Source organism: Acinetobacter sp. YH12231 (assembly GCF_013417755.1).
Lineage (GTDB): Bacteria > Pseudomonadota > Gammaproteobacteria > Pseudomonadales > Moraxellaceae > Acinetobacter > Acinetobacter amyesii.
The window spans coordinates 57672-101315 of the sequence record NZ_VPDJ01000017.1; the positions used below are offsets into that span (position 1 = coordinate 57672).

Here is a 43644-nt window from a genome sequence, read left to right on the forward strand (position 1 = left end):
CAGTTCGACGTGCTTCTGGAATCTGGAACTTTAATTCAACTTCAACCATGGTTTTCTGTCCTGATGTCACAACTTCATGATCTGGCATGAAGCGATCTTTAAATTTTTATAAAAATGAAAAACTAAAATGTGCGTAAATTTTCTATGAGTTAAACGCGTATCGATTGTAGCGAAAAACAGTTGAGAAGTAAGACTTGACGGATTTGAAAACTCTGCTTTTGGACTAAGAAAAGTTTTAAAAGATGGATATTCCATCAATTGTATAATTCACAATGGTTCGACTTTCATGGGATCAAAATAAAATTTTACGCCTTTAACGCGGACGAATTTTAAGCTATGTTGATTAAAATAAGTTCAGGATGAGCACAACATGAATTCACAAGTACAACCCGAGTTTAATCGAGATTTAAAGCCCGAATTTCAGTTGCCTATTCGTGACTACTCGCAATTTTATCGATTTTATTTGACTGAACATCGAAATATCATGAGCCGACGTTTACATGCCACAGGCAGCAGTATAGGACTCTATTTCTTCATGAAAGCAATTTTAAAAAAACAACCAAAGTATTTTGCTTATGGTCTGGTTTCAGGCTATGCCTGTGCATGGGTCGGACATTTTTTCTTTGAAAAAAATAAGCCGGCAAGTTTCAAGCAGCCTTTATACAGCTTTATTTCCGATTGGCGCATGCTGTCTGATATTGTGAAGGGGAACTTAAGCTTAAAAGACCGTAATTTAGATAAGATTGATAGTTAACTATTTATTAATCAAACGTTTAATTTTTATTGATTTTGGTGTAGTTTTTTGAGTAAATGACTTGTAAGTTTAGAGTGATTAGTCTAATAATGTTCATATTGTTTATTCACTGTTTATCTGAAAGATAAATAGACGATAAACCCCAGTTTTCCAAGCCTAGAGTGACCTTCTCTAGGCTTTTTTTATGGCCTTAGAAAAGGTCTATTGTTTGAAAGATTTAACCACAAAAATGTTCACAAAAAAAATAGGCTAGACTTTTTGATGCTCTGAACGCTCCCCAAAACGTTTCTTACCAAGCACCAAAAAGTCTAATAGGTTACTCATTATTATTTTTATAAAGTGTTGTGTTTTTATGCGCTGCGTTTTGTGTTCTTCTGTTGCAGTATTAAATAATTTGTATCAGTTTTGTTCTATACCTGAAAATAGGTATTTTTTGCCATTTTCTACAGAAAATTCAATTAAACATTTATATAAGCAGTCCTGTGAAAAGGAATATAACTTTCTCAGCGGCAAAGCATTAAAATTTTATGCCCCAAGCAACATTTCATAGACCTAATCGTTATAATATTCAAAAGTTTTAAGTTGTGATTGAACTATGCGTGGTTTATACCTCATTACCAATGATGATCCTATCGAATTGCTTTTAGCCAAACTCGAAGGCGCGATGGCAACTTATGAAGTTGCTGTTTTGCAATATCGCCGTAAAAAAGTGGCAAAGGAAGATCAGGCTTATGAAATTGAATACATGAAAAATATGTGTAATCAATACAAAGTGCCTTTTGTTATTAATGACGATTTAGAAACTGCAGTTCAATATGGTGTGGGTGTACATTTAGGGCAAGATGACGGTTCAATTGCTGAAGCTGTAGCACGTTTACCTAAAAATGTTTTGATCGGTCGAAGCTGTAATAATTCTTTAGAACTGGCTGAGCAGGCGATTGCAGACGGTGCAAACTATGTGGCTTTTGGCGCCATTTTTGCGACTGAAACTAAGCCTGAAGCAGGCAATATTGGCTTAGAAACGCTAAAACAAGCCAAAGCGAAACTAAATGTACCTATTTGTGCAATTGGTGGTTTAACTGTAGAAAATTCTGCTGAAGTGATTGAAGCGGGTGCTGATCTTTGTGCTGTGATTAGTGATGTATTAGGTCGTTCAATGTCTGCTGTAAGCAGTCGTGTTTATGAATGGTCTGAGCTTTTTGCTGAACAAGCTTAATTTTATTTTTTAGATTGAATAAGTAGAGAATTTTTATGAGCTTATCTGCTAAGCAAGAACAATTATTTAAACAAGCCAGCAAGCATATTCCTGGCGGCGTAAACTCTCCTGTACGCGCATTTAATGGTGTAGGCGGTACACCGGTATTTATCGAAAAAGCGCAAGGCGCATATCTCTATGACGTAGACGGAAAACGCTATGTCGACTATGTCGGCTCTTGGGGCCCAATGATTTTAGGTCATGCGCAGCCCGACATTATTAAAGCGGTTCAAGAAGCGGCTGTTGATGGTTTAAGTTTTGGTGCGCCAACCGTTCATGAAACGACTTTGGCGGATATTATTTGCGAAATTATGCCGTCTATTGAATTGGTTCGTATGACTAATTCAGGGACTGAAGCGACTATGACAGCCATTCGTCTTGCTCGTGGCTATACCGGCCGTGACAAGATTGTAAAATTTGAAGGTTGCTACCACGGTCACTCAGATTCACTCTTGGTTAAAGCGGGTTCAGGCTTGTTGACAAAGGGTGAGGGTGAAGCAACTTCTGCAGGTGTTCCAGCTGATTTCGCTAAACATACCTTAACACTGCCGTATAACGATATTGCGATGCTTAAAGAATGCTTTGCAAAATTCGGTTCAGAAATTGCAGGTGTAATTGTCGAGCCAGTTGCAGGCAACATGAACTTGGTGAAACCTATAGAGGGTTTCTTGCAAGCAATTCGCGATGTGTGTGATGAGCATGGTTCGGTCTTTATCATTGATGAAGTAATGACAGGTTTCCGTGTCGGTCTTGGCGGTGCGCAAGCACATTATGGCGTAACACCTGATTTAACCACGTTGGGTAAAATTATTGGTGCTGGCCTGCCAGTTGGCGCATTTGGGGGTAAACGCGAAGTGATGGAATGCATTGCACCACTGGGCAAGGTCTATCAAGCAGGTACATTGTCTGGTAACCCATTGGCTATGCGTGCCGGTATTGAGATGTTTAAACATTTGCGTCAGCCGGGCTTCTATGAAACTTTGACTGAAAAATTGGCAGGTTTGCTTGCTGGTTTACAGGCAGCTGCAGACGAAGCGGGCATTCCGTTCTTTACGCAGCAAGTGGGCGGCATGTTCGGTATTTATTTCACTGATCAAACTGAAATCACCGGTTTTGATTCAATTCTGAAATGTGATGTAGATGCTTTCCGTACTTTCTTCCACGGTATGTTACAGCGCGGTGTAAACTTAGCACCTTCAGCATTTGAAGCAGGTTTCTTCTCAAGCGCGCATAGCGATGAAGATATTGCATTTACCATTGAAATGGCGAAAGAAGTTTTTGCCAAAATGAAGTAATTTTCATTTAAATTGGTAAATTCTGCTTTAGAATAAAGCCCGCAGCCTGCTGTGGGCTTTTTTTGTTGTTTTAAGTTCAGTTTTTTAAGAGAAGGATTTTTAAATGAAAACCAAGCATTATTTAACTTTGGCAGATGCAGAATTTTTACTAAACACAGCACATGCTTATGCAGTCGAAAATGGTTTTAATGTCAGCATTGCGGTTACGGATGAGACAGGCAATTTGTTAGCGATGAAACGCATGGATGGTGCATCGCCAATGACAGCAAACCTATGCTTAGAAAAAGCCAAATGTTCTGCGATTAGCCGCCGTCCTTCAAAACTTTTTGAAGACATTATTAAAGGCGGTCAAATGGGCTTTCTGACCATGGATACCTTTTCAGGCATGCTGGAAGGCGGTGAGCCGATTATGTATGAAGGGCAGTTGGTTGGTGCAATGGGCGTGTCTGGCGTAAAGTCTTTTCAGGATGCTGAAATTGCACAGCAGGCGATTCAAGCTTTTTTAGCGCAGCAAAACTAAATATTGTGAGCGTAATAGATACTTCAGTCTTGTCGAAATCATTGGCCTTAATATATTTTGGTTTAGATGTCGATAAATCTCGGTCATAGCATTAAGTCGAAAAAAATCTAAGATTGAGCTGAAATATTAAGCATGTTAGTAACTTATGTATAACTTTGTTGAAGTAAGATTATATCTTACTCAATTAATAGACCTCTTTTATAAGTCATTTTTACGCAGTTCCAAATTATAGATTCCAGCAATTAAATAGAATCTCTATCCTAGTTTGTTACCCCGACAACGTTCAGCAATGGTTTTTAACGGGTTTCATAACCCAATACAGCTTAATCCTTTATTCTTCTTTCATGGATTTCCTAATTATTGAACAATGGATGTGTTGTTGCCCAATTTGGATATCACACCCAATCACAGAAAAAGAGTGCTTGCTAAAAACTGCAATAAACAACTCGTTTATTTACCACAAACTTGATAAGTTAAATTTTTATATTCAGAAATAGACATGATGAAAAATATATGGATTTTAGTTGCACTGACAGCACTTATGGCGGGTTGTAGCACAACACAGCAAACTGAAAATATGCCAGAAAAAATTGGTATAGCAAATCCAGCCAGCCAATATTGTGTAGAGCAAAAAGGTAAACTTGAGATTCGTGATGAAGCAAATGGTCAGGTGGGGTATTGCCATCTGCCAAACGGGCAAGTGGTTGAAGAATGGGCATTATTCCGTAGTAGTCAGACCCAATGTGTACCTGAAAAGGCCAACACTCTGATTGGTCAAGCAAAATTGACAGAAGATCAGATCAAGGCGATTAGCCAAGCTCAAATTGTCCGTCTAGTCAAACCTGGGCAGCCTGTGACAATGGATTATCGTGTAGAGCGCGTAACTGTTACTGTAAATCCAATCAATCAAAAGATTATTCAAGCAACTTGTGGTTAATGCAAACTTATAAAAAAGGCCCGAAAGGGCTTTTTTTGTTTGTTCGGTTGCGACTAATTTAAATGACAAATCCATTACGATCTTTTATATTGCCCCTCGTAAGGAGAAGTTCATGAAAAAGTTATTTGCTTTATCCGTTATGGTGGCTTTGGTCGGCTGTGCTGAAAAAAAACCATTAACCCCTGAAGAGCAGTGGCAGGGTTACTGCCGCAGTGTAGGTAATGCTGCACGTACGATTATGTTAGATCGTCAAAATGCAATTGAAAAAGACAAAGCAGTTGAGCATGCCAACAAAATTGAGGATGAAACCACCAAAGGATTTATCCTGAACATCATTGATGAAGTTTATGCCTTGCCGCAAGCTGAGATTAATACTGATGTTGAAACAGCACGTGAAAAAATTCGTGCTGAGTTTACTGAAAAATGTATCGCAACACCGCATACCGAAATGCCAGATTATAAACCGTTCTAAGGAACGGTTTTTTATGCGAGAAAGCGCGTAAAGCAAAACCTAAAGGCTCTATTCAGCAGTGAGTAGTTACAACAGGGCAACTATCCGTTGTTTAGCCATATGATGGAGTTCATGCTTATTTTGCGAATGCATATTTATCTTCGGGTTACTTTGAATATGAGATGCTTAAAGATTTTAAAATAGCCTAAGCAGAGCGGAATACAAATTGTGACAACTTGCTAAATCATAAATATAGAAAAGCAAATCTTTTTAATGAATAATGAAATGGAGAATAAAAAACAGTAGAGGAGCAGAATATGGACGTTATAGGTTATATGCATCACTCAGATCTACTCCTAGAAGATGAACAAGGCGTAGCAATTATCGGTGGTGGGAACTACGTGCTCAGCATTGGAGATAAAGTCACATTACGCCAAAAAATAGATGAATTTTCTCAACGCTATTTGGTCGATATCAGCTTTGCAAGTAATCAACATCAAACCACATGTCAGGACGAATGGTGCCTCAGATTTACAGGCGATCGAGCGGAACTTCAGCAATATATCACTGCAACCACTGTCCACTAAGGTGGAATATCCAATACTGATAAAAACAGGCAACATTTAGTTGCCTGTTTTTTGATGGTTAATTTTAGTCAAAAGTTAATATGCGCAAGAAAAGCGTGTTCTAAGTATTGATTTTGCTTAATGTATAAACGATATGAGGATCATTTATTTATAAAATAACGGGCATCACGAAGAAACACTTGTAGTGCATTAACTTTTAACTGGAATTTTAGTAAAATTTAGCAGTCCATATTATTTGCGTAGCTTTATTTAAAGCAGGAATGCGTAAATAATTTTTTAAAAAAGAGGAATAACACCGTGCTAGAAGCTTACCGCCAACACGTTGAAGAACGTGCCGCACTCGGAGTCCCACCGAAGCCACTTGACGATGCTCAAACAGCTGCATTAGTTGAATTATTAAAAAACCCACCAGCTGGCGAAGAAGCATTTTTAGTTGATTTACTAGAAAACCGTGTTCCAGCGGGTGTTGACCAAGCTGCATACGTTAAAGCTGCTTTCTTAGCTGCTTTGGCAAAAGGTGAAGCGACTTCTCCACTAGTAACTAAAGAACGTGCGGTTTACCTACTAGGTACTATGCTTGGTGGTTATAACGTTGCTCCTTTAGTTGCACTTCTTGATGATGCAGAGCTTGCTGAATTAGCTGCTGACGCACTTAAGAAAACTCTTCTTGTATTTGATGCGTTCCACGACGTTGCTGATAAAGCAAAAGCGGGCAATGCGAATGCACAAGCAGTTATGCAATCTTGGGCAGATGCTGAATGGTTCACTAGCCGTAAAGACGTTCCTGAAGAAATCAAACTTACAGTTTTCAAAGTAACTGGCGAAACGAACACAGACGACTTGTCACCTGCACAAGACGCGTGGAGCCGTCCAGACATTCCGTTACATGCTAACGCAATGCTTAAAAACGTACGTGACGGTATCAATCCAGAAGTTCCTGGCGAAGTTGGTCCACTTAGCCAAATCAAAGAGCTTATCGCGAAAGGCAACCAAGTTGCTTACGTAGGTGACGTTGTTGGTACTGGTTCTTCTCGTAAGTCAGCAACTAACTCTGTACTTTGGTTCTTTGGTGACGAAATTGCTCACATTCCGAACAAAAAAGACGGTGGTTATTGCTTAGGTTCTAAAATCGCTCCGATTTTCTTCAACACTATGGAAGATGCTGGTGCATTGCCAGTAGAAATCGATGTTCAAAACATGAACATGGGTGACGAAATCACGCTTAAAATCGACCACGCTGCTGCTAAAGTAACGGCGTTCAAAGACGGCGTTCAAATCGCTGAATCTGAACTTAAAACTCCAGTTCTTTTAGATGAAGTACGTGCTGGTGGCCGTATCAACCTTATCGTTGGTCGTGGTTTAACAACTAAAGCTCGTGAAGCTCTTGGTCTTGCACCTTCAACTTTATTCCGTACTCCAGTTCAACCTGCAGCTACTGGTAAAGGCTTCACTCAAGCTCAAAAAATGGTTGGTCGCGCTTGTGGTCTTCCTGAAGGTCAAGGTGTACTTCCAGGTACTTACTGTGAACCTAAGATGACTACTGTTGGTTCTCAAGATACAACAGGTCCAATGACTCGTGACGAACTTAAAGATCTTGCTTGCCTAGGCTTCTCTGCTGACCTAGTTATGCAATCTTTCTGTCATACAGCTGCGTATCCAAAACCAGTTGACGTTCAAATGCAGCACACGCTTCCTGATTTCATTATGAACCGTGGTGGTGTTTCTCTACGTCCAGGTGATGGTATTATCCACTCTTGGTTAAACCGTATGCTTCTTCCAGATACAGTTGGTACTGGTGGTGACTCGCATACTCGTTTCCCAATCGGTATTTCATTCCCAGCGGGTTCTGGTCTTGTAGCGTTTGCTGCTGCAACTGGCGTTATGCCACTAGACATGCCTGAGTCTGTTCTTGTTAAGTTCAAAGGTAAAATGCAACCTGGTATCACTCTACGTGACCTAGTACATGCGATTCCTTACGTTGCGATCCAAGAAGGCGACTTAACTGTAGAGAAAAAAGGTAAGAAGAACATCTTCTCTGGCCGTATCCTTGAGATCGACCTTACAGAAATGGAAACTGACCTTACTGTTGAGCAAGCGTTCGAACTTTCTGACGCTTCTGCTGAACGTTCAGCTGCTGGTTGTTCTATCACGCTTTCTGAAGAGAAAGTTGCTGAATACCTTAAATCAAACATTACTATGTTGAAATGGATGATTTCTGAAGGTTATGGCGATGCTCGTACTATGGCGCGCCGTGTAGAAAACATGGAGAAATGGTTAGCGAACCCAAGCCTAATCAAAGCAGATCCAGATGCTGAATACACTAAAGTGTATGAAATTGACCTTTCTACAATTACTGAACCAGTTCTTTGCTGCCCGAACGACCCAGATGACGCTAAATTGCTTTCTGACGTTGCTGGTACAAAAATTGACGAAGTATTCGTTGGTTCATGTATGACTAACATTGGTCACTTCCGTGCGGCTGGTAAACTTCTAGACAAAGTTCCTGGTGGTTCTTTATCTACTCGTCTATGGTTGGCTCCTCCAACTCGTATGGACGAACGTCAATTGATGGAAGAAGGTTTCTACAACATCTATGGTAAAGCTGGCGCTCGTACAGAAATGCCAGGTTGTTCATTATGTATGGGTAACCAAGCACGTGTAGCTCCGAACACTACTTGTGTATCGACTTCTACTCGTAACTTCCCGAACCGTCTAGGTCAAGGTGCGAACGTTTACTTAGCTTCTGCTGAGCTTGCTTCTGTTGCTGCTGTACTTGGTAAATTACCAACTCCAGCTGAGTACCAAGAATACGCAGCTCAAATTGATAGCATGTCTGCTGACATCTACCAATACTTAAGCTTCGACAAAATGAGCGACTATACTGACGCTTCTAAAGATGTTGATACTAAGAAAATTGCTGCTGCTCAATTGTCTTAATTGATTAAGTAGTTGAAAATAAGGGCTGATTTATCAGCCCTTATTTTATTATTAAAAGTATATTGCGAATTTTATACGTGTTTAAATTTGATTAATTAGAATATTGTAAGTTTAATCTGTTATTAGGTTTAAACGACTTTTATAAAATATTAAGAAATAAGTGATATTGAATTCACGGATTAGTTATGAACTTTAGATTATATTTTTTACCTTTAGTTATAGTATTTTTTTTAAGCTCTTGTTCATCAAGCTCATCTGAACCATTAATTTTATCCGAACAGCAAGAAAAAAATATTTTGAATGAGTATAAAGGTCTGCTTGAAAAGAAAAAGTATGAAAAAGCATATAAAAAATTATTAACTTTAGAAAACGTAAATAATATTAGTAGTTATGCTAAAAATGAGCTTGGGAATTTTTATGAGAATGGAATTTATGTCGATAAAAATTTAGATTCTGCATTAAAATATTATGCTGAAGCTGGAAATGAAAATTATATTCCAGCTATTTATAATGTAGGAAGAGTTCGATTAGAGCAAGGATATTATACAGAAGCAGCATCAATTTTTAAGGAGATTGAAAATGATAATTTCGCGCCAGCCTTTAATTTAATAGGTGTGATGTATAATTATGGCTATGGTTATGATGTAGATTTAGAAAAGGCACTGAAATATTATAAGAAGGCTGCTTTGCTAGGTAATCCAGATGCGCAGTTTAATATTGGGCAAATGTATTTTGAAGGAATAGGGGTTAATAAGGATTTTAAGGAGGCTTTCAAGTGGTACACTTTATCGGCAAATCAAAATTATTCTCTAGCGGAGATCCAATTAGCAACATTATATTTTAAAGGGTATGGTGTGGGAGCTAATATTAATACAGCTATTGAAATAATAAAACCATTAGCAATAAATGGGAACCCTGATGCTATTTACAACTTAAGACTTTATTATAAAAAACTAAATAATTCAAAAGATTATGAATACTGGGATAAAGTATGTAAAAAAAACCATGATTGTGATATTTGACTTTAAATTTTTTTAAAATGGCGGATTCAAGCAGCAAGTGCAACAGTATAAAAACCAGCCATAACTTCACTCGGTGTATACCAACCTAGTGTTTTTCTAGGACGATGGTTGAGTGCAAATTCTATCTGCTCTATTTGTTCGTTTGACACGTCATCAAACGATGATGATTTTGGCAGATATTGACGGATTAAACCATTCGTATTTTCATTTCTAGCTCGCTGAATAGACTTGTAAGGGTCAGCGAAATACGCCTCTATGCCGGTATCAGTAATTCTTTTGTGTTCGGAAAATTCTTTGCCATTATCAAATGTCACGCTATAAGCATGGCTCATTCGTAAACGATCTAATGCATAAGTAATCGTTTGAGGGGATGCTCTCGTTGGCCCTAAATGAACAATATGTACGTACAGGCTCTTTCGATCAACGAGAGTTAATAAAGCACCTTTATGATGCTTACCAATCACCGTGTCACCTTCGAAATCTCCTAAACGTTGTCGTTATCAATGACCTCATCTCGGCAATGAATACTTGTTTTATCAATGATTTGACCCCTACGATCCGTGTTTTTGTAACCTCGTTTTCGATATTTCTTCTGATGCCTTAAGTGTAGATGGAGTTTACCGCCTTTTGATTTATCTTGATAAATGTACTGGTAAATCCATTCATGTGAAGGTGCATCCAGCCAACTGCGTTGTGTTAAAGCACCTGAAATTTGTTCTGGTGACCAGTCCAAGCCAATCAAATAATCAATATACGCGAAGGCAAATGCTGTCATTGATGATGAAGGACGGTACCGTCTTTGACTTGCAAATTTAGCTGCCTGTTGAGCCCTATATCCACGTTGCCCAGTATTTCTTTTTAATTCACGGTAGATGGTTGATCGTGAACGCCCTAGCTCCCGAGCAAGGGTAGTGATTGAACTTTTACTTTTCAAAGTAGCATAAATTTTGTATCTTTCATCTTGAGAAAGTTGGGTGTATTTCTTCATTGTGTGCTTTCCAATTGCGAGTTGAAAAAGTCTAATGATTCTATGAATACATCTAACTTTTTCAACTAACTACAAATGTGTCGCACTTGGGATTTGAATCTGCGATGAATAATGACTTAAACTTTGAAAATATGTGCCTTTTTTCTTGTCACCATAGCTTCGCTTTTGTTTTTAGGCTTTTATATTTGAATTCCGATGGTATCTACGATCACCACATTCTAGTCTATGTCTTCACCTTAAATACAGCGTGATGCGCTATCTTTGGTTTATTGGATTGGTGTTATTGATTGTATGGGTTTATCGCGTCATCGTGGAGAAAAAAGCCGATCAAGTCGAAGATTTTTTAAATCGTAGAAAGCGAAAATAATGCTATTCAGTAGCATAAAAAGGGAGCGTGACGCTCCCTTTTTTATTGATTTTATTCAGCTTCTGTTGGGACGAGCATGAGTACAGATTCATTTAATAGCATGGCAATATCTTCTAAAATATCAGCATCATATAAAGATTCGTCTAGCGCTAGACTTTGACCATCGGCAATGGTTTTTAAATGCAATGCAAATTCGTCTGAGATACAGATTCCTTCACCATTTGCCCAAAACAAAATATCACCATCTTGCTCTGTGTAAAGTAAGCGTGAAGCAGGTTCTAACATGAGTTGATAGCCTTGATCTAGAGCTTCCTCTAAATCATCAGTGCCGATTTCTTCTGCTTCAGGAATATTGTCAGGATATTTAGGTTCTGACATTAAGCTCATGATTGCATCTTCAAGTACGGTTGAATTTTGCAATTGTTCAAATAACTTTTCTTTTAAATACTCAAGTTCATTTTCAGTCACTTGGCCAATCGCACTGATTTGGTCACGTAAAATGTCAGTTAATGGATTTTTAAGTAGAGGATTGTCTGTGAATTTGTCTGTCACTCGATCCATCATTTCAGTGACATTTGGCATGCGGAAGCCAAATGAATACGTCAGACATTCATCTTCAGCTACGCCATAGTGTGATAGGCCTGGTGGTACATAAAGTAAGTCGCCGGGAGCAAGCACTTCATCAAAATGAACGTCCATTTCTGGCAGTAAGCGAAGCGGTTGACCTTCGACAAATGAAGTATCGGCATCACACATCTGACCTAATTGCCAACGGCGGTGACCATAGCCTTGTACGAGGAATACATCATAAAAATCAAAATGTTGCCCGACAGAGCCACCTTTTTGTGCATATGACACCATGATGTCATCACGACGCCATTGCGGAATAAATGAAAACTGCTTCCAAAGCTCTGCTAGGTCAAAAGAATAATGATCGACAGCTTGAACCAATAAAGTCCACAGTTTCGGCATTTTTTGAAAATCGGCTTTAAGTAGTGGAGAAGATTTCACTGTCCATTGGTTAGGATCACGATCTTTTTGTTTGATGAGACGTGCAGTGACATTGTCTTCTAAAGCCAATTCAAGAACGTCTTTCGGTTCAAGTATTTGGGCAATTTCAGGGAGTGCATTACGAACCAATAATGGTTTTTTTTGCCAATATTCGGCAAGGAATTGTTCAGCGCTTATGCCGCCGAGGATGTCAAGAGAATGAGCCATAGCTAAATACATACAATTTTAATGGATATATTGTCCCTTGAGATTCCTGTTTTTAGCAAGGCTCTATTTCATTAAATTATTTCGATTAGCTTGAGACTATTTTAAAGGATTGTCTTTGAGATATTGCATGACTAATTTTTCAACTTCCAAATCATAGCTATTGGCAGCAGCCGTTGTCGCTGAAAATTTCATGAATTGCTCAAAATGTGCATTGGTGTCAATTTTAGTATTTTCTTTGTCAGACATTAATTTGAAATGATTCGGCATGACTTTTGCCATCATTTCAACATTTTCGGTTTGTAGTTTTAGAAGTTTTTTCACTTCAACTGTTTGTGGTTGAATGCTTTCAAATTTTTGTTTGCCTAGAGCAACCAGTTTATTGATTTGTTGTTCTGGCGTGCTACTACCACCGGTTTTGGTTTTAGTCCCTAGCTGTTGAATGATTTGCTCCTGCATTGCAGCGCCTTGTTGTTCTAATTCAGCAAAGATAAATTTATATTGAACCCATTCATTGACTAAGTTTTTATTGTATTGCTGAGAGTTGGTCACAGTTTGATTCACTGTATTGGTATGACCGTTTGTCGAACAAAATAGAAGGCTAATGCTAATGAGGCTAGATGAAATTAAATTAAACGTTTTCATGTTTTCAGTTCTTGGTTGTAATAAATAAGTAAGTGACTTTTTAATCATTAGCCCATAAAGAGCTAATGATGTGTTTATTATGCTGTAACAGATAATAATTTTAAAATTATGGGACTAAAATCTTAAGCTCACGCAAAATATTGCAGAGTTTAATCATCGGCATACCCATGAGTGTGGTTTGGTCTTGCCCGATCATTTCTTCAAATAAGCTAATCCCTAAACTTTCACACTTAAAACTGCCAGCGCAGTGTAGCGGCTGTTCAACCTGAACATAACGTTCAATTTCAGGCAAGCTAAGTTTGCGAAACTTCACTTTATAGTGCTCGACAAGGGTTTGTTCAAAACCTATCGATTTTTGTTGGACACTGAGTGCAGTACTGAAATAAACGATTTTGTCTGAATTGGCTTGAAGCTGCTTAACGGCTTTTTCATCGCAAAGCGGTTTACCAATAAAAATATCTGGTGCGCCTTCGCGCCATGCGACTTGGTCAGAACCAATCACAATTGCGTCTGGGTGTTGGTTTGCAATCGCAGAAGCTTTTTCAAATGCCAGTCGCTTTGCTAACTCATCGGCGTGGTTCTCACCGCGAGGTGTTTCGTCTATATCTGGTACGATTGAGTGGTAATCAATCCGTAAACGGTCCATCAGGTCTTTACGGGTTTGGCTGCTAGAAGCCAAAATGATTTTGGGAGTACTCATTACACTGCATATTCCATAAGTACATCAAGCGGTACATAAGACAGCGCCGCTTGGTGACACGCTTGTATTTTAATAGGTGGGGCAAATCCTTCTTGATACGCTTCCACCCAGCGAGTCACACAGATACACCAGAAGTCACCAGGTTGTAGTCCTGGAAAACCAACTTCGGGTAAGGGTGTGATTAGGTCATTGCCAACTTTTTGGGAAAAGTTTAAAAATTCAGATGTCATTTGTGCACACATCGTATGCTGACCAAGGTCTATTGTTGCTGTATGGCAAAAGCCATTTCTAAAATATCCGGTAATCGGATCAAAACAACAGCTTGCCAAGGGTTCGCCTAAAACATTTAAACGATTAATATTTGGGTCTGGATGAATCGACATAAGCGCTGAATCTTTATAAGGCTTTTCGCTATCATAACAAAACTTTGGCTCTACATAGCTTTTCTGCAAAAGAAGCTAACGTTTTTCTGCATAATCATTTAAAATCGTCGCGTTTTGATATCAATAAAAGAGAGTAATGCATGAACTTTCAGCGTATGACTGACCTAGATTTGGCGGGTAAACGTGTTCTGATCCGTGAAGATCTTAACGTACCAGTTAAAAATGGCGTGATTACAAGCGATGCACGTTTACGTGCGGCGTTGCCAACAATTAAAGCAGCTGTAGAAAAAGGTGCTGCTGTAATGGTGTATTCACACTTAGGTCGTCCTGTTGAAGGTGAGCCTAAAGCAGAACAGTCTCTAGCACCTGTAGCCGCTTATTTAACAGAAGCTTTGGGTCAAGACGTTCAACTGATCACTGACTATTTGGACGGTGTTGACGTTGCGCCAGGTCAAGTGGTTTTACTTGAAAACTGCCGTTTCAACGTAGGTGAAAAGAAAAACAATCCTGAATTATCAGCTAAATATGCAGCACTTTGTGATGTTTACGTTATGGATGCATTTGGTACGGCTCACCGTGCAGAAGCATCGACTGAAGGCGTAGCACGTTGTGCAAAAGTCGCTGCTGCAGGTCCTTTACTTGCTGCTGAGCTTGATGCGCTAGGTCGTGCACTTAAAACTCCTGCAAAACCAATGGTTGCGATTGTTGCAGGCTCAAAAGTTTCGACTAAATTAGATGTGTTAACTTCACTATCTGACATCTGTGATCAATTGATCGTGGGTGGTGGTATTGCTAATACATTCTTAGCTGCTGCAGGCTTCAATGTTGGTAAATCACTTTGTGAAAATGACTTGATCGATACAGCAAAAGCGATTGCTGCAAAAGTATCTGTACCACTTCCAACAGATGTGGTTGTTGCTGATGCTGCTGAAATTGATTTTGCTGACTTCCTTGGTTCATTAGCTGCTGCAAAAGCTGTCGTGAAAAAAGTTGAAGATGTAACAGACAACGACATGATTTTGGATGTAGGCCCTGAAACTGCAAAAGCATTTGCTGAGATTTTGAAAACGTCAAAAACTATTCTATGGAATGGTCCAGTAGGTGTGTTTGAAGTTGATCAATTCGGCGAAGGCACCAAAGCATTGTCTTTAGCGATTGCAGAATCTGAAGGCTTCTCGATCGCGGGTGGTGGTGACACGCTTGCTGCAATTGATAAATATGAAGTTGCAGACAATATTGGTTACATCTCGACTGGTGGTGGTGCTTTCCTTGAATTCGTTGAAGGTAAAACTCTTCCTGCTGTAGCAGCGCTTATCGAACGTGCTTAATGAAGCATTATCAATAAGATAATACAGTATTAAAAAAGGTTGGCTTCGGTCAGCCTTTTTTTATGGTCTATTCATTTTGCCGTCATCAAAGTGCAATATTTCTGCAATAAAATTCATCGCAACACCTAATTCGCAGTAGTAGGAAACAACGATGAACTTAAAACTTGCACTTGCTGTACTTTTAATCGCACCATTAACTTTGACAGCTTGTGCTAAAAAAGAGTCTGCACCAACGGAATCAGAAGCATCTGCTGTTGCCGTAGATAATGCTCAAACAACGCCAGAACAACAAAAAGCCATTGATGAACTTGATAAGCCAGTATTGGATGAAAAGAACCAAGATGTTCCTGCTGAAATTGCAAATGCACCTGCAGACGAAGCAACAGCTGACGCTGAAACAGCCGCTTCAGCAGCAGCAGCTCACTAAGATTGTTGTCTTTATTTAAAAAGTCCCTGCAAATGCAGGGATTTTTTTTTAAATAGTGTTATTTGTTGCTGAATTGAAATGATTGAGCATGTAGAATATGCGGCATTACCTGGGAGGATATTATGGCTCTTATTTCATTGCGCCAGCTCTTGGATCACGCCGGCGAACATGCTTACGGCGTACCAGCATTCAACGTAAACAACTTAGAACAAATGCGTGCAATTATGCTTGCAGCAGATGCAACAAATTCACCTGTAATCGTACAAGCATCTGCAGGTGCACGTAAGTATGCAGGCGCTCCGTTCTTGCGTCATTTGATTTTGGCAGCAATCGAAGAATGGCCACATATTCCTGTGGTTATGCACCAAGACCATGGTACTAGCCCTGATGTATGTCAACGTTCTATTCAACTTGGCTTCTCATCAGTGATGATGGACGGTTCATTAGGTGAAGACGGTAAAACACCAACTTCATACGAATACAACGTAGACGTGACTCGTCGTACTGTTCAAATGGCACATGCGTGTGGCGTTTCAGTAGAAGGCGAAATCGGTTGTTTAGGTAGCCTTGAAACTGGTATGGCTGGTGAAGAAGATGGTGTAGGCGCTGAAGGCGTACTTGACCATTCTCAGCTTTTAACTTCAGTTGAAGAAGCGCGTTCATTTGTAGCAGATACCAATGTTGACGCACTTGCAATTGCAGTGGGTACTTCACACGGTGCGTACAAATTTACTCGTCCACCTACAGGTGACATCTTAGCGATTGACCGTATTAAAGAAATTCACGCTGCGTTACCAAATACGCATCTTGTAATGCACGGTTCAAGCTCTGTGCCACAAGAATGGTTGGCTGTAATTAATGAATTCGGTGGTAACATCGGCGAAACTTACGGTGTTCCAGTAGAGCAACTTGTAGACGCAATCAAACACGGTGTTCGTAAAATTAACATCGATACTGACTTACGTCTTGCATCTACAGGTGCTATGCGCCGTATGATGGCTGAGAAACCAGCTGAATTTGACCCACGTAAATTCTTCTCTGCAACTGTTGATGCAATGAAACAAATTTGTATCGATCGTTATGAAGCATTTGGTACAGCGGGTAATGCTGACAAGATTCGTCCAATTTCTTTAGAGAAAATGGTGAGTCACTATAAATAATTTGTCTTGAGATAGATTATTTTTGAAGAAAAGCCCACAATTAAGTGGGCTTTTCTTTGATTTGAACTTAGAAAAATTGCTTTAAATACAACTCAAGAATAAGAGCGTGTCATGGAATTGATCTTTGCTGCCGCGATTTGCAGTGTTCTCGTTTCAGTAATTCTAAAACTCTGTCGTGATCGGGGTTTTAACCCTGCACAAATGATCACATGGAATTATGCATCTGCGAGTATTTTATGTTTTCTATGGTTTAAGCCGGATCTAGCTCATATATCGATCAATAAAACACCGTGGGTTTTAATTGCGGCTTTGGGTGTATTACTGCCGACGATTTTTTATTGCTTAGCACGTTCACTGCAAACTGCGGGTATTTTAAAGACGGAATTGGCTCAGCGTTTATCTGTTGTGCTTTCTCTTAGCGCAGCATATTTTATTTTCAGTGAATATTTTAATGCCATTAAGCTCATTGGTATTGCACTTGGTGTACTAGCGGTGTTGCTGATTTTATTTTCACAGCGTAAGGGAAGCATTGATGGAAAGCAGGGGATTTTATTTTTATTGAGCGTTTGGGCAGGCTATGCACTGATTGATGTGTTATTAAAATTTGCTTCAGGTTTGGGCATGCAGTTTGCAGTGACTTTAAATCTGGTGTTTATTTGTGCATTTATACTTTCGAGTATTTATAACATCGTACAACACGGCAGTTTGGGGCAGACCAAAAATATCCTCGCTGGATTGGGCTTAGGTCTCTTAAACTTTGCTAATATCGCACTGTATGTGAAAGCCCACATGTTGCTTAAAGACACACCTGCAATCGTGTTTGCTGGAATGAATATTTTGGTCGTGGTTTTAGGTGTGGTTGCGGGCCTCATCATCTTTAAAGAAAAATTGAGAGTCGCAACCGTATTTGGTTTGATTGCAGGGATCATGAGTGTGGTTTGCTTAGCATATGCCATGTCTGTCTAAGATAATTTTTAGCAAAAACGATCGGGTGTTGTAGCAAATCATCCCACTCAGCCACGCCCATGAGCAGTCCTTGATCTCGACAGGTTGGACACTCAGGGCAGTGATGATCAGTATATTGATAAGTATGCAGATACATTTGATGGCAATGACCGCATTCAAACTTCATCGGCATTTGTAGTAAATATGACATGTCCCACCTCTGCTTGATTTGTTGTTCTGATTCAAATTATTCAGCAAAGTTCAGACCAATTTATAAATATTATATTTTCACATTGTTGCTAAATATGTCGTTATTAAAAAAGCCCTCGATTTGAGGGCTTTTAGTTTTAGATGCTTAGTTAACGTGTGAGTTGTTGAAAACGTTGTAAGGTGTTTTCAAAATAACATTTACCCACTGCAACGGGGTGTTTTAGGAAATCTTGAGTTTCAATCGTGCCTTGTAACTGACCCGGTTGTTTACAGTTTGGGCAGTTTGGATAGCTATGGAGCATATCGCCCGCATATTTTTGTAAATAAACCGTATTGCACGCTTCGCAATGAAATTTCATGGGTAATTTTATAGCTGTAGGCATAGGGAGAGACCTGAGTATATTTTGAGCAGAATATACTCGATAATTGTTTAAATAATAAGTCCCGAAATGACAAAAAAGAGGCAAAATTGCCCCTTTCGTCGGTTTTATGGAAAGCTTAAAGATGTGTAAAAATTTCTTCAGCATTTAGACGTGATTTAGGTAATTTCGCATTGAAATCATTTTCACTGCGATAGCCTAAAGTCATCAGTACAGAAGGAATCAAGTTTTGTTCAACTAAGCCCAATTCTTCAGAGATGATCGCTTCGTCAAATCCACCAATCGGAGTTGCATCCACACCTTCAATGCCTGCTGCCAAAAGCATTTGACCTAAAGCAATAAATATTTGGTTTTCAGCCCAACGTTGAATATCACCTTTTACATTACGATAATAATCGACATAACCTGTACGGCTGTCTTTTTGACCTTGTTTGGCTTTGTCATCTTTAAAGCGACCACTACGATCATCCTGATTTAAAAGATTATCTAAATGCTCTGCAGTGATGTCTGCTTTAGTACAGAATAAAATCGTATGTGATGAATCTAAAACTTTTGGGGCATTGTAGGCATATTTTCCTACTAAGGCTTTAGCAATGCGTTGTTTGGCTGCATCATTATCTGCAATAAAAAAATGCCAAGGCTGAATATTAATAGAAGATGGTGCTAAACGGAGTATTTGTAATAAACGCTCAAATTGTTCCTGTGGAATTTTTTTAGCAGGATCATAAGCTTTTGTGGTATAGCGTTGTTTTGATACGTTTAACAGATCCATCGAATATCTCCAGATATAGTTTGCTGTAGTTTAGCGGATAAACGGCCGAATGGTCTAAGGAGAAAATTTTCCAAGGATAGATCTTAGTCGTATATGCTGTACTCAATGGCTAAAAATTAACAGATTTAAGCTGTATGAAGTGCGAATTAGAGTTATATAAAATCATAAGATAGATAAATGCTATTGGTAGTTTTTGCCAAAAGGCGTTTAATTAATTGTAGTTAATCATAGTTTAAGCATGAGACAGCAGCGATGGATTACACCAATCATTTCAAGAAAAAATTAAAAACCGAACAGCAGATTGGTTTATGGGTCGGATTAGCCGATGCTTATGGGACTGAAATAGCTGCAAATGCAGGTTATGACTGGTTGCTAATTGATGGCGAGCATGCACCAAGTGACTTACGGACGACATTGTCGCAATTGCAAAGTATTGCAGCATATCCTTCGCAAGCCGTAGTTCGACCTCCAATTGGTAGTGTGCAACTGATTAAACAATTGTTGGATATCGGTGCGCAAACCTTGCTGATTCCTATGGTTGAAACTGTTGAACAAGCTCAACTTATGGTTAAGGCAGTACGTTATCCACCTGAAGGTATTCGTGGAGTAGGTGCAGCATTAGCACGTGCAACACGTTGGAACAGTATTCCTGACTACTATGCAACTGCACATGAAAATATCTGTTTACTGATTCAGATTGAGTCGGTTGAGGGGATTAAAAACTTAGATGAAATACTGAAAATTGATGGCATCGATGGGGTATTTATTGGTGCGGTGGATTTGTCGGCGACGATGGGTTATCAGGGGAATTCGAACCATCCTGAAGTACAAAAAACCGTGATTGATGCAATTCAGCGTATACGTAAGGCGGGTAAAGCAGCAGGTATTTTGTCGACACAGCATGATGTGACTCAGAAGTATATCGAGTTAGGCACAGAATTTGTTGCCGTGGGTGTCGACACCAGTGTGCTCATGAATTCGTTACGTGAGCTTTTATCGAAGTATAAAACAGATACCCAAGTGATGAAAACAGAAGGTGGTTACTAAGCGGTACAGCCTTAAGCAATTGGTAACCGTCAGATCAGATTTGAGCTAGTACAGCCTTAGAAAAACCTCTGCATAACGAGTTGTATATTTGATATCTTTGTTCTTGAGTGAGATGAGTATAGTTCATGATGCAACTTTGACCGGTCGGAAGCAAAATGCGAACTCAACTTGCTTCTCTCTAATAATTTAATCTTTGTTGCTCTTCTTTTTTGAATTTAAGAGTAAAAAAGACATACCGGAGTATGTCTTTTGGGGGAGATATTGCAGCTTAGAAGTCGTAACGTAGACCAAGAGAAAGTGCAGTTGCATTTTCATCACCGATACCTGAGATACCGTTACCGAAGCTACGACCTTCTTTCCAAGGATTGAGTTTAGAGTTTTTGTCGTTAAGCACAGTTGCTAAGTTGCTGTATACGCGTAATGTGCTATCCAACTTATGTTCTACACCCACACCGATCAAGCTTGCATTGGCATCATCAGCATCTACGTCACGGTAGAAGTATTCACCGCGTACTGAGGTTTTAGGCGTTACTTTATATTCGCCAGCTACACCGAAAACTTGCGCATCTGGGTTGGCTGTATTGTTGTCGTGTTTGGCAATTTGGTATAACGCACCCAAGTTAAATTCTTCAGTTAACTTATATGCACCAGCAATACGCAATGCATCACGACTTGCACCACCAGCTGCGTTTGCTGCATTTTCATCATACTTTTCGTAAGCTGCTGCAAAATCAATAGGGCCTTCTTTATAAGTTAGAGCAAGATCATAGGCTTTGTTATCATCTTTGCCTTCGCCATCTGCTTCACGGTCAATTTGTGTACCTGAATGCATTGACATTGCAGCCAATACATTGAAACCACCGCCAAATTTTGGCGATTTATATTCAATGGTGTTTTCATTACGTTCATCAAATTTTAAGTTGCCTACACGTGTTACGTTACGAACGTCACCAACCATGTCACCGAAGAAGTTCACAGGGCTACGTGCGACTTTAAATGGGCTGTCAAAACGACCTACACGTGCTTGACCATAAGTTGAACTTTTTAAACCCACGAATGTGTCACGTGTTGAAAAATCTACACCTTTGCTGTCTTGGCTACCGCTTGCAAAGTTTACTTCTTGCTCAATTTGAGCGAATACGTTGAGGTCATCATTAATTTTTTGATCTACTTTGAAGCCTAAGCGTGAAGCGTTAGAAGAAAGACCAACTTCGTTGTAATCTTTACCATCATCTAGATAGTCAAGAGAGACATGTGCACGGCCATAAATTTTTACATCTGCAGCAGATGCCATCATTGGTGTAAGAATTGTTGCCCCGATTGCTAATGCACATAGATTTTTTTTCATTTGAAGCTCCAGAAGACTTTTCCAGTCATATCAATATGTTTTATCAGTAGCTTGGCTAGAAGTAATTTCGCTATCTAATGGCGCTAAGTATTCATTACAAATAAGACAGTTCTATTAAGGAAATATTTCAAAACGGTGAAAGGTGATTTTTGGTTTAAATTGTATTTTTATTTATAAAGATTGATATTTATTAAATATTTATAGTTATTTTTAAATATTAAATTTTGCAGTTAAAATGACTTGGCACAATATTCTAAACATAAAAAAATGGAGCCGAAGCTCCATTGATCATCACTTTAAACTCAATTGGACTTAAAGTGCTGCTTTGATTTTTTCGCCAATAGCTTTAATTTTTTCCATGTCGCCCATTTGTGCGGCATGTTTACCTAATTCATGCACTGAAGTCGGAATTAGGTGGAAATGCACATGCGGAACAGTTTGACCCGCAGCAGCGCCAGACAACTGCATCAATACGATACCTTTCACGTCTAAGGCTTTTTCCATTGCTTTTGCAACTTTTTGAGCTACCTGAATGGTATAAGCAGCCGCTTCTGGATCTAAATCAAGCAGCGTAATAGCAGGGGTTTTAGGAATTACGAGCGTATGACCTTCGGCCTGTGGCATGACATCCATAAAAGCGAGTACTTGATCATCTTCATAGACTTTAAACGCAGGAAGTTCTCCGCGTAAAATCCGAGCAAAAATATTTTGATCATCATAAGTCATTGCTAAATTCCTTGAGCGAATTGAATCGTAATTATTTACAGTTCAATTCTTTCTGACGATCTTTGATCGCGTCAAGTCGTTGTTGCTCTTTTTCTGAAAATTTAGGCTTAGTTGTGTAGCAATTGTCATTGCCAAACTTCGCTTTAGCGTCAGGATCTTTAAAGCAGAAACCTTTCGATGCATAAATCACATCATGGTCATTTTTCAACTTTTGGCATTCTTGCTCAGATGCTAAAACAGCAGTAGAAGCCCCGATTAAAGTTACAGCACCTAGCAAAGTTGCGAGGGTAAATTTGTTCATGCGAGTTTCCTCTGTCATTTGTAACAATGTGTGTTATGACACTAGAGTACAATATGATGGTTATTTATCGTTATTCAATGGCGAGTTATTACTCAATTGTAATTTTACTCCATTTTTCATACATAATCATAGCGCTTGAAAAATCACTGTTTTCTTCAGCTTGATCGCTTGCTGCTTGGATTAAATTTTGCGTCAAAGAGAGCACCGGTGCTGAAAGTTTTGCTTGTCGCACCAGATCAACAGCAATTCCCGTATCTTTTGCAAGTAATGGAAGTGCAAAGGTTAATGGGAAGCTACGATTCAGTACGCGCTGCGGTAAAACTGTTTCAGTCACATTACTTTTACCGCTCGACGCATTAATACAATCGAGTGCTTCATGTAAGTCCACGCCATGCGCTTTTAAGGTGGTGAATCCTTCAGCAACTGCACAAAGATTTACAGCCATTAACATGTTGTTTACAGCTTTGACGGCAAAACCCGCACTCGGTTCACCCACATGTTTAATCAGTTTGCCAAATGTTTGGATCGCAGGTAATGCACGTTCAAAGGCTACTTTGTCACCACCAATCATGACGGTTAATGTTCCCGTTTCAGCGCCAATGGTTTGTCCACTCACAGGGGCATCTAAGAATGCAATATTTTGCTGCTTTAAGGCAGCAGCGAGTTTTTTTGCAGATTCGGGTACACCGCTGGTACAGTCGACCCAAATCGAGCCTGATTTCAGCGTTACACTCGCAATTAAATTTTCAACATCTTGGCTGATGGGTAGGCAGGAAAAAATAATGTCCGCTTGTATTGCTTGCTCTAAAGCAACCGCTTGCGTACCAAATTCAGCAGCATGTTGTTCTGCCTTGGTAAAGTTTCGATTCCAGACATAAACCGTGTCGAACTGTTTTGGTAGGTGCGCTGCCATACGGTAACCCATTGCGCCCAATCCGATAAATGCAACTGACTGAATCATCTTTACCCTCTAAATTTTTATTTCAATAAACTGGATCTTTGTGTAAGCCACTGGGTCAAAGTTGGCCAAAATTGATTGGCACTTTTTTGACTCGACATCAGGCCGAGGTGACCACCGGGAATGAGAGTAAACGTGACATCTTGACTACTTGTCAATTCGCCTAAAGGACTTGCTGCATCTGCCGTAACGATTTGATCGGTAGAACCCGCGCCAATTAACAATGAACAGTGGATATTTTTTAATTGAATAACTTTATCTTTCAATTGAATAATGCCGTTTTTAAGCGGATTTTGCAGCCAAACATTGAATACCATGTCTTGGTTAATGCCACCAGGATAGTCAATCATGTGATTGAGAAAATCGCCCATGGTTGCATGTTCATACAGATCATGCAGATTATCTAAGTTGGAAAGAAATTGTTTTTGGCTTTTGAACCAACCCATTGGATCGACGATTTTAAATCCAATCGCATTGAGTACGCCCGGTGTATGGATAAAATGTTTAGGAATTTTCCCAGTGTAGACCGTATCTTGTAAATTCTTACTACGTGAAAGCAAGCGACTGGTTTTTTGAAATAACTTTCCGATACGACCTGAGGCATAGCTATCAATCGGTGCGCCCATCACCATTAGATTTTTAACATGTTCAGGTTGATGTAATGCGGTATACAGCGTGACAAAGACTCCAGCCATACTCCAACCGTGTAGCGAGATGTATCGACTATCTGCATGCTCACAAATTTGATCAATACAATGTGGAATCACATCATCAATAAACGATAGAAAATTTAAGAATCGATCTTGATAGTTTAATTTTCCCCATTCCAACAAATAGACATCAAAGCCACTGTGTTGAAAATGTTTCACCAATGAGCGATATGGATACAAATCATAAATCGCCATATTGATGGCTAGTGGAGCAACAAATACTAAGGGTTCTTTGTATTTACGATCAGGCGAAGCGTAATACCGAACTTTTGCATGTTTATATTCAGTAATTACTTCATAGGGTGTTGATTGAGAAAGGACCAGCGATTTTGCATTAAACACACGTGTAGACAGGTGTTTAATTTTCTTTTGCTGCGCTAGAAATTTCTGTTTGAAAGGGTGCATAACTGTCAATTGCCTAAGTCCTTGTAGGATTGGTCGAAGTCTAAGCGATAATTTCGTATTTTACCTTGACCTTAAATAGCTTAGACGCTCAAAATATTGGCAATTCTTCACAAAGGCAGTTCTTCGCGACTGAGTAATACAGATGAGCCAACAAGACGACATCGAATACCAATTAGAGACTTTAGCGATTCGTACAGGTCATACTCGTACTTTTGAGGGTGAACATAGCGAGCCAATTTTCCTGACTTCATCATTTGTTTGTGAAAGTGCAGCAGATGCCGCAGCAAAATTTTCAGGTCAAATTGAAGGCAATACCTATTCACGTTATACCAATCCAACTGTACAAGCGTTCGAAAAACGTTTAGCTGTTTTGGATGGTGCTGAAGCCGCAGTTGCGACAAGTTCGGGTATGGCAGGCGTACACGCGATCACTTTGGCATATTTGAAAGCTGGCGATCATGTGGTGTGTTCTCGTGCGGTCTTTGGTTCGATCATTTCTCTGTTTGAAAAATATGTCATCAAATTTGGCGTTGACGTGACTTTTGTTGATTTGGAAGATTTAGATGCTTGGAAACAAGCGATTCGTCCAACTACACGCCTATTGTTTATTGAGACACCGTCAAACCCATTAGCTCAAGTAGGTGATTTACAAGCAATTGCCGATATTGCACATGCGCATGGGGCATTATTTGCAGTCGATAATACTTTCTGTACACCAGTGTTGCAGCAACCGATTAAATTTGGTGCGGACCTCGTGATCTACTCATCAACAAAATATATTGATGGTCAAGGTCGTGCGCTCGGTGGTGCTGTTGTAGGTAGTGCAAAATTGATGGAAGAGATTACAGGTGTTATTCGTACACTGGGTAACTCGATGAGTCCATTCAATGCATGGATCTTCCTGAAAGGCCTAGAAACTTTAAGCTTACGTATGAAAGCTCACTGTGCAAGTGCTCAGACTTTAGCTGAATGGTTGGATGCACACCCGAAAGTTGAAAAAGTGTACTATGCTGGACTTCCAAATCACGAAGGTCATGAGTTGGCGAAAAAGCAACAAAAAGGCTTTGGCGGAGTTGTGTCGTTTGTTGCCAAAGGCGAACGTGAAGGTGCTTGGACCGTGATTGATAATACCAAGTTCCTTTCTATTACAAGTAACTTGGGTGATGTAAAATCAACAATTACCCATCCTGCAACGACTTCTCATGGCAGAATGTCTGCAGAAGCGAAAAAAGCAGCAGGGATTAGCGAAGGTTTAATTCGCGTATCTGTTGGTTTAGAAGATATTAATGATATTATTCGCGATCTTTCACGCGGTTTAGATCTTATCTAAAGTGAATTCATCAGTTTTGTTCGGAGATTTTTATGAACATTAATATGCTCATGCAGCAAGCTCAACGCATGCAAAAAGAAGTTGAGAGCAACATTAAAAAAGCCAAGGAAGAGCTTGCACAAGTTGAAGTTCACGCTGAAGCAGGTGGTGGTCTGGTTAAAGTTACTATGACTGCACGTCATGTAGTGAAACGTATCGAAATCAATCCTGAACTACTTCAAGATGATGCAGATATGATTGAAGACTTAATTGCAGCAGCAATGAATGATGCTTCACGTCAAGCTGAAGCGATTTCAGAAGAAAAACTGAAATCTGCAAACTCGGGTATGGGGCTTCCACCTGGCCTTTCAGGTTTATTCTAAGGAATACGTTGAATGTTTAGTGATCGTTTTGATCAACTTGTACAGGCATTGCGTATTTTGCCAAGCGTTGGGCCTAAGTCGGCTCAACGTATGGCACTGCACTTAATCATGAAAAATAGGGAGGGTGCTGTTGGTCTGGCACATGCCTTGACTGAAGCAACCAACTATATTCATGAATGTTCCATTTGCCATTCATTGACTGAAGATGAAGTATGCAACATTTGCGTCTCTTCAGAGCGTGATGATCAACTGCTTTGTGTGGTTGAATCTCCTGCAGATGTCATGGCAATCGAGCAAAGTGGCAGTTTTAGAGGGAAATATCATGTATTGGGTGGGCATTTGTCGCCACTCGACGGTATTGGCCCCGACGAAATTGGTATCCCATATTTAATTCAACGACTAAGTGATGGTAAAGTGCAGGAAGTGATCTTGGCGACCAATGCAACAGTTGAAGGTCAAGCGACAGCACATTATTTGGTTGAAGCGACTAAACATTTACCAATACAAATGACCCGTATTGCACAGGGAGTACCACAGGGTGGTGAGCTTGAATATGTGGATAGTCATACCTTAAGTCAGGCCGTGCATAACCGAATGCGAATGAAGTAACTATAGAGCGAAACTCGTTTCGCTTTGTATAATTTTCACCTAATTATTTATACTTAATAACGATTAAAGTTTTTGTTTACAATGAATAAAAAAGCCAATTAAAGGAAATAAGTCACTAAAATAACGTTTTTCCTTATAGATAAATAATATATATCAGTTAATATAAGCTCATAGAGCATCTAAAATTAGACTCAGCAACTTATGTATCAATTCATTCAAAATCAGCCAGATTTAAATTCTGTTTTAAATCTTATGGACCAAAGCTCGATTTACGGACTCGACACCGAGTTTATAAAAGTAGATACCCTGTGGCCCAAACTTGGACTTTTCCAAATTAATGTACAAAATCAGGTGTATTTACTTGATGGTACAACCCTCGATTTAAGCCAATTCTGGCAAAAATTATTTGCGGCTCAGCAAAACATTTTTCATGCTTGTAGTGAAGATATCGACCTGATTTATCACTATGCACAGCATAAGTCTTTAGAAAATGTCTTTGATACACAAGTTGGGATGTCATTTTTAGGGCATGGCTTACAAGTCAGCTATCAAAATGCCTTAAAAACTATGCTCGATGTAGATATAGATAAAGATCAGACACGTTCAGATTGGTTGGCTCGTCCACTCAGTGCCGAGCAATTGAACTATGCAGCGAATGATGTACATTATTTAATGAATTTAAGCCATACGATTCAGAATGAATTGGCTGCGAAAAGTTTATTAAATTGTGTGCTTGAGGACTGCAAAAATTTAACTTATGAAATTGGCACTGAAACGCCGATCCATATGTTGTATCACGATATTGGTAATTATCGACATTCACGTCGACAGCTCATGCAAATTCAGCAATTGGCCGTTTGGCGTGAGCAAATGGTGAAAGCCTTAAATCAGCCACGTAGCTTTATTCTTAAAAACTCAACTATCATTGATATGGTTGAAAAAAATCCAAAAAATAATTTTCAATTGAGTGCCGTAAAAGACATTCGTCCGAACATTGTGCGTGAGCATGGTAAAATTATTTTAGATTTGTTGAAGTTTTTACCTGAGCAAGCTGAATGGCCGCTGCGTATGGCACGTCCAATTCGTCATTCGTCTCAGGATATTGGTTCGCGCGTCGATACCGTTATTCACCGTGCAGTACAAGAAACCTCTGTGCCTAAAGAAGTTTTAATGCGCAAAAAATGGTTAAATGCCTTGTATCAGCATGTGGTATTTCATAATGATGAACAGGATTTACCGAGCTATCTATTGGGCTGGCGCTATGATTTGCTGACGAAGCCTTTAATTGAAGTGCTGCATGCCGATGAAAGTTATCTTTCTGGTCAAATGAAAGTGTTGGAATAAGTTCTGATTGATTAAAGAACTATCACTTATACAAATTCACGACTGATGCGTTAATAAACACTAATGTATCAGTCTTTTTTTTGATGTATCCTTTGCCTTGCGTTTAATGAGTATTGATTCAATTATGTACTGTTCTATCTACAAATCGAGCAAAAAAGATGAAATGTATCTTTATATTGCCCGTCCTGAAGTTAATGAAAACGAAACTGAAGCGACTGATCCGCTTGCAGTAATGCCTGATGCTTTACGTACAGCATTTGGTCGTGCCACATTTGTCATGGATCTAGAACTCAGTGAATCACGCAAACTTGCACGTGTGAACGTATTGCATGTACTAGATTCAATTGAAACAAAAGGGTTCTTTATTCAAATGCCTCCAGAAGGTTTAATTGACCCAAATGCAGTTGAGCCAGAAGGCTTGCGCGGCGCTTAAGTTAATTCAGGAGTTGTGAAAATGAATGGTGTAGTATCGGTATTGGACTCAATTCCTGAAAGCAGTATTGCAATTACGGTTTACCTAGGTGGGGCTGTAATTGCTTTGTTGTGTTGGTATGGGCTGATGAAGCGCTTACCCAAAACGATCGGTGCCATTGGTTGGCTTATCGTATTTGCTATTTTATTAACACCAACCGTTTCTGAAGGTTCAAATGCAGCCATCGCACCTGCGATTTTTGGTTTGATTTTTGGTGTATTAACAAAAGATCAGCCATTGGTTTGGTTGAATCTATCGCTGATTCTCTTTGTGGTGGGTATTGGTTTAGTCCTCGGTTATTTTTGGACCAAATACAATGCAGCGAAACCACAGCACGTTGTAAACAAGAAAATTTCACCGCTTTAAATAAAAAAATAAGGTTATGTCATGTCTGTTGAAACTCAACAATTTACTGGTACAGATCAATATATTGCGACCGATAGCTTAAAACTTGCAGTAAAAGCTGCACGTTCATTGCAAAAGCCACTTTTGGTTAAAGGTGAGCCGGGGACAGGTAAAACACTTTTAGCCGAACAAGTGGCTGAAAGTTTAGGCCTTAAGCTCATTACGTGGCATATCAAATCGACGACCAAGGCTCAACAAGGTTTGTACGAGTACGACGCCGTATCTCGTCTGCGTGATAGTCAGTTGGGCGATGACCGTGTTTATGACATCAAAAACTATATTAAGCCGGGTAAACTTTGGGAAGCGTTTACCAGTGAAGAACGTTGTGTACTTCTAATTGACGAAATTGATAAAGCAGATATCGAATTCCCTAATGATTTGCTACACGAACTCGATAAAATGTCATTCTTTGTGTACGAGACAGGTGAAACGATTACGGCAACACAACGTCCAATCGTGATCATTACTTCAAATAATGAAAAAGAACTTCCAGATGCCTTTTTGCGTCGTTGTTTCTTCCATTATATTGAATTCCCTGATGAAGCAACCATGCGTGAAATCATCGATGTGCATTTTGAAAATATTTCAAATACCTTGGTTTCTGAAGCACTGCAAATTTTCTTTAAATTACGTCAAGTTCCGGGTTTAAAGAAACCGCCTTCAACTTCTGAGTTGATTGATTGGTTGAGTTTGCTGATGGCTGATGATATGCCAGAAGATATTTTACGCAATACAGATAAATCAAAATCAATTCCACCGCTTTATGGTGCCTTGATTAAGAACGAACAAGATGTGCAATTGCTTGAACGTCTAGCATTTATGTCACGTCGTTAATTGCTATTAATTTTATCAAAGATTTAAAAGCCGGTTATCCGGCTTTTATTTTGAGCATTAAAAAATATAAAGGTGAATTATGCAGACAAGCGCATACGTATCAGGTGTACATATAGCTGTACCTAGGAGATTTAAGTCAACTGTGCTCTTGTTGGCTGCGAGCTTGTATTTATCTAGTTATAGCTATGCGATGGATGATGCTCAGTTTGAACAGCAGCATCAACAGCTACTCCAAGATGCGTATTGGGCGCAAGTTGCAGAACATCAGCTTGAAGAAAAACTCATCGATCAATCAGGTCATCTTGTAGCTCAAACGACCATTCAACAAAAGGCCTGTGCTGCAACTGTACTCGAGCTGAAATACTATGATTTTGTGATCTTGAATCTAAGAGACTTTAACCGCTATAGAAACCATCAAGGTTTTCATAAAATCGTAACCATTGAAAAGTTACAGCAAGATCGTCTCGATGTTCAGCACAAATATGAAACTCTTAAACAATCGCTTAACAATAGAAATGCGATTTGCGAATAAATCATGCTGTATGTGTTTCTTTGGGTAGTAGGGCAACGTATATGAACACGCAGTAAAAGCTTTTGGCTTTACTTGTAGGGATCAATTTTTCATAATGGTGGATGTAAGGCAAGACTCAGTTGCAGATGAAATAACAAGATCACATGCATTCACACTGGATTTGACCTCCTGATATTTAATTTTTATTGGATTTTATTCGCCTATGTTTGTGCGATTGTTTTATACCCTTCGAAAATACGGTGTTCCTGTTTCAACTCGTGAATTGATTGACTTGAACCAAGCAGTGGCAGCAGGGCTGGTCTTTGCAGATCAAAATGAATTTTATCAGCTTGCAAAAACCGTCATGGTCAAAGATGAACGTTACTTTGATAAGTTCGACCGCGCAATGAAAGACTATTTTGACGGTATTGCCACCTTTGATTTGGATGAACTATTAAATCAGGTGCATAAACTGCCAAAGGATTGGTTTGATCTAGAGCTCATCGAAAAGCATTTGACACCTGAACAACGAGAAGAACTAAAAAAAGCTGGATCATTAGAAGAACTGATGAAAATGCTTGAAGAGCGTTTGCGCGAGCAGCATAAAAAGCATCAAGGTGGTAATCGGATGATTGGGACGGGTGGTACGTCCCCGTTTGGTGCCTATGGCGACCATCCTGAAGGCGTGCGTATTGGTGGGCCTGGTCGTAAACGATCTGCGGTGAAAGTGTGGGAACAACGTCAATACCGAAACCTAGATGATGAGCAGATTCTCGGCAGTCGTCAGATGCAGATGGCTTTGCGTCGTTTGCGTAAATTTGCCCGTCAAGGTGCAGCAGAAGAGCTGGATATCGACGGAACCATTCGTGAAACTGCCAAACAGGGTATTTTGGATGTGCAGTTGGTTCCAGAACGACGTAACCGTATTAAAGTCTTGATGCTTTTTGATGTTGGGGGCTCGATGGATTCACATATTGCCCAATGTGAGAAGCTCTTTTCCGCTGCAAAAACTGAATTTAAAACATTGGAGTATTTCTATTTCCATAACTGTTTATATGACTATGTGTGGAAAGATAATATTCGCCGTTCAAGCACGCGTATGAATACATGGGATCTATTCAATACCTATGGGCGAGATTACCGTGTCATCGTGGTCGGTGATGCGAGTATGGCACCTTATGAATTGAATTCTGTAGGTGGTTCTGTGGAGTATATGAATGATGAAGCGGGTCAGGTGTGGTTACAGCGCTTACGCAATCATTTTGATAAAACAGCGTGGCTAAACCCTGAAGAAGAAAGTTATTGGCATTACACCCAAACCATAGCTGCGATTAAACAAATCTTTGAAGATCATATGTTCCCGATGACCCTAAAAGGTGTGGAAGATATGACGAAATATTTAGCGCGCTAAAGCGTTAAAAACGATACTTTTTCTTATCAATGATGTTTATATTACTTACTCCAATTTTGCATTGTTTCTTATTTTCAAAATTGGATAGTATTTAAAAGTCTTTGTTTTGCATACAACATGAAGGAAATATGATGGATCATCAAATTAATGGTATCGCATTACCTAATGAAGAAGGTTTCTTCGGTGAATACGGTGGGCAGTTCATTCCACCAGATTTAAAACAGGCAATGGATGACATTAATGTTGCTTATGAGCAAATTCGTCATACAGAAGAATTTCAAAATGAATTGAAAGAGTTGTTTGCACACTATGTTGGACGTCCAAGCCCATTGTTTTATGCGAAGCGCTTGTCTGACAAATTAGGTGGTGCACAAATCTACCTCAAGCGTGAAGACCTCAACCATACTGGCGCGCATAAAATTAACCACTGCCTTGGCGAAGCCTTATTAGCAAAATACATGGGTAAAACCAAAGTGATTGCTGAAACCGGCGCAGGTCAGCATGGTGTAGCATTGGCAACGGCTTGTGCCTTAGTGGGCATTCCATGTGAAATTCACATGGGGCAAGTGGATATTGAAAAAGAACATCCAAACGTGGTGAAAATGAAGATTTTAGGTGCCAACCTTATCTCTGTTACACGTGGTACAGCTACGCTTAAAGATGCAGTAGATAGCGCTTTTGAAGAATATTTAAAAGATCCAACCAATTTTATTTATGCGATTGGTTCAGTGGTTGGCCCACATCCATTCCCGAAAATGGTTCGTGACTTCCAGTCAATTATTGGAGATGAAATTAAAGTTCAAGCCAATGATCGATTTGGTGCAAATCCTGACTATGTGGTTGCATGTGTGGGCGGTGGTTCAAATGCTGTCGGTGCATTTACAGCATTCCTCAATGACACCGATGTAAAACTTGTGGGTGTAGAACCTGCAGGTCATGGCTTAGATACCAATATGCACTCTGCGACGTTAACATTGGGTAAGCCAAGTCAAATTCATGGCATGGCATGTTATGTCCTTGAAGATGAACAGGGTGAGCCTTTGCCAGTGCATTCAATTGCATCAGGTTTGGACTATCCAGGAGTGGGGCCACAACATAGTTTGTTAAAAGACCTAGGCCGTGTTGAATATACAACAGCGACAGACCAAGAATGTTTAGATGCCTTCATGACGCTCTCACGTGTGGAAGGTATTGTTCCTGCACTAGAAAGTTCACATGCGGTTGCTTGGGCAATTCGTGAAGCGCCAAATCTTGCCAAAGATGTGAAGATTGTCGTTAACGTTTCAGGCCGTGGCGATAAAGACTCAGACTATGTGGCTGAAAAATTAGGTTTAAATTAATTACTGCCATTAAAAAAGACTAAGTTGCTCATCATCTGTTGATGATGCAAAAATCTTTTGCAGTTGTATAGCCCGATCTATATTCGAAGTATCCCAGGTTTTTAACTGGGATATTTTTTTTGACGTAATTTTTATAAAAAATATGGTCAAAGCTTGATGAAATTGAAATTAACTCAGGATGTAGTGCATAAATAATTGCCTTTGCATCTAAAATTTCTGTGATAGAAGATGCAATCTCTAAATTGATCGTACGTCGGTGGTATTGCAGCAGCTCATCGTCTTTCGTATTGCAGCAGTTCATCGTCTTTCATAGAAACCATCAAGCGTTCCAATTCTAAAATGATGGCATCAAGGTGGGCTAATTTATCTAAAGCAGGTTTCAACATAAGAAAGGAAATTGAGAAAAGTAATTAATTTGTAATGTGTATGTCATTACAAAATGTGAGTTATATAAAATTATTGATATTTAGAATTCCCCCTTAAAGCTTATCAAGGGGGATTTTTGAGTTTAGCCTGAAATATATTGTTGAAGTTGTTCGATCAGTTTTCGTTGATCATCCATTGCTGCTTTTACAAGGTCACCGATGGAGATTAAGCCAGTCAATTTCTGTTCCTCAACGACAGGTAAATGACGTAAATGGCGATCTGTCATGAGTTCTAAACATTCTTCGACAGTCGCTGCACTTGTTACAGTGATGACACTACCGGTCATGATTTCGCTGACAGAGGTATCGAAAGAGGTTCTTTCCATCAGGGCGATTTTACGTGTGTAATCACGCTCAGACAAAATCCCAACGACCGTGCCTTCATGGGTCACAATGAGGGCACCAATGCCTTTTTGTGCCATCAGGGAAATGGCTTCGAGTACAGTCGCATCTGGGGTGATGGTGTAAATTTCTTGATAAGCTTTGTCTTTAAGTACTTGGGCAACTGTAGTCATATTTTCATTCCTTTATAGTAGTTTTTGTTTAATTTAAATTAACGCGAAATTTGAAAAAAGCAAATACTTTTCAGTGCATGCTGAGGTCAAGCATGCACTGAGGGTTTTATGCCATTTGAATCTTATCTTGGTTAAAAAAGAATAAACGCATTTGCGAGGTTGTGAGCTTGAGACGGATATGGCTAGAGCTATGCAACGCAGGGATGACTTTAAGGCGTGTTAATGTCGGTAATAGCGATGCCTCAAAATCTTCTGGTGTAATGCGTCGTGGAGTGTAGTTGGGCCAATGCTTTTTGGCATATTTATGCGCTTGAATGCCATTTAGCCAAAACGGGAAGATAATATGATCTTGATCGCTGGTCATTGCCCAACCTTGTTGGTGGTAGAGACCCCAAAGGACTCCACAGTACATCATGGTTTTTAAAATACTAATTTTGAAAAATAAATCTTTTGGAATAGGTTTATATTGCTTTAATTTAGACATCATATGCAGCGTGTTGTTGATGTTGCTCCTATTGTAGGAAATTCTTATGAAAAAGCTGTGTAAGCTTTGAACTTGATTGTAAGAATTTATGTAGTTAAAAGTTGAAGGGTGTAAAAAACGCCACCTTAGTGACGTTTTGTTATGCTTGCAAGGTGGCCATGTTCTGCCAATATTGCGCTTTGAGTGAGTCACGTTCTACGCGGAAGCCTTGATAATAAAGTTCAGCCAAAAATAACGCTGCTTTACCATGTCCAGCACGAGCTGCATTTTCCAATTCATGAACTGCATCGCTGAAGTTCATTTGAGATTGAATTGTGTTTACCGCATTTGCGTATACATGTTCGAGTTCATGTTGAGAGAATTGTTGAATCATATTTAACTCCTTATTCTAATTATGATCATTAAGGGCCCATTCTTTAGCCCTATTAACTAATTTAACTAAGTATTATTAAACTAATATTACAATTATCTTGAATTGTCAACTATTCACGTAAATATTTCTAATTTGCTATGGTTTACATGATTAAACAATGGACAATTGTTTTCGTGAGTAAAATACTATCATAAGAAGTTGTAGATAATAAGGAGAAGTAAAATGACAAGAGTTTTAGACGGTTTAACTTTAGATTATCCTCCGACATTAGCGCAAATTGTGGAGTTGGCACATCTACATCGTCGCAATCTTGATGAAGCAATTTTTCATCAGGAGATTCATTTAGGGGATTTTGGTTTGGCACAGCGCAAACGTGTATATGATTTCACACGGGATTTAGATAAGGCACAGCGCTTAGAATTTTACAATGCATATAATGGAGAATTACTCAAAATCGCCGATGATGATGACTTACATCCAGCGCATGCAGAAGGTGGAATGAGTATTTTTGCAGTATTTATCGTTTTGGCGATTATTGCATTGATTCTTTATTTTGCGGTGATACGTACCATTATTCATTAAATTGTTTAGCTAACTCACAGACTGAAACAGTGGACTGATGCAGTTTTAAGCGCTGTGACTTGAACTTCTTGAACGTCAGCCATACACTACTTTGAACCTGAGGTAGTGTATGACTATTGATTTAGAAAAAATTATTCAATTCAAATCTAAAATACAGCTAGAGCAAATTTATAATATCTTTGTTTCAGTCGTGATCGTAGTGATTTTGGTATTGGCTGTGATTGCCTTATATCGTCCTATTTCTGTACAGCAATACCAAAACGTGTCACGACTTGCGTTGCAGCAAAGTTATCCTGAAACACAGGAAATGGCGATGCTGCTGAGACAGCAAGATCGCATTCGTGTGGGTGCTTATCTTAAATTGATGCATGCTTATCAGATGGAGTCTGTACGGGCACATCAACTTCCGGCTTTGGCAGAGGAACAGCCTTAGTCGCAGGGATAATCTTGGTTGGAGCTGCTTGTACATTATCCTCCAATATCTGCTGTACTTCATTTTTATCTAAGGTTTTGCTCACCACAATCACCGTCATATTTTCAGGGTGCATGTAGGTACGAACCGCATTTTGTACATCAGCTACAGTTATTTTTTCCAATAATTTAGGGTACTGGGTCAAATAATCTGGGTCTTGTTGATAAAAGCCCAATAGACCAAGCTGTGCATTGATCGTTGCATTACTGCTGTAATTATTTGGAAAAGCACGCAGCATACCGGCTTTGGTTTCTTCCATTTGTTTTTGATCAATAGGCATTTTGACAAAATCATTAAAAGCCTTATGTGCCACTCGAATACTATCTATAAGCTGATCTTGACGTGTTCCATAGCTAAAGCTAAAGATACCGGGTGCTTGGCTAAAGCTAAATGCACTATAGGCACCATAAGTATAGCCACGTTTGACACGAAGCTCTTGCATGAGGACCGAGTTAAAACCTCCACCGCCAAACATTCGATTGGCTACTTCTAAGGCTAATCGATCTTTGTTATCACGGGTCGTCCCTAAATGTCCAAATATGACGTTGGCTTGGGTGGAATTGTAGGAAAGATGGATAATATCAAACCCTTGTTTTTCTTCTGGTTGTGCAAGTGCCTTGGCTTTTTCGCCTTGCTTTAAGTTTCCAGAAATACGTTCTGCTAGGTTCTGAGCTTCTTTTTTGCTGAGTTTGCCTGTAATGGCAATATTCAAGTTTTGAGCAACTAAAAATTGATCACGAAACTTTTTTAAAATGTCTGGGGTGATTTTTTTGATACTGCCATTGGTTCCCGTAATCGGTTCTGCATAAGGGTGTGTGCCGTATACAGCCCGATAGAATCGAATATTCATTAAGCGACTAGGGCTTTCTTGGAGTTGCTTCTGACCAGCTTGGTTATTACTGAGAGCTAAGTTTAGACTGGAGGTTTTAAAAGTCGCATTTTTAATCACGTCCATCATCATACTTAAAGCAGGTTCTAATTTTTTAGGGTCTGATAATACGCGCAGCCGAACGACAAACATATCTCGATGTGCTTGTACGCTAAATTGAGCACCTGTTTGGTCAAAAACCGAGGCAATTTGCGTTGCATTGTATTTTTCTGTGCCTTCATCGATTAAACGTGCAGCCATGTTGGCAACACCATACAAGCCTTTTCCGACTTCTTCATCACGAGCAGAACCTGCATTAAAGGTCAGTTGAATATCCACCATGGGTAGATCTTGTGATTCAACAAACAGGCTATTCACACCATTTCGGTTTTTCAGCACTTGAACGAGTGGAGCACGGTAGTCTTTATCAATCTGTAAATTCTTTAAACTTTGCAGCATGGGGATAGATTGTAATTGGCTCGGATTATCGTTGAGGTCAGGAACATTTTCCGTATAAGTTTCTGCATGGAGGATTGAGCCAAACGCAGTGAGTAAGCTTAGGGATAAAATTTTCGTAATAGTCATCACTAATCCTTACAAGACGCTTTCTGTGTTTTGGGTTGAGCTGGTCTGTTGCTCTGGAATAACAACTTCTGTTTTTGCAGGTTTTGTAGTTTGATCTGCTTTATTTGCAGCTGTAGGGGTCTCCGTTTGTTCCGGAAGTAAATACATGGTGCTTAAATTTTCTCGGACAAAATACGCATTGGCGACACGTTGAATATCCTGTGCGCTGACGTTTTCATATAGTTTTGGTAATTCGTCCATGAGCCTGAAACTGAGTCCATTGACTTCTAAGTGGCCAATAGTCTTGGCTTGGCTGCTGATGTCATCTTGGTTATAAACTAAATTGGAGACAAAACGTGTGGTGATACGTTCGACTTCAGGTGTTTTGACTAATTCTGTTTTTAAAGTGTCGATTTCATCTTGTATGGCTTTTTGAGCTTGTTCCATTTTGACGCCATCGGCAGGGAGTGCTGAAATGGTAAACAAGCTGTCTCCACGATTGTATGGATCATAAGAAACACTTACAGCCGTAAGTAATTTTCTATCGCGTACCAGTTTGTCTTGTAGGCGAGATGAAATACCACTGTCTAAAATATTGCGAATAATATTGAGAGCATAAGCATCTTGTGGGTTTTTTGCGGTAGCTAGTGAGCGTACATTCCACGCCATATACAAATTGGGCACTTGTACAGGTAAATTTAGTTCCATATGACGATAGCCCACACGCTCGAATTCCATCACATCGTTACGATCAGGTGTTTTACGTGATGGAATATCACCAAAGTATTTTTGAACTTGACGTATTGCTGCTTCGGCATCGACATCACCGACAATCACCAAAATGGCGTTGTTTGGGGTATACCAATCTTTATACCACTGTTTTAAATCTGCTAATTTGATGTTTTGCAGATTTTTCATGTGTCCAATGACGGGTTGACGATAGTGACTGGTTGGATAAGAAATCCATTTGAAACGTTCATAAGCCAAAGAACGAGGATTGTCATCTGTGCGCTGTCGGCGTTCTTCCATAACCACTTTAATTTCAGGTTCGAAATCTTGTTGTTGCAATCGTAAATTACTCATACGATCCGCTTCGAGCTCCAGTGCCATAGGAAAATAGGCTTTAGGATACAACTGATAATAATTGGTGTAATTGGTGAAGGTTGCAGCGTTGATGCTGCCGCCATAGATACGGCTGAGACGTGTAAATTCATCATTAGGAACTTTGGTGGTTCCTTTAAACATCATATGTTCGAGCGCGTGGGAGATCCCTAATAGATTGCCCGACTCATCACTACTGCCAACACGATACCAAATATGGGTCATTACCATCGGCGCACGGTGGTCTTCACGGATAATGACCTTTAAGCCATTTTTAAGCGTGGTTTCAAAGGTGCTACGCGTTAATTGGGTACGTGTGTCTGCATGTAGATGAGTTGCTGACCAAAGGCAACTGCTGATGACACAGATAGGAAGTGCAGAGCGAAATAAAGTTTTAAAAAAACAAGGAGAAAATCTGTTTTTATGGGACACAAAGGAATCCATTAAAATGCATTTTATAGCTATCTAGTTTTCCTAAAGTTAATTTTGATTGCAAGTTCAACATGTTGTTTTTTAGTGTGCTTCGCTCTGACAGGCGTGTATCGACTCAATTTAAGATAACTTATGATAGAATCGGTTTTTTTAACGCAGTGCTTTTCAAGGATTCGGCATGCAACAGCAATCTCATGGGCAGAATAAATTTTTGATTGATGCTGATATCGGTGATGACGATGTCACGCTACCGAGTTTACCTGCGGTAAATGTGCCGATTATCGAGACACCGAAAGTACAGCAAGACGTTGCTGCACCATTACAAGAAACAGTGTCAGAAACTGAAGACTCGAAGGCGAAAGGCGGCTTCTTTAGTCGAATGAAAGAAGGTCTAGCAAAGTCACGTAAGAACTTGGCAGACGGCATGGTGAATATCCTGATCGGTGGGAAGGAAATTGACGATGAACTTTTAGAGGAAGTTGAAGAGCAACTTTTGGTTGCTGACATTGGTGTCGATGCAACCAAAACGATTATTGCGAACTTAACTGAACGTACTGAACGTGGCGATTTAATCTATTCGCACTCTTTATATAAAGCGCTTCAAGAAGAACTGGTGGCATTACTTGCACCACGTGTTAAACCGCTACATATCGACAGCAATAAAAATCCGTATGTGATTTTGGTTGTTGGTGTAAATGGTGTGGGTAAAACCACCACGATTGGTAAATTAGCGAAACGCTTACAAGGTGAAGGTAAAAAAGTAATGTTGGCTGCTGGTGATACATTCCGTGCAGCAGCCACAGAACAATTACAAATTTGGGGCGAACGCAATAATATTGCCGTTGTGGCGCAAGGTCATGGTGCAGATTCTGCATCTGTTATTTTTGATGCATTTGAAAGTGCTCGTGCAAAAGGCGTAGATGTGCTGATTGCAGACACTGCAGGTCGTTTACACAACAAAGGACACCTCATGCAAGAGTTGTCTAAAGTAAAACGTGTAATGCAAAAAATTGATGCTACAGCTCCGCATGAAGTGATGTTAGTGGTAGATGCAGGCACAGGTCAAAATGCCATTAACCAAGTTGAAATGTTTGACGAGGCAGTAGGGCTTACAGGTCTAACTATTACTAAACTGGATGGTACAGCAAAAGGTGGTGTGTTATTTAATATTGCAAGCCGGACCCATGTGCCAATTCGTTTTATTGGTGTAGGTGAGAAAATTGATGACTTGCGTCCATTCTCAGCAAAATCATTTGTCGCAGCATTATTTGAAACTGATAAATAAAATGCGTTAAATGTCACATAAACTCCGCAAAATGCGGAGTTTTTTGTTTTTGAGCTTACTGATTGATTTAAAAAGCAACATGTGAATAAATCATAGTCAAAATTCAGCCTGATATACCCTTAGAATAAGTAAGGAATTATTGTTATATATAAAAATTGCTTTGGGGTGTTTAGGGTGGCGTTACTCGATAAAATTGGTCATGTATTGACTGCGGATATCACTAAAGATTTTAAATTAAAAAAGAAAACTACCGAACAAGAAGTAGAAGCGTCATTTGTCGACCAACTAAAGAAACGTCGTAGTATCTACAAGCTTGGAAAGAAGGTGCATTACAGTCAGGCTTATTTGGCGGAACTGATTCAAGAATCCGTAAGAAGCTGTCCATCTGCATATAATTCGCAAAGCACACGTATTGTGGTTTTATTTGGCGAATCTCATCAAAAATTTTGGGACATTGTAAAAGACGTACAACGCAAGAATGTTGCGAGTTATATTTTTGAAGGTGTGGCGCTCAAAATAGATCAGTGTGCAGCTGGCCTGGGAACTGTACTTTTCTATGAAGATCAAGTTGTGATTCAACAATTACAAAAGAAAGTGCCATTAAGTGCAGAAGATTTTCCAGTGTGGTCGGAGCAAACGTCTGGCATGGCGCAATTCGCAGTATGGACTTCGATCGCAGATGCAGGTTTAGGCGCATGTTTACAACACTATAATCCACACATTGATTATGCCGTTGCCGAACACTTTGATATTTCAAAACAATGGCTGCTTCGTGCGCAGTTAGTCTTTGGTTCAATTGAAGGTCAAGCGCCTGAACGTTTAGAACTCGAAGATCAAGATCAGTTTAGAATTTATGAGTAATTTCTATGTTCTGTAAGTTGCTTTGATCTCTGCATTCTAAATCAGTGAAACCAAAATCTGAATGTAAGTGAGTTGTAGGTATTTAGATGCTTATAACTGATTGTTCTAGAAATAAGACACAATGTTGTAAATATAGTCATGCAACTGTTAAAAACATCACCTATTATAAATCACAACTTAGTAAGCTAATTGAAAATAAAAAGAGGTCTTGTAATGTCATTCTTGAATCAAATCGAACAACGTCGCACAATCTATTCTATTGGTAATAACGTGAGTTTATCGCAAGATGAAATTGAGCAAACCATTAAAAATGCTGTACGTTTAAGTCCATCATCATTTAACTCTCAAACATCTCGTGTTGTTATTCTGTTTGGTGATGCACATCAAAAATTCTGGAATATCGTACGTGAAACTTTACGTAAAATTGTACCTGCAGATGCATTTGAAGGAACCAATGGCAAGATTAATAGTTTTGCAGCAGGTTTTGGTACAGCATTATTTTATGAAGATCAGGCTGTAGTAAAAGCACTCCAAGAACAATTTGCACTTTATGCAGATAATTTCCCAGTATGGTCTGAACACTCAACGGCGATTGCTCAATTTGCTACTTGGACGGCATTGGCTGAAAAAAATATCGGTGCATCATTGCAACATTACAATCCAATTGTTGATGCTGAAACAGCTGCGGCATTTGATGTGCCAGATCAATGGAAACTACGTGCACAGCTTGTTTTTGGTTCGATTGAAGCGCCTGCAGGTGAAAAAACCTTTATTGCAGATGAAGAACGATTCAAAACTTTCAAGTAATGATGGTGTGATGAATTAAAAAAGGATGCTTTAAGCATCCTTTTTTTATATGCAAAATTCTTGAATGAATATCTAAATAATGTCTTGAAACTAAATATACAGTGATTGTTAGATGTCATAAGATTGTCACATATGCATTGCATAGTGCAATCGAAACTAAATAATTGATAAAGAGTGATAATGATGACTTTAAGATTAACTGTTGCAGCTACAGCGCTGATGTTAAGTAGTGCAGGATTTGCAGCTGTAACTTTGACTGTTCCGGAAGAAATCAAAATAGTTGCAGTTAATGATCAAGAAGTTACAGGTGGTTTATTTCGATCTACAGAGAAATATAAGCTAGATGCAGGTGAAAACCTATTAACTGTACGTTATAGCGAATTTTTTCAACATGCTGATAATTCTCACGATATTTTAAAGTCAGGTGTGGCCGCTATTCGTACTCCAGCACTGATTGATGGTCAAGAGTATCGTTTGGGTCTAGTCAATGCACCAAAAGATTTTGATGCTGCGCAAAAATATAAAGACCAGCCGATATTTGGTTTGTATGACAGATCTAATCAATTACTTGTGCAGCAAGCTGGGGCGAAGAAAGAACAAAAAACGATTTTCTCCAATGGTGTTTTAGGTAATGCAGTAGATTTTACGAAGAAAGAAGCTGTGCCAGAAAATCAACCAGCACCTGTTTATGCGCAATCTGTAACTGCAAAACCAACGAACGTAGTATCTCCTGTAGTAGCTTCAAAAAATGTGATTATTAATGAAAATGGGGCAGATCAACAATTAATTCAGCTTTGGCAGAAGGCTAGTAAAGCTGAACGACAAAAATTCATGAGTTGGTTGGCTGAGCAAGCAAACTAAAGCCACTTTCATAACTTCATTGGTTTTCTTAAAATTCGTATTATTCGAAAAGTCCGTTGAAATACGGGCTTTTTAGATTGAAGAATATAAAAATTACCAAGAATTATAAAATTCGTCTTTCATAAGGCAAAATATGTGGATATATTGATCTTTAAATAAGCAATAAATTGCATTTAGTTTAAAAAATACACACTCAAGCACAATATCATAGAAATTTCTATGATAGGGGCTTGTGTTTGTTTTGAAACTCTATAGAATACGCTGCATACCAACGCAGACAGCGATAAACGTAAGTTTTTAAGTTGTTTGATGTTGTTTTCTTATTTGCTGACGAAGCATTAAGAAGATCATTAAGAGATTATGAAGAACAACTTGTGTGGATTTTTACTAGTTGATTGATCGAAATTATTTTCATTGATTGATGGTAGAAATTACTCGAAGTTTATTTGAGCAAATTTTTGTCAGTAATTGATGAGCCAAGATTGGTACACTATATGTACTATTGATTTTAAACTGAAGAGTTTGATCATGGCTCAGATTGAACGCTGGCGGCAGGCTTAACACATGCAAGTCGAGCGGGAATAGGTAGCTTGCTACCGATTTCTAGCGGCGGACGGGTGAGT

46 protein-coding genes, 1 rRNA gene and 2 pseudogenes (1 of these 49 cut by a window edge) are annotated in these 43644 nt (G+C 39.3%); 31 read left to right on the plus strand and 18 right to left on the minus strand.

Annotated features, from left to right (window positions below; translation table 11 throughout):
* Positions 1–49, minus strand: partial view of an inorganic triphosphatase gene (locus FTV11_RS11610; protein WP_180074046.1) — the beginning only. It extends 1412 nt beyond the left edge of the window; 49 of the gene's 1461 nt are visible here — the first part of the coding sequence; its start codon is at positions 47–49; its stop codon lies off the left edge, out of view.
* A 321-nt stretch (positions 50–370) separates the two neighbouring features.
* Here FTV11_RS11610 and FTV11_RS11615 point away from each other — a divergent pair, with 321 nt between their 5' ends.
* From FTV11_RS11615 to FTV11_RS11655, 9 genes are all read left to right on the plus strand, one after another.
* Positions 371–754, plus strand: coding sequence for a DUF962 domain-containing protein (locus tag FTV11_RS11615; RefSeq protein ID WP_180049401.1), 384 nt, complete (start codon positions 371–373; stop codon positions 752–754).
* A gap of 595 nt (positions 755–1349) precedes the next feature.
* Positions 1350–1970, plus strand: coding sequence for a thiamine phosphate synthase (gene thiE / locus FTV11_RS11620; protein ID WP_078188828.1), 621 nt, complete (start codon positions 1350–1352; stop codon positions 1968–1970).
* Between the two features lie 35 nt (positions 1971–2005).
* A complete protein-coding gene (gene hemL, locus FTV11_RS11625; RefSeq protein WP_180007291.1) occupies positions 2006–3304 on the plus strand; it encodes a glutamate-1-semialdehyde 2,1-aminomutase in 1299 nt (432 codons plus the stop codon).
* Positions 3305–3407: 103 nt separating this feature from the next.
* Positions 3408–3824, plus strand: a complete 417-nt coding sequence (locus FTV11_RS11630) for a heme-binding protein (RefSeq protein ID WP_180007290.1) — start codon at positions 3408–3410, stop codon at positions 3822–3824.
* 499 nt (positions 3825–4323) lie between these two features.
* Positions 4324–4761 (plus strand): I78 family peptidase inhibitor, encoded by a 438-nt coding sequence (locus FTV11_RS11635; RefSeq protein WP_180007289.1) that lies wholly within the window; start codon positions 4324–4326, stop codon positions 4759–4761.
* A 112-nt stretch (positions 4762–4873) separates the two neighbouring features.
* The gene (locus tag FTV11_RS11640) at positions 4874–5233 is read left to right on the plus strand and encodes a hypothetical protein (protein ID WP_180007288.1); all 360 of its coding nucleotides are present in this window, start codon (positions 4874–4876) and stop codon (positions 5231–5233) included.
* Positions 5234–5529: 296 nt separating this feature from the next.
* Positions 5530–5799: a hypothetical protein gene (locus tag FTV11_RS11645; protein ID WP_078193937.1), complete on the plus strand. Its 270-nt coding sequence runs from the start codon at positions 5530–5532 to the stop codon at positions 5797–5799.
* Positions 5800–6096: 297 nt separating this feature from the next.
* A complete protein-coding gene (locus FTV11_RS11650) occupies positions 6097–8736 on the plus strand; it encodes a bifunctional aconitate hydratase 2/2-methylisocitrate dehydratase (RefSeq protein WP_180007287.1) in 2640 nt (879 codons plus the stop codon).
* A gap of 185 nt (positions 8737–8921) precedes the next feature.
* Positions 8922–9758 carry a tetratricopeptide repeat protein gene (locus tag FTV11_RS11655; protein WP_180063092.1) on the plus strand — a complete coding sequence of 279 codons (837 nt, stop codon included), beginning with the start codon at positions 8922–8924 and terminating at the stop codon, positions 9756–9758.
* Between the two features lie 26 nt (positions 9759–9784).
* Here the strand turns inward: FTV11_RS11655 and FTV11_RS11660 are convergent.
* The 5 genes and pseudogenes from FTV11_RS11660 to FTV11_RS11680 form a co-directional block, all read right to left on the minus strand.
* Positions 9785–10746, minus strand: a pseudogene (locus FTV11_RS11660) (IS30 family transposase).
* 418 nt (positions 10747–11164) lie between these two features.
* Positions 11165–12331, minus strand: coding sequence for a cupin domain-containing protein (locus FTV11_RS11665; RefSeq protein ID WP_180007285.1), 1167 nt, complete (start codon positions 12329–12331; stop codon positions 11165–11167).
* Positions 12332–12427: 96 nt separating this feature from the next.
* Positions 12428–12973 carry a hypothetical protein gene (locus FTV11_RS11670; protein ID WP_168379856.1) on the minus strand — a complete coding sequence of 182 codons (546 nt, stop codon included), beginning with the start codon at positions 12971–12973 and terminating at the stop codon, positions 12428–12430.
* A 106-nt stretch (positions 12974–13079) separates the two neighbouring features.
* On the minus strand, positions 13080–13673 hold the full coding sequence (locus tag FTV11_RS11675) for a nucleoside triphosphate pyrophosphatase (protein ID WP_168379679.1): 594 nt from the start codon (positions 13671–13673) through the stop codon (positions 13080–13082).
* Complete coding sequence (locus tag FTV11_RS11680) at positions 13673–14056, minus strand: DUF2237 family protein (protein ID WP_180004637.1); 384 nt, start codon at positions 14054–14056, stop codon at positions 13673–13675. Before FTV11_RS11680 ends, FTV11_RS11675 begins: the two co-directional genes overlap by 1 nt.
* A gap of 140 nt (positions 14057–14196) precedes the next feature.
* Between FTV11_RS11680 and FTV11_RS11685 the strand changes: the two genes are divergently transcribed.
* The 4 genes from FTV11_RS11685 to FTV11_RS11700 all read left to right on the plus strand — a co-directional run bounded on the left by FTV11_RS11685 (position 14197) and on the right by FTV11_RS11700 (position 17937).
* Positions 14197–15384 (plus strand): phosphoglycerate kinase, encoded by a 1188-nt coding sequence (locus FTV11_RS11685; RefSeq protein ID WP_180049405.1) that lies wholly within the window; start codon positions 14197–14199, stop codon positions 15382–15384.
* A 151-nt stretch (positions 15385–15535) separates the two neighbouring features.
* Entirely contained in the window at positions 15536–15811 is a 276-nt protein-coding gene (locus FTV11_RS11690) for a hypothetical protein (RefSeq protein WP_078193510.1), read from the plus strand.
* A 122-nt stretch (positions 15812–15933) separates the two neighbouring features.
* Positions 15934–16971, plus strand: a complete 1038-nt coding sequence (gene fba / locus FTV11_RS11695; protein WP_078188695.1) for a class II fructose-bisphosphate aldolase — start codon at positions 15934–15936, stop codon at positions 16969–16971.
* A gap of 111 nt (positions 16972–17082) precedes the next feature.
* Positions 17083–17937, plus strand: coding sequence for an EamA family transporter (locus FTV11_RS11700; RefSeq protein WP_168379676.1), 855 nt, complete (start codon positions 17083–17085; stop codon positions 17935–17937).
* Positions 17938–18275: 338 nt separating this feature from the next.
* Here the strand turns inward: FTV11_RS11700 and FTV11_RS11705 are convergent, their stop codons facing one another.
* Together FTV11_RS11705 and nfsB are read right to left on the minus strand one after the other, a co-directional pair.
* A complete protein-coding gene (locus tag FTV11_RS11705) occupies positions 18276–18509 on the minus strand; it encodes a hypothetical protein (RefSeq protein ID WP_078188692.1) in 234 nt (77 codons plus the stop codon).
* Positions 18510–18624: 115 nt separating this feature from the next.
* On the minus strand, positions 18625–19278 hold the full coding sequence (nfsB, locus tag FTV11_RS11710; RefSeq protein ID WP_180074036.1) for an oxygen-insensitive NAD(P)H nitroreductase: 654 nt from the start codon (positions 19276–19278) through the stop codon (positions 18625–18627).
* 252 nt (positions 19279–19530) lie between these two features.
* On the opposite strand from nfsB, the gene hpaI reads away from it, so the two are divergent.
* A complete protein-coding gene (gene hpaI, locus FTV11_RS11715; protein ID WP_168379673.1) occupies positions 19531–20325 on the plus strand; it encodes a 4-hydroxy-2-oxoheptanedioate aldolase in 795 nt (264 codons plus the stop codon).
* Between the two features lie 268 nt (positions 20326–20593).
* On the opposite strand, the gene FTV11_RS11720 is transcribed toward hpaI, so the two are convergent.
* The 5 genes from FTV11_RS11720 to FTV11_RS11740 form a co-directional block, all read right to left on the minus strand.
* Entirely contained in the window at positions 20594–21673 is a 1080-nt protein-coding gene (locus FTV11_RS11720; protein ID WP_180063089.1) for a porin, read from the minus strand.
* A gap of 312 nt (positions 21674–21985) precedes the next feature.
* Positions 21986–22399 (minus strand): HIT family protein, encoded by a 414-nt coding sequence (locus FTV11_RS11725; protein WP_078188511.1) that lies wholly within the window; start codon positions 22397–22399, stop codon positions 21986–21988.
* Between the two features lie 31 nt (positions 22400–22430).
* The gene (locus FTV11_RS11730; RefSeq protein ID WP_078188510.1) at positions 22431–22700 is read right to left on the minus strand and encodes a YARHG domain-containing protein; all 270 of its coding nucleotides are present in this window, start codon (positions 22698–22700) and stop codon (positions 22431–22433) included.
* Positions 22701–22788: 88 nt separating this feature from the next.
* Entirely contained in the window at positions 22789–23661 is an 873-nt protein-coding gene (locus FTV11_RS11735; protein WP_180074037.1) for an NAD(P)-dependent oxidoreductase, read from the minus strand.
* 17 nt (positions 23662–23678) lie between these two features.
* Positions 23679–24773, minus strand: coding sequence for an alpha/beta fold hydrolase (locus FTV11_RS11740; RefSeq protein ID WP_180074038.1), 1095 nt, complete (start codon positions 24771–24773; stop codon positions 23679–23681).
* A 142-nt stretch (positions 24774–24915) separates the two neighbouring features.
* On the opposite strand from FTV11_RS11740, the gene FTV11_RS11745 reads away from it, so the two are divergent.
* The 10 genes from FTV11_RS11745 to trpB all read left to right on the plus strand — a co-directional run bounded on the left by FTV11_RS11745 (position 24916) and on the right by trpB (position 33391).
* Positions 24916–26103: an O-succinylhomoserine sulfhydrylase gene (locus tag FTV11_RS11745; protein WP_180040989.1), complete on the plus strand. Its 1188-nt coding sequence runs from the start codon at positions 24916–24918 to the stop codon at positions 26101–26103.
* A gap of 32 nt (positions 26104–26135) precedes the next feature.
* A complete protein-coding gene (locus FTV11_RS11750) occupies positions 26136–26465 on the plus strand; it encodes a YbaB/EbfC family nucleoid-associated protein (RefSeq protein WP_180074039.1) in 330 nt (109 codons plus the stop codon).
* Between the two features lie 12 nt (positions 26466–26477).
* Positions 26478–27074, plus strand: a complete 597-nt coding sequence (gene recR / locus FTV11_RS11755) for a recombination mediator RecR (protein ID WP_078188505.1) — start codon at positions 26478–26480, stop codon at positions 27072–27074.
* A gap of 201 nt (positions 27075–27275) precedes the next feature.
* On the plus strand, positions 27276–28418 hold the full coding sequence (locus tag FTV11_RS11760) for an HRDC domain-containing protein (protein ID WP_180074040.1): 1143 nt from the start codon (positions 27276–27278) through the stop codon (positions 28416–28418).
* A gap of 124 nt (positions 28419–28542) precedes the next feature.
* On the plus strand, positions 28543–28851 hold the full coding sequence (locus tag FTV11_RS11765; protein ID WP_078188503.1) for a YcgL domain-containing protein: 309 nt from the start codon (positions 28543–28545) through the stop codon (positions 28849–28851).
* 21 nt (positions 28852–28872) lie between these two features.
* Positions 28873–29256: a hypothetical protein gene (locus FTV11_RS11770; RefSeq protein ID WP_078193907.1), complete on the plus strand. Its 384-nt coding sequence runs from the start codon at positions 28873–28875 to the stop codon at positions 29254–29256.
* A 21-nt stretch (positions 29257–29277) separates the two neighbouring features.
* On the plus strand, positions 29278–30129 hold the full coding sequence (locus FTV11_RS11775; protein ID WP_078188501.1) for a MoxR family ATPase: 852 nt from the start codon (positions 29278–29280) through the stop codon (positions 30127–30129).
* A 79-nt stretch (positions 30130–30208) separates the two neighbouring features.
* A complete protein-coding gene (locus FTV11_RS11780) occupies positions 30209–30661 on the plus strand; it encodes a hypothetical protein (RefSeq protein ID WP_180074041.1) in 453 nt (150 codons plus the stop codon).
* 202 nt (positions 30662–30863) lie between these two features.
* On the plus strand, positions 30864–32051 hold the full coding sequence (locus FTV11_RS11785) for a VWA domain-containing protein (RefSeq protein WP_180011244.1): 1188 nt from the start codon (positions 30864–30866) through the stop codon (positions 32049–32051).
* A gap of 131 nt (positions 32052–32182) precedes the next feature.
* On the plus strand, positions 32183–33391 hold the full coding sequence (trpB, locus tag FTV11_RS11790; RefSeq protein ID WP_180074047.1) for a tryptophan synthase subunit beta: 1209 nt from the start codon (positions 32183–32185) through the stop codon (positions 33389–33391).
* 508 nt (positions 33392–33899) lie between these two features.
* Here the strand turns inward: trpB and FTV11_RS11795 are convergent.
* The 3 genes from FTV11_RS11795 to FTV11_RS11805 all read right to left on the minus strand — a co-directional run bounded on the left by FTV11_RS11795 (position 33900) and on the right by FTV11_RS11805 (position 35188).
* Entirely contained in the window at positions 33900–34331 is a 432-nt protein-coding gene (locus FTV11_RS11795) for a CBS domain-containing protein (RefSeq protein ID WP_180074042.1), read from the minus strand.
* A 106-nt stretch (positions 34332–34437) separates the two neighbouring features.
* Positions 34438–34815, minus strand: a complete 378-nt coding sequence (locus FTV11_RS11800) for a DUF2750 domain-containing protein (RefSeq protein WP_078188495.1) — start codon at positions 34813–34815, stop codon at positions 34438–34440.
* 139 nt (positions 34816–34954) lie between these two features.
* A complete protein-coding gene (locus FTV11_RS11805; protein WP_180022713.1) occupies positions 34955–35188 on the minus strand; it encodes a hypothetical protein in 234 nt (77 codons plus the stop codon).
* A 222-nt stretch (positions 35189–35410) separates the two neighbouring features.
* Here FTV11_RS11805 and FTV11_RS11810 point away from each other — a divergent pair, with 222 nt between their 5' ends.
* Together FTV11_RS11810 and FTV11_RS11815 are read left to right on the plus strand one after the other, a co-directional pair.
* The gene (locus FTV11_RS11810; protein WP_111884936.1) at positions 35411–35770 is read left to right on the plus strand and encodes a hypothetical protein; all 360 of its coding nucleotides are present in this window, start codon (positions 35411–35413) and stop codon (positions 35768–35770) included.
* 109 nt (positions 35771–35879) lie between these two features.
* Complete coding sequence (locus FTV11_RS11815; protein WP_180022712.1) at positions 35880–36203, plus strand: hypothetical protein; 324 nt, start codon at positions 35880–35882, stop codon at positions 36201–36203.
* On the opposite strand, the gene FTV11_RS11820 is transcribed toward FTV11_RS11815, so the two are convergent.
* Both FTV11_RS11820 and FTV11_RS11825 read right to left on the minus strand, forming a co-directional pair.
* Positions 36127–37695 carry a pitrilysin family protein gene (locus FTV11_RS11820; RefSeq protein WP_180074043.1) on the minus strand — a complete coding sequence of 523 codons (1569 nt, stop codon included), beginning with the start codon at positions 37693–37695 and terminating at the stop codon, positions 36127–36129. The genes FTV11_RS11815 and FTV11_RS11820 overlap by 77 nt on opposite strands.
* Before the next feature lie 126 nt (positions 37696–37821).
* A pseudogene (locus FTV11_RS11825) lies at positions 37822–39135 on the minus strand (M16 family metallopeptidase); the annotation flags it as partial.
* Between the two features lie 250 nt (positions 39136–39385).
* Here FTV11_RS11825 and ftsY point away from each other — a divergent pair.
* The 5 genes from ftsY to FTV11_RS11850 form a co-directional block, all read left to right on the plus strand.
* Positions 39386–40492 carry a signal recognition particle-docking protein FtsY gene (gene ftsY, locus FTV11_RS11830; RefSeq protein ID WP_180074045.1) on the plus strand — a complete coding sequence of 369 codons (1107 nt, stop codon included), beginning with the start codon at positions 39386–39388 and terminating at the stop codon, positions 40490–40492.
* A gap of 174 nt (positions 40493–40666) precedes the next feature.
* On the plus strand, positions 40667–41353 hold the full coding sequence (locus tag FTV11_RS11835; protein ID WP_180007271.1) for a nitroreductase family protein: 687 nt from the start codon (positions 40667–40669) through the stop codon (positions 41351–41353).
* Positions 41354–41566: 213 nt separating this feature from the next.
* Positions 41567–42160, plus strand: a complete 594-nt coding sequence (locus FTV11_RS11840; RefSeq protein WP_180007270.1) for a nitroreductase family protein — start codon at positions 41567–41569, stop codon at positions 42158–42160.
* Positions 42161–42343: 183 nt separating this feature from the next.
* Positions 42344–43021, plus strand: a complete 678-nt coding sequence (locus FTV11_RS11845; RefSeq protein WP_180074048.1) for a DUF2057 domain-containing protein — start codon at positions 42344–42346, stop codon at positions 43019–43021.
* 510 nt (positions 43022–43531) lie between these two features.
* Positions 43532–43644, plus strand: a 16S ribosomal RNA gene (locus tag FTV11_RS11850); the annotation flags it as partial.

Excerpts from the sequence above, each read along its gene's own strand:
- FTV11_RS11740 (WP_180074038.1), bottom strand. The coding sequence starts at position 24,773 with ATGCACCCTTTCAAACAGAAATTTCTAGCGCAGCAAAAGAAAATTAAA.
- FTV11_RS11690 (WP_078193510.1), top strand. The coding sequence starts at position 15,536 with ATGAACTTAAAACTTGCACTTGCTGTACTTTTAATCGCACCATTAACT.
- FTV11_RS11750 (WP_180074039.1), top strand. The coding sequence starts at position 26,136 with ATGAACATTAATATGCTCATGCAGCAAGCTCAACGCATGCAAAAAGAA.
- FTV11_RS11725 (WP_078188511.1), bottom strand. The coding sequence starts at position 22,399 with ATGACTTATGATGATCAAAATATTTTTGCTCGGATTTTACGCGGAGAA.
- FTV11_RS11760 (WP_180074040.1), top strand. The coding sequence starts at position 27,276 with ATGTATCAATTCATTCAAAATCAGCCAGATTTAAATTCTGTTTTAAAT.
- FTV11_RS11780 (WP_180074041.1), top strand. The coding sequence starts at position 30,209 with ATGCAGACAAGCGCATACGTATCAGGTGTACATATAGCTGTACCTAGG.
- FTV11_RS11795 (WP_180074042.1), bottom strand. The coding sequence starts at position 34,331 with ATGACTACAGTTGCCCAAGTACTTAAAGACAAAGCTTATCAAGAAATT.
- recR (WP_078188505.1), top strand. The coding sequence starts at position 26,478 with ATGTTTAGTGATCGTTTTGATCAACTTGTACAGGCATTGCGTATTTTG.
- FTV11_RS11845 (WP_180074048.1), top strand. The coding sequence starts at position 42,344 with ATGACTTTAAGATTAACTGTTGCAGCTACAGCGCTGATGTTAAGTAGT.
- thiE (WP_078188828.1), top strand. The coding sequence starts at position 1,350 with ATGCGTGGTTTATACCTCATTACCAATGATGATCCTATCGAATTGCTT.
- FTV11_RS11670 (WP_168379856.1), bottom strand. The coding sequence starts at position 12,973 with ATGAAAACGTTTAATTTAATTTCATCTAGCCTCATTAGCATTAGCCTT.
- FTV11_RS11645 (WP_078193937.1), top strand. The coding sequence starts at position 5,530 with ATGGACGTTATAGGTTATATGCATCACTCAGATCTACTCCTAGAAGAT.
- FTV11_RS11775 (WP_078188501.1), top strand. The coding sequence starts at position 29,278 with ATGTCTGTTGAAACTCAACAATTTACTGGTACAGATCAATATATTGCG.
- FTV11_RS11640 (WP_180007288.1), top strand. The coding sequence starts at position 4,874 with ATGAAAAAGTTATTTGCTTTATCCGTTATGGTGGCTTTGGTCGGCTGT.
- FTV11_RS11815 (WP_180022712.1), top strand. The coding sequence starts at position 35,880 with ATGACTATTGATTTAGAAAAAATTATTCAATTCAAATCTAAAATACAG.
- FTV11_RS11630 (WP_180007290.1), top strand. The coding sequence starts at position 3,408 with ATGAAAACCAAGCATTATTTAACTTTGGCAGATGCAGAATTTTTACTA.
- FTV11_RS11635 (WP_180007289.1), top strand. The coding sequence starts at position 4,324 with ATGATGAAAAATATATGGATTTTAGTTGCACTGACAGCACTTATGGCG.
- ftsY (WP_180074045.1), top strand. The coding sequence starts at position 39,386 with ATGCAACAGCAATCTCATGGGCAGAATAAATTTTTGATTGATGCTGAT.
- FTV11_RS11805 (WP_180022713.1), bottom strand. The coding sequence starts at position 35,188 with ATGATTCAACAATTCTCTCAACATGAACTCGAACATGTATACGCAAAT.
- FTV11_RS11810 (WP_111884936.1), top strand. The coding sequence starts at position 35,411 with ATGACAAGAGTTTTAGACGGTTTAACTTTAGATTATCCTCCGACATTA.
- FTV11_RS11785 (WP_180011244.1), top strand. The coding sequence starts at position 30,864 with ATGTTTGTGCGATTGTTTTATACCCTTCGAAAATACGGTGTTCCTGTT.
- FTV11_RS11735 (WP_180074037.1), bottom strand. The coding sequence starts at position 23,661 with ATGATTCAGTCAGTTGCATTTATCGGATTGGGCGCAATGGGTTACCGT.
- hpaI (WP_168379673.1), top strand. The coding sequence starts at position 19,531 with ATGGATTACACCAATCATTTCAAGAAAAAATTAAAAACCGAACAGCAG.
- trpB (WP_180074047.1), top strand. The coding sequence starts at position 32,183 with ATGGATCATCAAATTAATGGTATCGCATTACCTAATGAAGAAGGTTTC.
- FTV11_RS11720 (WP_180063089.1), bottom strand. The coding sequence starts at position 21,673 with ATGAAAAAAAATCTATGTGCATTAGCAATCGGGGCAACAATTCTTACA.
- FTV11_RS11655 (WP_180063092.1), top strand. The coding sequence starts at position 8,922 with ATGAACTTTAGATTATATTTTTTACCTTTAGTTATAGTATTTTTTTTA.
- FTV11_RS11700 (WP_168379676.1), top strand. The coding sequence starts at position 17,083 with ATGGAATTGATCTTTGCTGCCGCGATTTGCAGTGTTCTCGTTTCAGTA.
- hemL (WP_180007291.1), top strand. The coding sequence starts at position 2,006 with ATGAGCTTATCTGCTAAGCAAGAACAATTATTTAAACAAGCCAGCAAG.
- FTV11_RS11820 (WP_180074043.1), bottom strand. The coding sequence starts at position 37,695 with ATGACTATTACGAAAATTTTATCCCTAAGCTTACTCACTGCGTTTGGC.
- FTV11_RS11745 (WP_180040989.1), top strand. The coding sequence starts at position 24,916 with ATGAGCCAACAAGACGACATCGAATACCAATTAGAGACTTTAGCGATT.
- FTV11_RS11840 (WP_180007270.1), top strand. The coding sequence starts at position 41,567 with ATGTCATTCTTGAATCAAATCGAACAACGTCGCACAATCTATTCTATT.
- FTV11_RS11705 (WP_078188692.1), bottom strand. The coding sequence starts at position 18,509 with ATGCCTACAGCTATAAAATTACCCATGAAATTTCATTGCGAAGCGTGC.
- FTV11_RS11765 (WP_078188503.1), top strand. The coding sequence starts at position 28,543 with ATGTACTGTTCTATCTACAAATCGAGCAAAAAAGATGAAATGTATCTT.
- FTV11_RS11680 (WP_180004637.1), bottom strand. The coding sequence starts at position 14,056 with ATGTCGATTCATCCAGACCCAAATATTAATCGTTTAAATGTTTTAGGC.
- FTV11_RS11615 (WP_180049401.1), top strand. The coding sequence starts at position 371 with ATGAATTCACAAGTACAACCCGAGTTTAATCGAGATTTAAAGCCCGAA.
- FTV11_RS11675 (WP_168379679.1), bottom strand. The coding sequence starts at position 13,673 with ATGAGTACTCCCAAAATCATTTTGGCTTCTAGCAGCCAAACCCGTAAA.
- fba (WP_078188695.1), top strand. The coding sequence starts at position 15,934 with ATGGCTCTTATTTCATTGCGCCAGCTCTTGGATCACGCCGGCGAACAT.
- FTV11_RS11665 (WP_180007285.1), bottom strand. The coding sequence starts at position 12,331 with ATGGCTCATTCTCTTGACATCCTCGGCGGCATAAGCGCTGAACAATTC.
- nfsB (WP_180074036.1), bottom strand. The coding sequence starts at position 19,278 with ATGGATCTGTTAAACGTATCAAAACAACGCTATACCACAAAAGCTTAT.
- FTV11_RS11800 (WP_078188495.1), bottom strand. The coding sequence starts at position 34,815 with ATGTCTAAATTAAAGCAATATAAACCTATTCCAAAAGATTTATTTTTC.
- FTV11_RS11770 (WP_078193907.1), top strand. The coding sequence starts at position 28,873 with ATGAATGGTGTAGTATCGGTATTGGACTCAATTCCTGAAAGCAGTATT.
- FTV11_RS11730 (WP_078188510.1), bottom strand. The coding sequence starts at position 22,700 with ATGAACAAATTTACCCTCGCAACTTTGCTAGGTGCTGTAACTTTAATC.
- FTV11_RS11685 (WP_180049405.1), top strand. The coding sequence starts at position 14,197 with ATGAACTTTCAGCGTATGACTGACCTAGATTTGGCGGGTAAACGTGTT.